The following is a 56480-nucleotide window of genomic DNA, read 5'->3' on the forward strand; positions in this document are numbered from 1 at the left end:
GACGGCGTCGGAGGCGCGAATCAGCTGGTCGAGGGTTTCGTCGTCGGCGACCGCTTCGGCGCGCTCGATCTTGGCCACCAGCCAGGCGCTGCCGCCGGCCTCGTCACGCAGCTTGCGGGCGTATTCCATGTCGCTGGCATCGCGCGGGAACGACACGGCCAGGTAGTCCAGGTCCATTTCCGCGGCCAGCTTGATGTCGGCCTTGTCCTTTTCGGTCAGGGCCGGTGCGGTCAGGCCGCCACCTTTGCGGTTGATGCCTTTGTGGTCCGACAGCGGGCCGCCGATGATCACCACGCAGTGCAGGGCATCTGCGGTGGCGGTTTCGACGCGCATGACCACGCGGCCGTCGTCGAGCAGCAGTTCGTCACCGACGCCGCAGTCCTTGACCAGGTCCGGGTAGTCGATACCGACGATGTCCTGGTTGCCTTCGGTCAGCGGGTGGGCGGTGGAGAAGGTGAATTTGTCACCCACTTTCAGCTCGATGCGCTTGTTGCTGAATTTGGCGATGCGGATCTTCGGACCCTGCAGGTCGCCCAGCAGTGCGACATGGCGGCCGTTCTTGGCGGCGATGTCACGGATCAGGCGGGCGCGGGCCTTGTGCTCGTCCGGGGTGCCGTGGGAGAAGTTCAGGCGTGCCACGTCCAGGCCGGCGAGGATCAGCTGTTCGATCACTTCCGGCGAGTTGCTGGCGGGGCCAAGGGTGGCGACGATTTTGGTACGGCGGATGGTCATGCACAGACTCCTATAGTGAAGCGCAGCGAAAGGCTACTCCTCAATTGCGCTGTAGTCATTGTTCCGTTGCACTACCTGCGAGCAATGCAGGGTGGCATTTGAACGGGCAGGGGTATCCTTGCAAAAGGCTATGAAGATTTGCCGTTGCCGGCCGATACACAGGCATCTAAGGAGACTCCCCATGCGCGCCCTCATCGTTATCGCCCTGGCGGTCAGCAGCGTCGGCTGCACCCGCTGGTCCATGGACCACCACCTCAACAACGCCTACCGCGCCTACGACCGGGGCGACTGCCAGCGGGTCATGCTTGAGCTGTCGCAGGTCGACCGCACCAGCCGTTCGCGGCCGTTCATCCACCCGGAGGTGTCGTTGCTGCGCGGCCAGTGCCTGGAGCGCGACAAGCTCTACGTGGATGCCGCGCAAACCTACGAGTACCTGATCCAGCATTACCCGGGCAACGAATACGCCTACCGGGCCAAGGCGCGCCTGCAGACCCTGGAGCGGCTTGGCCATTACCGGGTAGGCGAGGCTGCGGTGGCCAACCCGGCCACCCCCTCCACTTGGCGCTAATACCAAGGTGTATTGAATTTCACGGGATTTGCTGCTCGGCCTGCGCTAGTCTGTAAGTTAGCTGTAACAGCAACCGCCAGTACCTCGTATTCCTGGCCCCGGATACGGATTGCACGTGCGACCATGTTTACCCAGCGCCATATCGAACGCCACCAGTTGCCTTGTGTACTCAAGGTCTACAACCGCTTCACCGACCAGGCGATCGGGCAGCTGGGTAATGCCTCCGAAGACGGCTTGATGCTCATCAGCTCGCTGCCCGTGCTGGTGGGCCCGGACTACGAACTGCAATTGCGCCTGCCACTCAAGGGCGGCGGCTTCCAATTCATCAACCTGACCGCCAGCTGCCTGTGGTGCCGCGAAGACCAGACCCCAGGCCACTACGATTCAGGCTTCATGCTGCTGCAGGCCCCCCGCGACTACGACGAGTTCGTTGACTCGCTCCGCGACTATTTCAGTTTCCGCCCCGCCAACGCCTCGGCCTGAGCGCTGCCCTGCCATTGATCCTTGCCGGGTGCTAATCGCGCTAGAATCGTGTCGACCTCGAAACAGGACGACCCCGTGACTTCCAGCATTTTCTGGCACGACTACGAAACCACTGGCATCAACCCGCGCTGCGACCGGCCATTACAGGTGGCCGGCGTGCGCACCGATTTCGACCTGAACGAAATTGAGGCGCCCATCAGCCTCTATTGCCGGCCTTCCGACGATATCCTGCCGCACCCGGCGGCCTGCCTGGTCACCGGCATCACGCCGCAGCAACTGGCGCACCAAGGGCTTTGCGAAGCCGAATTCATGACCCGCGTGCATGAGCAACTGGCACGCCCAGGCACCTGTGGCGCCGGCTACAACACCTTGCGCTTCGACGATGAAGTGACCCGCTACAGCCTGTACCGCAATTTCTTCGACCCCTATGCCCGTGAGTGGCAAGGCGGCAACAGCCGCTGGGACTTGATCGATGTCGTGCGCACCGCCTATGCCCTGCGCCCGGAAGGCATCAACTGGCCGCAACAGGACGGGCGCACCAGCCTGCGCCTGGAACTGCTCAGCCAGGCCAATGGCATCGACCATGGGCATGCCCACGAGGCACTTTCCGACGTGCGGGCGACCATTGCCCTGGCCCGGCTGATTCGCCAGCGCCAGCCGAAGTTGTATGAGTGGCTGTTCCAGTTGCGCAGCAAGCACAAAGTGATGGAACAGATTCGGCTGTTGCAACCCTTGGTGCATATTTCCGGGCGCTTCTCGGCCGCACGTAATTACCTGGGCGTGGTGCTGCCGTTGGCTTGGCACCCGCGCAATCGCAACGCGCTGATAGTGTGCGACTTGCAACAGGACACCTTGCCGCTGATAAGCGAAACTGCCGACGTGCTGCGTCAGCGTTTGTACACAAGGCACGATGAATTATCTGACGGGCAATTACCGGTTCCCTTGAAGTTGGTGCAGATCAATCGGTGCCCCGTGGTTGCCCCGCTTTCGGTATTGCGCCCGGTGGATCAACAGCGCCTGGGTATCGATTTGCCAATGCTGCAAGCCCGGGGCGAAGCGCTGGCCAATCAACAGCAGGCATGGCAAGGCAAGCTCGAACATATCTACGGCAATGACGACTTCACTCCAAGTGAAGACCCGGAACAACAGTTGTATGACGGTTTTATCGGCGACCGCGACCGGCGCCTGTGCGAGCAAGTTCGCACGCTGGACCCCGCACAGTTGGGCAAGGGGCACTGGATGTTCGATGACCCGCGCCTGCCAGAGTTGCTGTTCCGCTACCGGGCACGCAACTTCCCTGACACACTCGTGGGTGAAGAACGGCAGCGCTGGTTCGGCTTCTGCCAGCAGCGCCTGAGCGACCCGCAATGGGGCGCGCCAAATACCCTGGGCGATTTCGAGCAGGCACGCCAGGCAGCTTGGGCCAACGCTGACGAGGCCGGGCGCCGGGTATTGGAAGCTTGGCAGGTGCATGCCCGGGAACGGGCGGAGCAATACGCCATCAGTTACTGAATGTAAAAACAACAACGCCGGCACAGGGCCGGCGTTGTTGTTTGAATAAAGCTAGGCCGATGCGTGGACTATCAGTCCAGCAGGGTCGACCAGCTTTCAACCACGTCACCACCCCACTTGGCTTTCCACTCTTTCAGGGTTTTGTGGTTGCCGCCCTTGGTTTCGATCACTTCACCGTTGTGCGGGTTCTTGTATTGCTTGACCTTGCGCGCACGCTTGGTGGCGACAGGTTTGGCAACACCGCGCGGGGCCTTGCTCAGTTTCGACTCTGGGTCGAGCAGGGCAATGACGTCGCGCAGCGACTTCGAGTATTCGCCCATCAGGGTGCGCAGTTTGCCTTCGAACTCCAGTTCTTTCTTCAGCTTGTCATCCTGGGACAGGTTGGCCAGGCGAGCTTGAAGTTCCTTGATGGCTTCTTCGGTAGCGCGGTACTCGTTGATCAGGGACATGGAGTGTTCCTTAATGCGTGTTCGGAAATGTGTGGCTCAATAATAGACAGACGCCACACTCAAGTAAACATATTAATCGGGCCATCAAGTGTTAATAAGCCTGTGACAAATTATCTCAAGGTTAAAAAATTTTTACATTTATCCCTGCACTTCGTCCGGTTTGCCCTCTGAACAGTAAACCGCTGCCTTGGCACCGGTGCTTCGGTTGCGCCTGCTGCCGGCGGGTACAATGCTTACTGCGTTTTCTCGGGGGGGCCGCTAGAATGAGCGTCTTTGCGAAGTTCTGGAGTCTTCATTCATGCGCACCTACCGTTTGGTGATCGCCTGCCCCGACCGTGTTGGTATCGTGGCGAAAGTCAGTAATTTCCTGGCCCTGTACAACGGCTGGATCAACGAAGCCAGCCACCACTCCGACGAGCAGAGCGGTTGGTTCTTCATGCGCCATGAAATTCGCGCTGAATCGCTGCCCTTCGGTATCGAGGCATTTCGCGAGGCGTTCGCACCGATCGCCGAAGAGTTCTCCATGACTTGGCGCATCACCGATTCGGCGAAGAAGAAGCGCGTGGTACTGATGGCCAGCCGCGAGTCGCACTGCCTGGCCGACCTGCTGCACCGCTGGCACACCGATGAGCTCGATTGCGAGATTCCTTGCGTGATCTCCAACCACAACGACCTGCGCAGCATGGTCGAGTGGCACGGCATTCCGTTCTTCCACGTGCCGGTAGACCCCAAGGACAAGGCCCCGGCCTTCGCCGAGGTGTCGCGCCTGGTGCAAGAGCACACCGCCGACGTGGTGGTGCTGGCGCGCTACATGCAGATCCTGCCGCCGCAGCTGTGCCGCGACTATGCCGAGAAGGTCATCAACATCCACCACAGCTTCCTGCCTTCGTTCGTCGGTGCCAAGCCTTACCACCAGGCGGCCCTGCGTGGCGTGAAGCTGATTGGCGCCACCTGCCACTACGTGACCGAAGAGCTGGATGCCGGCCCGATCATCGAGCAGGACGTGGTGCGTGTCAGCCATGCCGACAGCATCGAGGACATGGTGCGCTTCGGCCGTGATGTCGAGAAGATGGTGTTGGCCCGTGGCCTGCGTTATCACCTGGAAGACCGCGTGCTGGTGCACGGCAACAAGACGGTCGTGTTCGACTGATTGTGGCTTGGCCTGGGGTTCTGTAGGCGCGCCGCGATCCTTGTAGGAGCGGGCTTGCCCCGCGAAGCAGGCGACGCGGTGCGTGGCACCGGCTTTGCCGGTGTTCGCGGGGCAAGCCCGCTCCTACAACCAGCGTTATGATTGGCTTCATAGGAGCGTCTATGGCAAAACCACGCAACCAACCCACCGCCTCAGCGCCGCCCACCCTGGGCGAGGGCTGCCTCGCCCGCTACGACCCTGATGCCCTCGGCGACGAGGATGGCACCGACTTCCCCGGCGCCGCCGAACTCTGGCGCCAGCTCAACCCGCCTGACGCCGCCAGCGCTCCAGCAACGGACGCGCCAGCAGGCAGACGAACACCGGCCCGCCCGCCAGCAGGTAAAAGTAGTAGGTGACCGCGCGCCAGATCAGGATCGCCGCGGCTGCTGTCGAGCTGCCCACCAGCGGCGCCAGCAGGCTGGCCGAGGTCAGCTCGGCGGCGCCGGCGCCACCTGGTAGCAAGCTGAACTGCCCGGCGCTGAGTGCGAGCATCTGCACCAGAAAGCTTGGTATCCACGCAAGCTGCGCGCCCAACCCCTGCAGCGCCAGGTACAGCACGCTGTAGCGCAGGCTCCAGTGCGCGCAGGTGAGGGCGAACACCAGTGCCAGCGTGCGCTTGGGCAGGCGCCAGGTCTGTGCCAGGGCGTGGATGAAGTGCAGCAACCTGCGCGCCCAGCGGCGCCTGCGCGGCGGCGACATGCCCAGGCGCCGCAGCAGCTGGCCGTTGACGCGCATCACCCGGCGCCGGTAGCGCAGCAGCAGCAGTACCAGGCCTAGCGCGGTGCACAGCAGCAAAGCGCTGCCCAGCAGCATGCCTTGCTGGCTGCGGCCCAGGCTGTGAAACAGCGCGTAGCCGGCAATCGCCAGCATCGCGCAGAAGAAAAATACCAGGTCGTTCAACTGGTCCATGGCGAACACCGCGCCGCTGCGCGCGGGGCCGATGCGCTCACGGGCGAGCAAGGCCATCAGCGCCAGTGGCCCACCACTGCCACCGGGGGTGGTGCAAATGGCGAACTCGGTGGCCATCACCACGCCGAGGCTGCGTACCCGGCCAAGGCTTGCGCCGTGCTCGCCCAACAGCAGGCGCAGGCGCAGGGCGTTGATTACCCAGCACAAAAGAATCATCCCCAGCAGCGTCAGCAGCAGGCCGGTGTCGAAGGCCATGAGCCTGGGCAGCAGTTCGCTGCCGCCCAGCAGTGCCGGAACCAGCAAGGCGCCGAGCAGGGCAATGGCCAGCCAGGCGAAGCGGCTCATGCGAGCACCTGGCGCTCCAGCCAGGCCGACTTGGTCAGCGGCTCACGGCCTTGCAGCAACAGTTCATCCAGGGTGCGTAGCCAATAGTCGCGTGAGAAGCGGTGGCGCATGTCCACCGGGTGCAGGCCCAGGCGCAGGGTTTCGGCGCTGTGCCAGCGCTGGCACTGCCAGTTGCAAACCACCCGCGACAAACCGCGGCGCCAGGCACTGCGGGCGCTCCAGACCAGCCCCGGGGCGTCGAAGGCGGTGAAGTCGGGCAGGCGGTACAGGTGCTGCGGCGTACTGGTATAGCGCAGCGGCAGTTGGCACAGGGCCTGGCGTGTGCCTGGGCTCATCAGCCAGGCCGGGGCGACGAAGCCGGCCACCGGCCAGCCCTGGCGGGCGAACAGCGCCAGGCCCTGTTCCAGGCGGTGCAGGGCCTGGGCTTGGTCGAGGGCGTAGAACTCGCCCTCATGGGTGAAGACCCGGCGCATGAAGTATTCGCCCAGGCTGCGCGGCGTCGGCCCGTCGTCGGCATGGTAGAAACCATGCAGCGCCAGTTCATCGCCGCGCGCCAGGCGCCGTTCGAGCAGGCGGCAGAAGGTGGGGGAGCGGGCCAGCGGGTTGCGGTGGTGGAAGTCGGGTACCACCAGCCAGGTCATGGGCACGCTGCCCATTTCATCCACGGCCTGGACGAAGGGCTGGTAGTCGGGCCAGGTTTCCGGGGCGATATCGTGCAGCACCAGCATCAGGCTGCGCCCGGCGCCACTGGGCTCAAGCATGGGCGCGCACCAGGGAGGGGTGGCCGAGCACGGCCTGGTAATGCTGCAGCAGGCCGTTGACCACGTTGTCCCAGGAATAGTGCTGCTCCACATGTTGCCGGGCCTGGCGGCCCAAGGTGCGCACCCCGGCCTCGAACGCTTCGCGCACCGCCGTGGCCATGGCCCGGCCGTCATTGGCCTGGCACAGGCGCCCGCACTGCTCGTTGATGATTTCGCTGAACGCGCCGGCGCGCACGGCCACGACGGGAGTGGCGCTGGCCATGGCTTCAAGAATCACCAGGCCGAAGGTTTCCTGGTCACCGGCGTGTACCAGCAGGTCGGCGCTGGCCATCAGCCGGGCGACCTCCCGGGGCGGGCGGAACTGGTCGATGACCGTGACGTTGCCCGGCACGTTGGCCGGCATGTTCGAACCCACCAGCAACAGGTGGTAGGGGCGGCCCAGCTGCTGCATGCAGGCAAGCAGCACGGGCAGGTTCTTTTCCCGCGAGCCGCGCCCGGCGTAGATCAGCAGGCGGCTGGTTTCGGCAATGCCAAGCTCGGCCCGCAGTTGCGGGTCGCGGTGGGCGGGGTGGAAGGTTGCCAGGTCGACGCCCAGGCGTTGTACGTGGACATCGCGCACGCCCAGGCGGGCAAGCTTGTCGGCCATTACCCGGCTGGGCGCCAGCACCCGGTCGAAATTGCCATAGAGCTTGCTGACGTAGGCCTCGACGTTGGGTGTGAACCAGTTGCCCATGCGGTTGCTTACCAGCAGTGGCAGGTCGGAGTGGTAGAAGCCGATCACCGGCACGTCGAGCTTGCGCCGCGCTTCGAGCGCCGCCCAGGCGGTGAGGTAGGGGTCGCCGACCTCGATCAGGTCGGGCTGCAGGCTGCGCAGCACATTGCACCAGGGCGCCAGGCGCACGGGAAAGCGATAACCCTTGCCGAAGGGCAGGGGAGGCGCTGGCACGTGGTGGATGCCATCGGCTTGATGGGCGCTGGCGCCGGGGATCAACAGGCTGTGGCGCACGCCGGGGAGGGCGTCGAGGCGATGGTGTTTGGCATCGAGGTAAGTTCGCACGCCGCCGCTGGCCGGGGCGTAGAACATGGTGATGTCGGCAATGTGCACGATCAGCATCCCTCCGGGATCGTCTTCGGGTGTGTCATTTGGCAATGACGCGCCTAAAGGTTGACCTTACTGAAGGATAGATTGTTCGATCGGGGTTTGGCGGGTGAAGCATCGCGAGCTGCGCTCGCTCCTACCGGCCTGCAGCCATCCTGTAGGAGCGAGCGCAGCTCGCGAAACGGTGGGGCAGGTCAGATGCGGAAGCTGCCCACCAGGTGTTTCAGGCGGGTAGCCTGTTGCTCAAGGTCCGAGCACGCGCGCAGGGTGGCCTGCAGGTTCTCGACGCCTTCCTGGTTGAGCATGTTGATCTCGTTGATGTCCATGTTGATCGAGTCCACCACGGCGGTCTGTTCCTCGGTGGCAGTGGCCACCGACTGGTTCATGCCATCGATCTCGCCAATGCGCACGGTCACGCTGTCCAGGCGCTCGCCGGCCTGGTTGGCGATCTGCACGCTGTCCTGGCTGTGGCGCTGGCTCTGGCCCATGGTGTCGACCGATTCGCGGGCGCCCACCTGCAGCTCCTCGATCATGGTTTGCACCTGCTGCGCTGACTCCTGGGTACGGTGCGCCAGGTTGCGCACTTCGTCGGCAACCACGGCAAAGCCTCGCCCGGCTTCACCGGCGCGGGCCGCCTCGATGGCGGCATTGAGCGCCAGCAAATTGGTCTGCTGGGAAATGCTGGTGATCACCTCGAGAATCTGGCCGATGTTCACGGTCTTGTGGTTGAGCGTCTCGATATGCGCGCTGGAGGTGACGATCAGGTCGGACAGGCGGTTCATCGCCGCGATGTTGCGTTCGACCACCTGCTGGCCTTCCTCGGCGAGCAGCCGGGCGGAGCTGGCATGCTGTGACGCCTGGGCGGCGTTGCCGGCAATTTCCTGGGCGGCGGCGCCCAGTTCGTTGATGGCGGCGGCAACGCTGTTGGTCCGGTTGGACTGCTCGTCGGAGTTGGCCATCGACGAATTCGAGGCACTGATTACCCGCAGCGCCACTTCATTGACTTGCTGGGTGGCCGAGGACACCTCGCGGATCGAGCTGTGGATACGCTCGACGAAGCGGTTGAACGCCGTGCCAAGAATGCCGAACTCGTCGTGGTTGTGGATGGTCAGGCGCTTGGTCAGGTCGCCTTCGCCTTCGGCGATGTCTTCCATGGCCCGGGTCATGGTCAGCAACGGCTGCATGAGCGCGCGAATCAGCAGGCCGAGCAGGCCGATGATGATCACCACCGCCACCAGCGTGGCGATGATCGCCGAGGTGCGGAAGGTGCTGAGCATGGCAAAGGCCTTGTCCTTGTCCACCGACAGGCCGATGTACCAGTTGGCCGAGGGCAGCCCCTTGATCGGGGTGAAGGTCAGCAGCCGGGCCTGGCCGTCGCTGTCGACTTCGGTGAGTTCACCTGACAGTTTCGGGGTGTGCTCGGGGAACAGGTCCGACAGCGACTTCATCACCAGCGATTTGTCCGGGTGGACCAGGATCTTGCCTTGGTCGTTGACCAGGAAGGCGTAGCCCATGCCGCCGAAGTTCAGCGAGTTGATGATTTGCACCAGGCCGTCCAGGGCCAGGTCGCCGCCGACCACGCCGACGTTGCTCGACACCTTGCTGAGGATGCCGATGACCATCTTGTTGGTGGTCATGTCGATGTACGGTTCGGTCAGCATTGCACCCTGCGCGTTCATGCCATCCTTGTACCAGGGGCGGGTGCGCGGGTCGTAGCCGTCGGGCATCTTGGCGTCGGGGCGCACGCTGAAGCCGCCATCGACCTTGCCCAGGTAGACCGTCAGGAAGCTTGAGATCAAGGCATTCTGGCCCATCAGGGTTTCGGCATTGGCCGGTTGCTGGGCGATGTTCTGGGCCAGGTTTTCCACCAGCTTGATGCGCCCGTCGAACAGGTTGCGGATGTTGGCCGACGTGGATTCGCCCATTTCAGCCAGATAGTTCTCCAGGTTGGCGCGGATGGCATTACGCTGGAGGTAGTCGTTATAGAGGGTGAACAGGCTGAAGGCGAGTATCACGATCAGCGAGGCCGCCAAAAGAATCTTGTGGCTGAAGCGAAGGCTTTTGTTCATGGCGTAATCGGTTCCGCTAAGGTTTTTTTATCGGGCGTTCGCACGAGTAGCGCTGCAAACAGCGCAACATCCCGAAAAGTCCTTTTTCGGTTGTTCCTGTGTATTAAGTGAATATCACCCATAGGTATCGGCCGAATTAAGGTAAAGCTTGAGTAGAGGATTAAAGAGATGTCGGAATCTTCGACGATAGTTGTAGGTGCTGGCCCAGATGGCCTGCCAGTGCAGCAAGCCATGCGCCTGGCCAACCGCCACGGGCTGGTCGCGGGCGCAACGGGCACTGGCAAGACTGTCACCCTGCAGCACCTGGCGGAGGTGTTCAGCGATGCCGGTGTGGCGGTGTTCGCCGCCGATGTCAAAGGCGACCTCTGCGGCCTGGGTGCTGCCGGGGCGCCACAGGGCAAGGTGGCCGAACGGATTGCCGGCATGCCGTGGCTGGGGCATACGCCACGGGCCTACCCGGTGAGCCTGTGGGATATTGCCGGGCAGTCGGGCCACCCGCTGCGCACCACCCTCACGGAGATGGGGCCGTTGCTGCTGGGGAACCTGCTGGAGCTCACCGACAGCCAGCAGGCTGCCTTGTATGCCGCGTTCAAGGTCGCCGACCGCGAAGGCCTGTTGTTGCTCGACCTCAAAGACCTCAAGGCTTTGTTGGCGCACCTCAAGGACAACCCACAGCTGTTGGGCGAAGACAGCGCCTTGATGACCAGCGCATCCACCCAGGCCTTGTTGCGGCGCCTGGCAACCCTGGAGCAGCAGGGCGCCGAGGCGCTGTTCGGTGAACCGGCGCTGCAGTTGGAAGATGTGCTGCGGCCAGACGCCGATGGCCGTGGGCGCATTCACCTGCTCGATGCCAGCCGCCTGGTGCACGAGGCGCCAAAGGTCTATGCCACGTTCCTGCTGTGGTTGCTGGCCGAGCTGTTCGAGCAACTGCCCGAGCGCGGCGATGCCGACAAGCCGGTGCTGGCGCTGTTCTTCGACGAAGCGCACCTGTTGTTCAATGGCACGCCCAAGGCCCTGCAGGATCGCCTGGAGCAAGTGGTGCGGCTGATCCGTTCCAAGGGCGTTGGGGTGTATTTCGTCACCCAGTCACCGGGCGACCTGCCCGACAGCGTGTTGGCCCAGTTGGGCTTGCGCATTCAGCATGGGTTGCGCGCCTTCACCGCTCGGGAACAGAAGTCGTTGCGTGCGGTGGCCGACGGCTTTCGGCCGAACCCGGCGTTCGACAGCCTGGCGGTGCTGACCGAGCTTGGCATTGGCGAGGCGTTGGTCGGAACGCTGGAAGAGAAGGGCACGCCGGCGATGGTCCAGCGCGTGCTGATTGCCCCGCCACAATCGCGGATCGGGCCGTTGAGCGCAGCCGAGCGCAGCGCCCTGATTGCCGCTTCGCCGCTGGCAGGGCGTTATGACAAGCCGATCGACCGGGAGTCGGCGTACGAAATGCTGACCCAGCGTAAGGGTGAGGCAGTGGAGCCTGCGCCAGTGCCGAAGGCTGATGAGGAGAGTTTCGCCGACAAGGCCGGGGAGTTTTTGCAGAGTGCGGCGGGGCAGGCGATCAAGTCAGCGGTGCGTCAGGCGGCGAACCAGCTGGGGCGGCAGTTGGTGCGGGGGTTGATGGGGTCGCTGTTGGGGGGCAAGAAGCGCTGATCGCCTGGGCTGGCCCTTTCGCGGGGCAAGCCCGCTCCTACAGGCGTCGCGCTACCCCTGTAGGAGCGGGCTTGCCCCGCGAAAGGGCCGGCACAGGCAACCACAAAAAAGCCGACCCTGAGGTCGGCTTTTCACTGCAGCGGGTTCGATCAGGCCAGCGCCTTGGACGCCAACCAGAACAGGCCAGCCGCCAGGCCCATGGAAGCCGGCAGGGTCAGCACCCAGGCCAGCAGGATGGTCTTCACCGTGCCGCCTTGCAGGCCGCTCTTGTTGGCGACCATGGTACCGGCCACACCGGACGACAACACATGGGTGGTCGATACCGGCAGGGCGAACACGTTGGCCATGCCGATTGCGCAGGCCGCGGTGATTTGCGCCGACATGCCCTGGGCATAGGTCATGCCCTGCTTGCCGATCTTCTCGCCAACGGTCAGTACCACACGCTTCCAGCCGACCATGGTGCCCAGGCCCAGGGCCAGGGCGACGGCCACGATTACCCAGAACGGGGCGTATTCGGTGGTGGCGGTGAGGTCTTTGCGCAGCTTCTCAAGGTCGGCCTTTTCACGGGCGCCCAGGTCGGGCAGCTTGCCAACCTTCTTCGCGGTATCGTCCAGGCACAGCAGGTAGCGGCGCACTTCCACACGCTTGTCGGCGTCCAGGGCGTGGTAGTCGGTCACGCCCCGCAGCGAGGCCTGCAGCGCAGCGATGGTCGGTTCGGTCTGCTGCGGGTTGCAGCTGAACTGCTCCGGCAGGTCAGTCGACTTGGCCTTGCCCAGTGCCAGGAACTCGCCCAGGGTGGCGGCGTTGCGCTGGTAGAACTGGCTCATGTGCAGGGTGGCGTCGCGGGTGCGTTCGATCTGGTAGGTGGTGCTGTTCAGGTCGAGCACGAACTTGGCCGGCACGATGCCGATCAGCACCAGCATGATCAGGCCGATGCCTTTCTGGCCGTCGTTGGAGCCGTGCACGAAGCTCACGCCCATGGCCGAGATCACCAGCACCAGGCGGTTCCAGAACGGTGGGTGCTTCTTGTCGTCGAGCTTGCGGCGCTGATCCGGAGTTTTGTGCATCTTCGACAGTGGGCGCCACCATTTCAGGCCAACCAGTACCAGTGCGGCCACGACGAAGCCGGCAATCGGCGACACCACCAGCGACATGGCGATGTCGATTGCCTTCTGCCAGTTCACGCCATCACCCAGCGGGATGCCATTGATCAGCGCATTGGCCAGGCCCACGCCGAGGATCGAGCCGATCAGGGTGTGCGAGCTGGAGGCCGGGATGCCGAAGTACCAGGTGCCCAGGTTCCAGGTGATGGCCGCAGCCAGCAGCGAGAAGACCATGGCCAGGCCATGCCCGGTGTTCACGTTGATCAACAGTTCCACCGGCAGCAAGTGCACGATGGCGTAGGCCACCCCGACTCCACCGAACAGAACGCCGAGGAAGTTGAACACCCCGGAGAAGAACACGGCCAGGTGTGGCGGCATGGCTTTGGTATAGATGACGGTGGCTACCGCGTTGGCGGTGTCATGAAAGCCATTGATGAACTCGAATGCGAGCACGAAGGTCAGGGCGAGCAGCAGGCTCACCAATACCCAGGCATCCAGTCCGCTGAATAAATCGATCATGAAGGTTGTCTGGCGGTCATAGGGGGGCGGGATTATGCCAGAAAACCTTGGCAATCGATGCACCCACTGCAGACCGATGGCAGCTTCGTCAGCGCATGCGCAGGCTTGGCACGGAGAGAGCAGGGGAGGAAAAGTTCCCTGAAAAAACAAAAAAATGCTGAAACGTCTTTAAAAATCAGGAAAAACGCCATTCTGGCGACGCTTCAAACGGGCGTATGAAATTTGTGTAATTCCATTTCATCCTCGGCCAATCGGTAATGATCGGCCGCGCCGTGGGCCTGAACCCGCGGCGCAATGGCAAGGCATGGCGGCTCAGGAGTCTTCGCTGCGCAGTTCCTTTTCCATTTTTTCCAGTTCCTGGCTGAATGCCTGGTCCTGGACAGTGGCACGTTTTCGCCAAGGCTTGCGCTCCGGGTCCGGTTGCGCGGCGTAAGTGGTGACTTCACCACCGTATACGTCCTTGTAACGTTCAGCCTGGCGCTCGAGTTCTGCGCGCAGTTCATCTTTCGTCACAGTGATACCTGAATGATTAAGAGTGGTCGTGTTGCGTGCCTGTGCAAGTTGCCCATGCACGGGCGTGCGGGATGACCGAATGATGATCGGGCCGCGGGTTTACCCCGGCATGTCGATCCGTTCAGTCAACTTGAAGTATAGCAACGGCTAAAAAGTCGCTCAGCGTTATTTACCCAACCTGACACTCACTGTCAAAGTTTTGTGAGCGGTTGAACGTTACCAAGTTTGAACCGCGTCGCGGTGGCGAAGTTCATTGCCGGTGAATAGGCACGCGCAGGGGAAATAAAAACGGCCTCGCACAAGGCGAGGCCGTTGCCTGGGGACTTCTACGGTGGGTACCTGACCAGTCTCTCCAAAGAAGCCACATGTGGCAGGAGAAAGGTATAAGCAAATTTGTCAGCGGTCAATTGCGATTATCGGCCGTTCGTTCGATAATCGCACGAGCCAGCGATTTTTTTGAGGTGTGCGATGAGTGACGAAACCCCGGCCAACGAATCCGCCAGCCCTGAGGCGATCCGCGCAACGGCGCCGGCCATGGCGCCGCCGATCGTGGCCTCCCCGGCCAAGCGGATTCAGGCCTTTACCGGCGACCCGGATTTCATGACCTCACTGGCCCGCGGCCTTGCCGTGATCCAGGCATTCCAGGAGCGCAAGCGCCAGCTGACCATCGCCCAGATCAGCCACCGCACCGAAATTCCGCGGGCGGCCGTGCGCCGTTGCCTGCATACCCTGATCAAGCTGGGCTATGCCACCACCGACGGGCGCACCTACTCGCTGCTGCCCAAGGTGCTGACCCTGGGCCATGCCTACCTGTCCTCGACGCCCCTGGCGGTGTCGGCGCAGCCGTACCTGGACCGCATCAGCGACCAGCTGCACGAAGCGGCCAACATGGCCACGCTCGAAGGTGACGACATCCTCTATATCGCCCGCTCGGCCACGGTCGAGCGCCTGATCTCGGTGGACCTGTCGGTGGGGGGGCGGTTGCCGGCCTATTGCACGTCCATGGGCCGTATCCTGCTGGCAGCGATGGACGACACCAGCCTGCGCGAGTACCTGGAGCGGGCTGACCTGAAGGCGCGTACCAGCCGCACCCTGCACGACCCCGAGTCGCTGTTCGCCTGCATTCAGCAGGTGCGGGCACAGGGCTGGTGCGTGGTCGACCAGGAACTGGAGCAGGGGCTGCGTTCGATTGCCGTGCCTATTTATGATGCGTCCGGGCAGGTGCTGGCGGCGTTGAACGTCAGCACCCACGTCGGGCGGGTGACGCGCAGTGAGCTGGAGCAGCGTTTCTTGCCGATTTTGCTGGCGGCCAGCCGCGACCTTTGCCATCAGTTGTTTGGGTAACGTAAAGCTGACGCGACCCCGGTAGGAGCGAGCGCAGCTCGCGATGGGGCGCGCAGCGGCCCCAAGGTTTTCAGTTGCGCGGCACAGGAGGCCGGGGCTGCTGCGCAGCCCATCGCGAGCTGCGCTCGCTCCTACCAGGACAGGTGTGCCGTTCAGGGGGGGGAAGGCGATTTTTTTGAGCGCATTGTTGTGCGATAAACGCACAGTGTCGCTCCGGGTGAATTGCGTCACCCCGGCCTGCTGATTAATGTCTCTCGCAACGGTCGGCTCTGCCGACCGAACAAGAAAAACATAAGAGGCGCACCCCATGACCACTGTCACCCAACTGCCGCGGCCGCACCCGTTCGCAGTACCGCTGTACTCAGGCTGAATCAGGCCGCACCCGAATGATCCCAACCCTGTACCCGTTTCCCGTGTGCAGTGGCCCGGCCGTGCCTCCTTTTTCGGATAACAACAATGAACAAGCCCCAATCTGTCGGCAGCAACCTCGACGTCCAGTCCTTCATCAATGACCAACCCCTGTCACGTTACCAGTGGCGGGTGGTGATTCTCTGCTTCCTGATCGTTTTCCTCGATGGCCTCGACACCGCGGCCATGGGCTTCATCGCCCCGGCCCTGTCCCAGGAGTGGGGCATCGACCGCGCCAGCCTCGGCCCGGTGATGAGCGCCGCGCTGATCGGCATGGTGTTCGGTGCCCTCGGTTCCGGCCCGCTGGCCGACCGTTTCGGCCGCAAGGGCGTGCTGGTGGGCGCGGTACTGGTGTTCGGTGGTTTCAGCCTGGCGTCGGCCTATGCCAGCAACGTCGACCAACTGCTGGTGCTGCGCTTCCTGACCGGCCTGGGCCTGGGCGCCGGCATGCCCAACGCGACCACGCTGCTGTCCGAATACACCCCGGAACGCCTCAAGTCGTTGCTGGTGACCAGCATGTTCTGCGGCTTCAACCTGGGCATGGCCGGGGGGGGCTTCATTTCCGCGAAGATGATCCCGGCCTACGGCTGGCACAGCCTGCTGGTGATCGGTGGCGTGCTGCCACTGCTGCTGGCCGTGGTGCTGATGCTGTGGCTGCCGGAATCGGCGCGTTTCCTGGTGGTGCGTAACCGCGGCAGCGACAAGGTGCGCAAGACCTTGGCACCGATCGCCCCGGCGGTGGTGGCCCAGGCGGCGAGCTTCAGTGTGCCGGAACAAAAGGCGGTGGCTGCGCGCAACGTGTTCGCGGTGATCTTCTCCGGCACCTATGGCCTGGGCACGGTGCTGTTGTGGCTGACCTACTTCATGGGCCTGGTGATCGTCTACCTGCTGACCAGCTGGCTGCCGACACTGATGCGCGACAGTGGCGCGAGCATGGAGCAGGCCGCCTTCATCGGCGCGCTGTTCCAGTTCGGCGGCGTGCTCAGCGCGGTGGCGGTGGGCTGGGCGATGGACCGCTTCAACCCGCACAAGGTCATTGGCCTGTTCTACCTGCTGGCCGGTGTGTTCGCCTACGCCGTGGGCCAGAGCCTGGGCAACATCACGGTTCTGGCCACGCTGGTGCTGGTGGCTGGCATGTGCGTGAACGGCGCACAGTCGGCCATGCCGTCGCTGGCCGCACGCTTCTACCCGACCCAAGGCCGCGCAACCGGCGTATCGTGGATGTTGGGTATCGGCCGCTTCGGCGCGATTCTTGGGGCGTGGAGCGGTGCCACGTTGCTGGGCCTGGGCTGGAACTTCGAGCAGGTGCTGACCGCACTGCTGGTGCCAGCGGCGCTGGCGACCGTGGGCGTAATCGTCAAGGGGTTGGTGAGCCACGCCGACGCCACCTGAGGCGGCAGGGCCGTTGCGGCCCATTCGCGGCACAAGGCCGCTCCTACAGGTAGACGCGATCGCCTGTAGGAGCGGCCTTGCGCCGCGAATGGGCTGCGCAGCAGCCCCCATCGCAAGGAAACGACCAACCCATATTTAGTTCGATAACCGCACAAATAGTCGATTATCGAATTGTCAGTCCCCCCTGCGCCTCCTTAATCTGAGCCCAACGAAGCACCCTGGCAGGAGAAGCCCGATGCGTGAAGTATTTATCTGTGACGCCATCCGCACCCCGATCGGCCGCTTTGGCGGCGCCCTGGCCGGCGTGCGTGCCGATGACCTGGCGGCGGTGCCGCTCAAGGCGCTGATCGAGCGCAACCCATCGGTACAGTGGGACCAGCTCGACGAAGTGTTCTTCGGTTGCGCCAACCAGGCCGGTGAAGACAACCGCAACGTCGCCCGCATGGCGCTGCTGCTGGCCGGCCTGCCGCAAAGCATTCCAGGCGTCACCCTGAACCGCCTGTGCGCCTCGGGCATGGACGCCATCGGCACGGCCTTCCGCGCCATCGCCAGCGGCGAGATGGAATTGGCCATCGCCGGCGGCGTCGAGTCGATGTCGCGTGCCCCGTTCGTGATGGGCAAGGCCGAAAGCGGTTATTCGCGCAACATGAAACTCGAAGACACCACCATCGGCTGGCGTTTCATCAACCCACTGATGAAGAGCCAGTACGGCGTCGATTCCATGCCGGAAACCGCCGACAACGTGGCCGACGACTACCAGGTTTCCCGCGCCGACCAGGACGCCTTTGCCGTGCGCAGCCAGCAGAAGGCTGCTGCCGCCCAGGCTGCTGGTTTCTTCGCCGAGGAAATCGTGCCGGTGCGCATTGCCCACAAGAAGGGCGAAACCGTGGTCGAGCGTGACGAGCACCTGCGCCCGGACACCACCCTGGAGGCCCTGGCCAAGCTCAAGCCAGTCAATGGCCCGGACAAGACCGTCACCGCCGGCAACGCCTCGGGTGTCAACGACGGTGCCGCAGCGCTGATTCTGGCGTCGGCGGAGGCGGTGAAAAAGCACGGCCTGACCCCACGTGCCCGCGTGCTGGGCATGGCCAGCGCTGGCGTTGCCCCGCGTGTGATGGGCATTGGCCCGGTGCCGGCCGTGCGCAAGCTGACCGAGCGCCTGGGCGTGGCGGTGAGTGACTTTGACGTGATCGAGCTCAACGAAGCCTTCGCCAGCCAAGGCCTGGCGGTGCTGCGTGAGCTGGGTGTGGCCGACGATGCGCCGCAGGTGAACCCCAACGGCGGTGCAATCGCCCTGGGCCACCCGCTGGGTATGAGCGGTGCGCGCCTGGTGCTGACGGCGCTGCACCAGTTGGAGAAGAGTGGTGGACGTAAAGGCCTGGCGACCATGTGTGTGGGCGTCGGCCAAGGGTTGGCGTTGGCCATCGAGCGGGTTTGACCTGTGCTGGCCTCTTCGCGGGGCAAGCCCGCTCCTACAAGGAACCACGCTGCCTTTTGTAGGGGCGGGCTTGCCCCGCGAAGAGGCCGGCACTTCATACACAAGGCCAATGGCCACCCCGCAAGCGGAACGAGTGTGTTACTAGGTATGTCTAGACTTACCTAGGACCCTCCCGGAGTAAAAACGTCATGACCTCAACCTTTTACACCGGCGAAGAACGCAGCAAGCGCATCTTTGCCATCGTCGGTGCTTCGTCCGGCAACTTGGTGGAATGGTTCGACTTCTACGTCTACGCCTTCTGCGCGATCTATTTCGCACCCGCCTTCTTCCCCTCCGACGACCCCACCGTGCAGCTGTTGAACACCGCTGGTGTGTTCGCTGCCGGCTTCCTGATGCGCCCGATCGGCGGCTGGCTGTTCGGCCGCCTGGCCGACCGCCATGGCCGCAAGAATTCGCTGATGATCTCGGTGTTGATGATGTGCTTCGGCTCCCTGATGATCGCCTGCCTGCCCACTTATTCGAGCATTGGCACCCTGGCCCCGGCGCTGCTGTTGCTGGCGCGGTTGATCCAGGGCCTGTCGGTGGGGGGCGAATACGGCACCACCGCCACCTACATGAGTGAAGTGGCCCTGCGCGGCCAGCGCGGGTTCTTCGCCTCGTTCCAGTACGTGACCCTGATCGGCGGCCAGTTGCTGGCGGTGCTGGTGGTGGTGATCCTGCAACAACTGCTGAGTGAAGAGGAACTGCGTGCCTGGGGCTGGCGCATCCCGTTCGTGGTCGGCGCCATCGCCGCGCTGATTTCGCTGATGCTGCGCCGCTCGCTGCACGAAACCAGCAGCGCAGAAACCCGCCAGGACAAAGACGCCGGCACCATCAAGGGCCTGTTCCGCAACCACACCGCCGCGTTCATCACGGTGGTTGGCTACACGGCCGGTGGCTCGCTGATCTTCTACACCTTCACCACCTACATGCAGAAGTACCTGGTGAACACCGCCGGCATGAATGCCAAGAGCGCCAGCTTCGTGATGACCGGTGCGTTGTTCCTGTACATGTTGATGCAGCCGCTTTTCGGCATGCTCTCCGACCGTATCGGCCGGCGTAACTCGATGCTGTTGTTCGGCGCGCTGGGCACACTGTTCACCGTGCCGCTGCTGATGGCCCTGAAGACCGTGAGCAGCCCGTTCATGGCCTTCGTGCTGATTTCCCTGGCCCTGTGCATCGTCAGTTTCTACACCTCGATCAGTGGCCTGGTGAAGGCCGAGATGTTCCCGCCCCAGGTGCGTGCGCTGGGCGTGGGCCTGGCCTACGCGGTGGCTAACGCGGCTTTCGGTGGTTCGGCAGAATATGTCGCCCTGGGCCTTAAGACCATGGGCATGGAAAACACCTTCTACTGGTACGTGACGGCCATGATGGCGATTGCCTTCCTGTTCAGCCTGCGCCTGCCCAAGCAGGCCGAGTACCTGCACCATGACCATTAAGGACGTTGCATGAGCAACCAACTGTTCGACGCCTACTTCACCGCCCCGGCCATGCGCGATGTGTTTTCCGACCGCGGTCGCCTGCAGGGCATGCTCGACTTCGAGGCCGCGCTGGCCCGTGCCGAAGCCGCCGCAGGGCTGGTGCCGCACAGCGCGGTGGCGGCCATCGAGGCCGCCTGCAAGGCCGAGCGTTATGATGTGCCAGCCCTGGCCGATGCCATTGCCAGTGCCGGCAACTCGGCGATTCCGCTGGTCAAGGCGCTGGGCAAGGTCATCGCCACTGGCGTGCCCGAGGCCGAGCGCTATGTGCACCTGGGCGCCACCAGCCAGGATGCGATGGACACCGGCCTGGTCTTGCAGCTGCGCGATGCCCTGGCGCTGCTCGACGCCGACCTCGCCAAGCTGGCCGATACCCTGGCGCACCAGGCCCTGCAGCATGCCGACACGCCCCTGGTCGGGCGTACCTGGCTGCAGCACGCCACCCCGGTGACCCTGGGCATGAAGCTCGCTGGGGTGCTTGGCGCCTTGACCCGCCACCGCCAGCGCCTGCAGGAACTGCGCCCGCGCCTGCTGGTGCTGCAGTTCGGCGGTGCCTCCGGCAGCCTGGCGGCCCTGGGCAGCAAGGCACTGCCTGTGGCCGAGGCGCTGGCTGAACAGCTCAAGCTGGCCCTGCCTGAGCAGCCGTGGCACACCCAGCGCGACCGCCTGGTGGAGTTCGCCTCGGTGCTGGGCCTGGTGGCCGGCAGCCTGGGCAAGTTCGGCCGCGACATCAGCCTGCTGATGCAAACCGAGGCCGGTGAGCTGTTCGAGCCGTCGGCTCCGGGCAAAGGTGGCTCTTCGACCATGCCGCACAAACGCAACCCGGTAGGCGCTGCGGTGCTGATCGGCGCGGCCACCCGTGTGCCGGGCCTGCTCTCGACGATGTTCGCTGCCATGCCCCAGGAGCACGAGCGCAGCCTGGGCCTGTGGCATGCCGAATGGGAAACCCTGCCAGACATCTGCTGCCTGGTTTCCGGCGCCCTGCGCCAGGCCCAGGTCATCGCCGAGGGCATGCAGGTGGATGCCGAGCGCATGCGCCGCAACCTCGACCTGACCCAGGGCCTGGTGCTGGCCGAGGCGGTCAGCATTGTCCTGGCCCAGCGCCTGGGCCGCGACCGCGCCCACCATTTGCTGGAACAATGCTGCCAGCGCGCCGTGGCCGAACAGCGCCACCTGCGTGCGGTGCTTGGCGATGAGCCGCAAGTCAGCGCCGAACTGAGCGCCGAGGAACTCGACCGCCTGCTCGACCCCGCCCACTACCTGGGCCAGGCTCGCGTGTGGGTGGCGCGTGCCGTGGCCGAACATCAACGTTTCACTGCTTGAAGGAGATCGCTGTGGCGCACTTGCAACTGGCCGATGGCGTACTGAACTACCAACTCGATGGCCCGGCCGATGCTCCGGTGCTGGTCCTGTCCAACTCGCTGGGTACTGACCTGGGCATGTGGGACAGCCAGATTCCACTGTGGAGCGAACACTTCCGTGTGCTGCGCTACGACACCCGTGGCCACGGCGCCTCGCTGGTCACCCCCGGCCCCTACAGCATCGAGCAATTGGGCCAGGATGTGCTGGCACTGCTCGACGCGCTGGACATCCAGCACGCGCACTTCGTCGGCCTGTCCATGGGCGGGCTGATCGGCCAGTGGCTGGGCATTCATGCCGGCCTGCGCCTGCACAGCCTGACCCTGTGCAACACCGCGGCGAAAATCGCCAACGACGAGGTGTGGAACACCCGCATCGACACCGTGCTCAAGGGCGGCCAGCAAGCGATGGTCGACCTGCGCGATGGTTCCATCGCCCGCTGGTTCACCCCGGCATTCGCCCAGGCCCAGCCAGGCGAAGCCCAGCGCATCTGCCAGATGCTGGCGCAAACCAGCCCCGAGGGTTACGCAGCCAACTGCGCGGCCGTGCGCGATGGCGACTTCCGTGAGCAACTGGGCCGCATCCAGGTGCCGACCTTGATCGTTGCCGGTAGCGAAGACGTGGTCACCACCCCGGAGCATGGCCGCTTCATGCAGGCCGGTATCATTGGCGCGACCTATGCCGAGTTCCCGGCGGCGCACCTGTCCAACGTCGAGATCGGCGAGGCGTTCAGCCGCCGCGTGCTCGACTTCCTGCTGGCCCGCTGAGGAGTTCGCCATGGATGAGAAACAACGTTACGACGCCGGCATGCAGGTTCGCCGTGCGGTGCTGGGCGACGCCCACGTCGACCGTAGCCTGGAGAAGCTGAACGACTTCAACGGCGAGTTCCAGAACATGATCACCCGCCACGCCTGGGGTGATATCTGGACCCGCCCAGGCCTGCCGCGCCACACCCGTAGCCTGATTACCATCGCCATGCTGATCGGCATGAACCGCAACGACGAACTCAAGCTGCACCTGCGTGCGGCGGCCAACAACGGCGTGACCCGCGACGAGATCAAGGAAGTGCTGATGCAGAGCGCGATCTACTGCGGCATTCCGGCGGCCAATGCCACCTTCCACCTGGCCGAGTCGGTGTGGGACGAGCTGGGCGTGGAGTCGCGGGGCTAAGCCCCGCGTACGACTAGGCCCCGCGCACGGCCACGGGCCCGGCATTGGCTTCCACAGCCTGTTTCAGTGCCGGGCACAGGCCCAACATGAATGCCGCTTCCGCCACCACGAACAGCGGCCCGATGATCAGCCCGCTGATGTCGTCGACGAACGCCGGTTTGCGGCCTTCGTAGTGATGGCCGACGAACTGGATGATCCAGCCCACCACGAATGCCCCCAGCCCGGCGCTCAGCCACAGGCCGGTGGGCTGCACGGCCAGTGCCTGGCCGACCCACAGGCATAGCCCCAGCAGCAGGCCCATCACCAGCCCCAGGCGCAAATCCAGGCGCAGGTAGAAGCGCACCGCGGCGGCGGCGGCGAGCAGGGCGGGGGATAGCCAGATACCGGCCACCTCCCAACCTGGGCGAGACAGCAGGACCGTGACCGCCACGACGATCAGGGGGATGCCGACGAAGTGCGTAGCGATGTTGCGTGGGTCACGGTGGTAGTTGGCGTATTGGCTCAGGTGTTCGACGAGGTTTTTCATTGTTGTTCCTCCCTGGGTGGCCTGATCTGCATTGTGCTGCCTGTGCGGGCCCTTTCGCGGGGCAAGCCCGCTCCTACAACGCGAACAGGCGGGCACTGGCAACCGATATAGCCCAGAATAGCCCGAACCCACCACCATCATCAGCTCAGCGAATGGCCGCCACGCGCATCGGTGCATCCAACTCCACCAATGTCTCGATCATCGCCCGCGCCGCTGGCGACAAGCGGTAGCCGCTGCGGCTGACCACCCCACAACGCACACTCAATACGTCCAGCGCCGGTGGAAGGTTGCGCCAGTGCAGGCGCACCAGGTTGCCCACCGCCAGGTCGTCGGCCACCGCTTCTTCGCTGGCCGTGCCGATCGCATCGCTGGCCAGCACCACGCTGCGCAGCACGGCCAGGTGCTCGGTTTGCAGGTGCGGAACGAAATCGCTGCGGCCACTGAGGTTGGCCAGGCGCTTGCGCACGCCGGGGGCGAGCAGGGCGCTGGCCAGCGGGTAGGCGAACAGGTCGTTGGTCGACAGGCTGTCCTTGGCCAGCAGCGGGTGGCCGGGGCGGCAGAAGAACAGGCCGGGGCGTGGGGTGAGCGGTTCGGTGTGAAAGTTGGGGTCGGCTTCGAACGGGCGAATGTCGTCGACGAAGAATTCGATCTGCTCGCGGCGCAAGGCCTGGCCCAGGCGTTCGGCATTGTCGATGACCAGCGCGGTGCGGATGCCGGGGTGGCGGGCGATGAACTGCTGCAGGGCTTGCGGCACCAGGCGCACGGCCAGGGCCGGGCCGCTGCCGAAGTGCAGCTCGCCAGCGTCGAGCTTGGTCATTTGCAGCACGTCGTTGCTCAACTGCGCAGCGCCTTGCACCAGCCGGCGCGCGTGTTGCAGCACCACCAGGCCTTCGGGGGTGGGGGGCAGGGCCTTGCTGGCGCGGTCGACCAGTGGGCAGCCGAAGGTTTGTTCAAGCCCCTGGATGGCGCGGCTGAAGGCGGGTTGGGTGATACCCATGGCTTCGGCGGCGCGGACGAAACTGCGGTATTCGGTGAGGGCGATGAAATAGCGCAGTTGGCGAAGGTCCATGTCGGGGCTCTGCGGTGGATCAGGGCTCGATTTAAGCGGTTGTTTTATATGTCGTCCAAGAAGGTTTATGGATTTGTTTATATCATTTTATTATTTATGAAGGCTTCTGGCCTCTTCGCGGGGCAAGCCCGCTCCTACAGGTACAGCACAGCTCTCGAAATCTGTGCTGTACCTGTAGGAGCGGGCTTGCCCCGCGAAGAGGCCGGTGTGTTTAAAGGAGATTGAGCGGATAGCTCACGATCAACCGGTTCTCATCGAACGAGTTGGTGCTGAAGTCCCGGCGCATGGTGGAGTTGCGCCACTTCACCGACAGGTCCTTGAAGGTGCCGGACTGAATCACATAGGCCAGCTCGCTTTCCCGCGCCCATTCCTTGCCATCGGTCACGCTGCCGACGGTGACGTTGTCACCCTTGATGTAGCGGTTCATCAAGGTCAGGCCGGGAATGCCGACGTTGACGAAGTTGAAGTCGTGGCGCACCTGCCAGGAGCGTTCCTTGGCGTTGTCGAAGCTTGAGTTGTAGCTGTCGTTAGCCAGGGTGCCGCCGCTAGTGCCATTGACCCGCAGCCAGACATCGTCACCGCTGACCTTCTGCAGGCCAACATAGAAAGTGCTGCCCTTGTAGCGCGCCGAGAGCATCGCCGAGGCGGTGCGGTTGTCGAGTTCACCGGCGCGCTCGGCGCCGTCTTCCTTGCCGATGAAGTAGCCAAGGTTGGCCCCCAGGGTCCAGTCGCCCAGCGGCTGGCTGTGCACCAGGTTGAGGTACTGCTGGCGGTAGATGTCCTTGAGCTGGGCGTCCCACACACCGATCATGGTGCGTTTGTCGTTGAACGTGTATTCACCACCGGCGAAATTGAAGCGGTCGGAGGTGAAGGCGCCGCGGCCGTTGAGCGACATGTCTTCCATGCTGGCGTCGTTGCGCGGGCTGTTGCCGCGGAACTGGCCGGCGTACACCGTCAGGCCGTCGATTTCCTTCGAGGTCAACTGGCCGCCGCGGAAGGTTTGCGGCAGTGAGCGGCCATCGTCGGCCCGCAGGATCGGCAGCACCGGCATCCATTCACCGACCTTCAGTTCGGTTTGCGAGAACTTGGCCTTGAGCGCCACGCCCAGGCGGCCGAAGTCGTCGGCCGGGCGGCCGTCGTCGTGTACCGGCAGCAGGTGGGTGTTGGTGGTGCCTTTGCCGCCGTCGAGCTTGACCGAGTAAAGGCCCAGCACATCGACACCGAAGCCGACCGTGCCCTGGGTGAAGCCCGAGCGTGCATCGAGGATGAAGCTTTGCGTCCATTCCTCGCCCTTGGCCTGGGAATGGGCCGGGTCGACGAAGTTGCGGTTGATGTAGAAGTTGCGCAGGTTGAGGGTGGCCTTGGCGTCTTCCAGGAAGCCGCCGTCGGCAGCCAGTACAGGGAAGGCGCAGGACATGGCCAACAGGCCGGGCAGCAGCTGGCGTGCGGGTTGCGTAGTGCTCATCTGTCGTGGATCTCTTGTTTTTATGGGCGAGCCGGTCTGCTGCAGGGTGCGGCCTGCAGGTGCGGGTCTTTTTGGGATGAACTGTGCAACGTTGCGTGGCTGATGGTGCGGGGCAGGGCAGGGGTGAGGCAATTCGCCGCAAACGGAATTGGGCGGTAATCGAACGCTATGTTCCAGTTGGTTAATTGTTGGACTGAGTCGGCTACCACAAACAAAAAGCCCACCGCGAGGGTGGGCTTTGGGCAATGACCGCTGAATCAGCGCTTGGCGGTTTCCACCGACGCCTGCTGGTTGGCCTGGCCGGTCTGCTCGTACCAGCCGCCACCCAGGGCCTTGTACAGGTTGACCTCGCTGGTCAGCTGCGACAGGCGGTCGCTGATCAGCGACTGCTGGGCGCTGAACAGGTTGCGCTGGGCGTCGAGGAAGGTCAGGTTGCTGTCGATACCGATGCGGTAGCGGCGCTCTGCCAGGCGGTAGTAGTCTTGGTTGGCCTGCACCAGGTCACGCTGTGCCTGCAGCTGCTCTTCGAAGGTCTTGCGCGCCGCCAGGCCATCGGAGACTTCCTGGAAGGCGGTCTGGATGGTCTTTTCGTACTTGGCGATGTTGATGTCCTTCTGGATCTTCGAGTAGTCCAGGCTCGCCTTCAGGCTGCCAGCGTTGAAGATCGGCAGGTTGATCTGCGGCTGGAACAGCCAGGTGCCCTGGCCGCCGCTGAACAGGTGGCCCATGTCCGGGCTCAGGCTACCGGCATTGGCGGTGAGGCTGATGCTCGGGAAGAACGCTGCGCGGGCGGCGCCGATGTTGGCGTTGGCGGCCTTGAGCAGGTGCTCGGCTTCCTGGATGTCCGGGCGGCGCTGCAGGATGTCCGACGGCAGGCCCGCCGGCACTTCGGCCAACTGGTCGGCGTCGAGTTGCAGCGGCTTGGCCAGGTCTGCCGGGATGCCGGTGCCGATCAGCACGGCCAGGCTGTTGACGTCCTGGGCGACCAGGCGCTGGTACTGCGAGTACTTGACCCGTGCGCCTTCCACGGCGGTACGCGCCTGGCTGACATCCAGCGCCGAGGCTACACCCACTTCGTTGCTGCGGCGGGTGAGGTTGAAGCTTTCCTCGTAGGCCTTCAGGGTTTCCTCGGTGAGCTTGAACAGCGCCTGGTCGGCCTGCCAGGTGTAGTAGGCGTTGGCCACGCTGGCCACCAGGGCGATCTGCGTGGAGCGGCGCGCCTGCTCGCTGGACAGGTAGGTTTCCAGGGCCTGCTCGGTGAGGCTGCGCACCCGGCCGAACAGGTCCAGCTCATAGGCGCTGACGCCCAGGGTGGCCGAGTACTGGCTGGTGATGGTGGACTCACCGGTGGTCGACATGTTCGCCGGCAGCCGCTGGCGGGTGCCGCTGGCGGTGGCGGACACCGCCGGGAACAGGTCGGCGCGCTGGATGCGGTACTGGGCGCGGTAGGCGTCGATGTTCAACGCCGCCACGCGCAGGTCGCGGTTGTTCACCAGCGAGGTCTGGATCAGTTGCTGCAGCGCCGGGTCGTGGAAGAACTGGCGCCAGCCCTGCTCGGCGGCGGCGACGTCGGCCGACTGGGTTGGCGAATACGCAGGGCCTTGTGGCCACTGCGCCGGCACCGGCGCGTCCGGGGTCTTGTAATCGGGAATCAGCGAGCAGCCGCCGAGAATGAACGCGGTTACCGCCAGGGACAGCAAAGACTTGGTCATTGCCCAGCCTCATAACGTGGAGTTTCAGGGGTGGCGTCTTTTTTCGGTTCTTTGCTGCCGAACAACGACGACACTGCGACGAAGAATAGCGGTACCCAGAAGATGGCCAGCACGGTGGCACTGATCATGCCGCCGATCACGCCAGTACCGATGGCGTGCTGGCTGCCGGCGCCGGCGCCGCTGGAGATGGTCAACGGTACCACGCCCAGGATGAACGCCAGGGAGGTCATGATGATCGGGCGCAGACGCATGCGGCACGCCTCGATGGCCGAGTCGTACAGGCTGCGGCCTTGCTCGTGCAGTTCCTTGGCGAACTCGACGATCAGGATGGCGTTCTTCGCCGCCAGGCCGATGGTGGTCAGCAGGCCGACCAGGAAGTACACGTCGTTGGACAACCCGCGCAGGCTGGTGGCGATCAGCGCACCGATGATACCCAGTGGCACCACCAGCACGACGGCGATCGGAATCGACCAGCTTTCGTACAGCGCGGCCAGGCAGAGGAACACGAACAGTACCGAAAGGGCGAACAGCGCCGGCATCTGCGAGCCGGAGAGTTTTTCCTCGTAGGACATGCCGGTCCAGGCGTAGCCGACGCCGGTTGGCAGTTCGCCGGCAATGCGCTCGACTTCGGCCATGGCCTCACCGGTACTGTAGCCCGGCGCTGGCGCACCCAGGATCTCCACCGCCTCGACACCGTTGTAGCGCGACAGCTTCGGCGAACCGAAGGTCCACTCGCCCTTGGCGAACGAGGAGAACGGCACCATTTCGCCGGCGCCATTGCGCACGTACCACTTCTGCAGGTCTTCCGGGCTCATCCGGGCGTTGGGTTGCCCCTGGATGTACACCTTCTTGACCCGGCCACGGTCGATGAAGTCGTTGACGTAGCTGGCACCCAGGGCAATCGACAGGGTGTTGTTGATGTCGGCGATGGTCACGCCCAGGGCGCTGGCACGTTCGTCATCGATGGTCAGTTGGTACTGCGGCTCGTCATTCAGGCCGTTCGGGCGCACGGCACTGAGGATCTTGCTTTGCGCGGCCTTGGCCAGGAACTGGTTGCGCGCTTCCATGAGCTTCTCGTGGCCGACGCCGGCGCGGTCCTGCAGGAACACGTCGAAGCCGGTGGCGTTACCCAGTTCGAGTACCGCCGGCGGGGCGAAGGCGAACACCATCGCATCGCGGAAGCTAAAGAAGTGCTGCTGGGCGCGGGTGGCCAGGTTGAACACGCTGTTCTCGGCCGAACGATCACCCCATGGCTTGAGCATGATGAACGCCATGCCCGAGCTCTGGCCGCGGCCGGCGAAGTTGAAGCCGGTGACGGTGAACACCGACGACACGGTGTCGGATTCGTCCTTGAGCAGGTACTCACGCATCTGGTCGACCACCGCCTGGGTACGCTCGGCACTGGAGCCGGCCGGAGTCTGTACCTGGGCGAACAGTACACCCTGGTCTTCCTCGGGCAGGAACGCGGTGGGGATACGGGCGAACAGCCAGATCATGCCGACCACGATCAGCGCATAGGCCAGCAGGAACGGCACCTTGTTGCGCAGGATGGTACCCACGCTGCGCTCGTAGCCGGTCACGCTGCGGTCGAAGTTGCGGTTGAACCAGCCGAAGAAGCCGCCCTTGGCGGTGTGGTGCTCGCCTTTCTTCAGCGGCTTGAGCATGGTCGCGCACAGGGCCGGGGTGAAGATCAGCGCCACCAGCACCGACAGGCCCATGGCCGAGACGATGGTGATGGAGAACTGGCGGTAGATCACACCGGTGGAGCCGCCGAAGAATGCCATTGGCAGCAGTACCGCCGACAGCACCAGGGCGATACCCACCAGGGCGCCCTGGATCTGCCCCATGGAGCGCTTGGTGGCCTCCTTGGGCGGCAGGCCTTCCTCGGACATCACCCGCTCGACGTTTTCCACCACGACGATGGCGTCGTCCACCAGCAAGCCGATGGCCAGCACCATGGCGAACATGGTCAGGGTGTTGATGCTGAAGCCCGCGGCGGCCAGGATGCCGAAGGTACCCAGCAATACCACCGGCACGGTCATGGTGGTGATGATGGTGGCGCGGAAGTTCTGCAGGAACAGGTACATCACCAGGAACACCAGCACCACGGCTTCGATCAGGGTGTGGATTACCCCGCTGATCGACTCGGTGACCACCGGCGTGGTGTCGTACGGGAATACCGCTTTCACCCCAGGCGGGAAGAACGGCTCAAGTTCGGAGATGGTCTTGCGCAGTGCCTTGGCAGTGTCCAGGGCGTTGGCGCCGGTGGCCAGCTTGACCGCCAGGCCCGAGGCCGGCTTGCCGTTGAACTGGGCGCTGACCGCATAGTTTTCACCGCCAAGGCCCACCTCGGCGACGTCGCCCAGGCGTACTTGCGAGCCGTCGGTGTTGACCTTGAGCAGGATCTTCTTGAACTGCTCGGCGGTCTGCAGGCGGGTCTTGCCGATGATGGTGGCGTTGAGCTGGGTGCCGGGCATGGCCGGCAGGCCGCCGAGCTGGCCGGAGGACACCTGCACGTTCTGCGCAGCCACCGCGGTCTTGACGTCGACCGGGGTCAGCTGGAATTTGTTCAGCTTGGCCGGGTCGAGCCAGATACGCATGGCGTACTGGGCACCGAACACCTGGAAGTCACCGACACCGGCAGTCCGCGAAATCGGGTCCTGCATGTTCGAGACGATATAGTTGGACAGGTCGTCCTTGGTCATGCTGCCGTCTTCGGACACCAGGCCGATCACCAGCAGGAAGTTCTTCACTGCCTTGGTAACGCGGATACCTTGCTGCTGCACTTCTTGCGGCAGCAGTGGGGTGGCCAGGTTCAGCTTGTTCTGTACCTGAACCTGAGCGGTGTCGGCGTTGGTGCCCTGCTCGAAGGTGGCGGTAATGGTCATGCTGCCGTCGGAGTTGCTTTCCGACGACACGTAACGCAGGTTGTCGATACCGTTGAGCTGTTGCTCGATCACCTGAACCACGGTGTCCTGCACGGTTTGCGCCGAGGCGCCCGGGTAGGTCACGGCGATGGCGATGGCCGGCGGCGCGATGCTCGGGTACTGGTTGATCGGCAGCTTCAGGATCGACAAGGCGCCGACCAGCATGATCACCAAGGCGATCACCCAGGCGAAGATCGGGCGATCGATAAAGAACTTCGACATGGTTTACTCCGCTTTGGCGTCTGCTTTGGCCGCATTGGCCTGATCAGGGCTGCCCGGCTTCTTGACGTTGGTGGCCTCGGTGGCCTTGACCTCGACACCTGGGCGCACGAACTGCAGGCCTTCGGTGATCAGGCGGTCGCCTGGGTTGAGGCCTTCCTCGATCAGCCACTCGCTGCCCTGGGTGCGGCTGGCCTTGAGCTGGCGCAGTTCCACCTTGTTGTCCTGGTTGACCACCAGGGCGGTCGGCGCGCCCTTGAGGTCGCGGGTCACGCCCTGTTGCGGGGCCAGGATGGCGTTGGCGTTGACCCCGGCCTTGAGGCGGGCGTGCACGAACATGCCGGGCAGCAGGGTGTGGTCAGGGTTGGGGAAGATCGCGCGCAGGGTCACGGAGCCGGTGGTTTCGTCAACCGCCACTTCGGAGAATTCCAGGCGGCCTTCCTGTTTCAGCAGGCTGCCGTCTTCGAGCACCAGTTGTACCGAGGCGGCATTGTCGCCGGCCTTCTGCAGTTGGCCGCTTTCCAGGTCATGGCGCAGCTTGAGCAGCTCGGCGGTGGACTGGGTGACGTCGACGTAGATCGGGTCGAGCTGCTGGATGGTGGCCATGGCGTTGGTCTGGCCATTGCTCACCAGGGCACCTTCGGTGAACGAAGAACGGCCGATACGGCCGCTGATCGGGGCCAGGACCTTGGTGTAGCGCAGGTCGATCTGGGCGCTCTTGAGCGAAGCCTCGGCCTGCAATCGTTTGGCATTGGCGTCGTCGTATTCCTGCTTGGACACCGCCTGTTCGTTGACCAGCTGCTTGTAGCGCTCGGCCAGCGACTTGGTGGCTTGCAGGTTGGCCTGGGCATTGGCCAGGGTGGCTTCGTACACCGACGGGTCGATCTGGTAGAGCTGCTGCCCTTCCTTGACCTCGGAGCCTTCCTTGAACAGGCGCTTGAGGATGATGCCATTGACCTGCGGGCGCACTTCGGCGACGCGGAAGGCCGTGGTGCGCCCCGGCAGTTCCGAGGTCAGGGTGAAGGCCTGGGGCTGCAGGGTGACGACGCCGACCTGAGGAGCCTGCGCTGCGGGCGCTGCTTCTTCTTTCTTACAGCCACTTAGCAGGGTTGCCAGGGCGACGGCGGAAACCAGAGCGGTAACGGCTGGCTTGAATTGCATGAGGATCCTCGGGTCGCAGGAGCAGGGAGACGCTCAAGAGTAATGGAAGAGTCTGGTCAGAAAAATTGCTATCCGAATTGGATAAATAGCTTACTAACGAATATACTTACATTCACGCTTGTTTGTAAATACCGCTGGGTAGTCCATCGCGACTACCGCAGCCCCTGATTAGCCTATCCGGGAGGCACCCTGCAGAGGTGACCCCGGCGGATGCCCCGCGCTGTCAACGTACCCGCGGGCCCAGATGAGGTTGTGCTGCCATGGTCCGTCGAACCAAAGAAGAAGCCCAGGAAACCCGTGCCCAGATCATCGAGGCGGCGGAGAGGGCCTTCTACAAGCGCGGGGTTGCGCGAACCACCCTGGCCGACATCGCCGAGCTGGCGGGCGTGACCCGCGGGGCGATCTACTGGCACTTCAACAACAAGGCTGAGCTGGTGCAGGCGTTGCTCGACAGCCTGCACGAAACCCATGACCACTTGGCACGCGCGAGCGAAAGCGAGGACGAGCTGGACCCGCTTGGCTGCATGCGCAAGCTGCTGTTGCAGGTGCTCAACGAGCTGGTGCTGGACGCCCGAACCCGGCGTATCAATGAAATCCTGCATCACAAGTGCGAGTTCACCGATGACATGTGTGAAATCCGCCAGCAGCGCCAGGGTGCGGTGCTGGACTGCCATGTGGGCATCGACCTGGCCTTGGCCAACGCCGTACGCCGCGGCCAGTTGCCGGCGGAGCTGGATGTCGGGCGTGCGTCCGTTGCCCTGTTCGCCTATGTGGACGGCCTGATAGGGCGCTGGCTGCTGTTGCCGGACAGTTTCGACCTGTTGCGCGACGCAGAAAAATGGGTCGACACAGGGCTGGATATGCTGCGCTTGAGCCCCGCGCTGCGCAAATGACACTTTGTTAAGGATTGTGAGGAAGTGTTTCCCCCGTCCATTAAGGCAGGATTAATGCCTTTCGGTAATCGAGCATAGAACAGATTTCGCCTGGCTGACGCCGCGCCTGGCGGCGCATCGCGAGCTTTGCTCGCTCCTACGGGGGGATTGTGCAGCCCGGGAAAATTACGCAGGCCCGGGGGAATTACGCAGGCCCGGGAGAATTACGCAGGCCCGGGAAAATTACGCAGGCCCGGGGGAATTACGCAGGCCTGGGGGAATTGCGCAGGCCCGGGGGAATTGCGCAGGCCTGGGGGAATTGCGCAGGCCCGGGGGAATTGCGCAGGCCCGGGGGAATTGCGCAGGCCTGGGGGAATTGCGCAGGCCCGGGGGAATTGCGCAGGCCCGGGGGAATTACGCAGGCCCGGGAGAATTACGCAGGCCCGGGGGAATTGCGCAGGCCTGGGGGAATTGCGCACGCCCGGGGGAATTGCGCAGGCCTGGGGGAATTGCGCAGGCCCGGGGGAATTGCGCAGGCCTGGGGGAATTGCGCAGGCCTGGGGGAATTGCGCAGGCCGGGGGGAATTGCGCAGGCCCGGGGGAATTGCGCAGGCCTGGGGGAATTGCGTAGGCCTGGGGGAATTGCGCAGGCCTGGGGGAATTGCGCAGGCCTGGAAAATGCGCAGGCCTGGTAGGAGCGAGCGCAGCTCGCGATGCGCCGCGTACAGCGGCGCTCGATCTCAGCGCCCGCGCAATTGCCGATCAGGCAACACCAGCGCCGCCAGCAACCCCAGCAAGGCAATCGCAGCGCTGCCCAGCAGCAGGTGGCGGAACGTTTCCAGCAGGCGCATTTGCGTCACCGGGTCCGCTTCACCCGCTTTCAGGCTGCCCAGCAGCGGGTTACCCAGCAATTCGAAACCACCCTGGTGCAGCAACCCCAGCAGCAAGCTCGACATGCACGCCACGCCCATCGCCCCGCCCAGGGAACGGAACAGGTTGGTGGTGCTGGTGGCAACGCCAATGTCCTGGCTGGCCACCGCGCTTTGCGTGCCCACCAGCGAGGTGGGGAACTGCAGCCCGCAGGCGATGCCGGTCAGCAGCATGAACACCGCACTCAGCCAGGCTTGCGGCGGGGTCATGGCCATGGCGCAAATCGCCAGCGGCATCAACACGGCGCCGGCCAGGATCTGTGGCTTGAAGCGGCCAGTGCGGCTGGTCATGCGCCCGCCGGTGAAGGCGCCCAGGGGCAGGCCCATGGCCAGTGGCAGCAAGTGCAGCGCGGCGCTGTCGGCGCCCGCGCCGGTGATGCCCTGAAAGCGCAGCGGCATCAGCATGGTCAGCGAAATCGACTGGAAGCTGGCAAAGAAAATCACCACCCAGCACAGCACCGCAACCTTGTTGCCGAACAGCCCCAGCGGCAGCAGCGGCTCCGTGCAGCGCCATTCGTGGCCGACGAACAGGCCAAGGCCCAGCACCGCGCAGCCGAACAGCGTCAGCACCGCCGGAGCCGTCCAGGCCTGGCCCTGGCCGACCAGGGTAATACCCAGCAGCAGGCTCCCCAGGCCGACGATCAGCAGCACCGCGCCCAGGTAGTCGACCCGCGCCTGGCGCCGTTGCACCGGCATGCCGGCCAGCGCCCGGCGAATGGCCCACAGCGCCACCAGGCCCAGCGGCAGGTTGATCCAGAACACCCAGCGCCACGACAGGTACTCGGTCAGCCAGCCGCCGAGCACCGGCCCGGCCACGCTGGCCACGGCGTACATGCTACTGAAGTAACCCTGGTAGCGGCCGCGCTCGCGCGGCGGCACGAAGTCGCCGATGATCGCCTGGCTCACCGACACCATGCCCCCCGCGCCAATGCCCTGGAGCACCCGCGCCAGCACCAGCTGCTGCATGTCCTGGGCCAGGGCACAGGCGATCGAGGCGAGGGTGAACAGGCTGATGCCGGTGAGGATCATGCGCCGGCGGCCATACAGGTCGCCCAGCTTGCCGTAGATCGGCACGGCCACGGTCATGGCCACCATGTAGCCGGAAATCACCCAGGCCAGCAGGCCGACGTCGTTGAACTGGGCCGAGATGGCCGGCATGGACACGGCGACGATGGTCTGGTCCAGGGCGCCGAGGAAAATCGCCAGCATCAGGGCGGTGAGCACGCTGCGCAGGGCGGTGGGGGGGAGGGCGGCTGTCACGGGGGTGGTACCTTTGAAAGACAGTGTCGCCTGCTTCGCGGGGCAAGCCCGCTCCTACAAGAGCGGGCTTGCCCCGCGAAGCAGGCGACGCGATTTCCCGAGATTGTAACCCGAGTTAGGTAGCTTCCTATGTACTATCTGCATCGCCTATGCAAGATCGGCATTGGCGCATTCATCCAGTGCTGCATGGCCGCGTGATATCGTTGGTATGCCACAGAGGCTGAATTCCGCGCTCTGCACCAGCTTGGTGCAGCATTATGCCGCAGGGTTTCGCGGCCACTGTCTCCCACACCTTTTATTCCTCTACCTGCATGTCGAGCATGAGCGCCCAGAAGGCCGAGCTTCGAACACGGCAGGTAGACCCGATTCAGGGGTCGGTAGCAAACGTTCAATTTCTACATTTATAAGCGGAGTGATCATGCCCAAGGCTTCCCATCAAGATCTGCGTTTTGCCTTCCGCGAGCTGCTCGCTTCAGGTTCCTGCTACCACACCGCTTCCGTGTTCGACCCGATGTCGGCGCGTATCGCCGCTGACCTGGGTTTTGAAGTCGGCATCCTCGGCGGTTCGGTCGCCTCGTTGCAGGTGCTGGCAGCACCGGATTTCGCCCTGATCACCCTCAGCGAATTCGTCGAGCAGGCCACCCGCATTGGCCGCGTGGCGCAACTGCCGGTGTTGGCCGACGCCGACCACGGCTATGGCAACGCGCTCAACGTGATGCGCACGGTCATCGAACTGGAGCGCGCCGGTGTCGCTGCGCTGACCATCGAGGACACCCTGCTGCCGGCCCAGTTCGGGCGCAAGTCCACCGACTTGATTTCCGTCGAGGAGGGCGTGGGCAAGATCCGCGCAGCCCTTGAGGCGCGTGTCGATTCCTCGCTGTCGATCATCGCCCGCACCAACGCAGGCGTGCTCAGCACCGAAGAAATCATCGTCCGCACCCAGAGCTACCAGAAGGCCGGTGCCGATGGCATTTGCATGGTCGGGGTGAAGGATTTCGAGCAGTTGGAGAAGATTGCCGAGCACCTGACCGTGCCGCTGATGCTGGTGACCTATGCCAACCCCAACCTGCGCGACGACGAGCGCCTGGCGCGCCTGGGCGTGCGCATCGTGGTCGACGGCCATGCCGCTTACTTCGCCGCCATCAAGGCCACCTACGATTGCCTGCGTCTGCAACGGGGCCAGCAGAACAAGTCGGAAAACCTGAGCGCCACCGAGCTTTCGCACACCTACACCCAGCCGGAGGACTACATCCGCTGGGCCAAGGAATACATGAGCGTCGAAGAGTAAGCGCCTTGGCGCCGTTCGCTCAACGCACGGCGCTCAAGGTAGCGGTGTGGGGCACGCAGTGTTCGTGCTCGCACACATTGGCCGCGCTGGGCTGGCTGCGCAGCAGCTCGGCGCGCCAGCAGGCCGAACCGTAAAGGGCTGCAACCGCCGTCAAGGCCATGACAAGGGCGACTCTTCTTGATTTGATGCCCATGGTGCTCACCTCCAGAAGGGGTGTACACCTGCATTATAGATCCTTGTCCCACTCAGGCTCGTGCTTGAACCGCTGCACCAGGAAGTCCAGCATGCTGCGCAAGGTCGCCGGCATGTGCTTGCGCGAGGTATACACCGCGTTCAGGTTCAGCTCCCGTGGCCTGGCATCGGGCAGCAGGCGCACCAACTCGCCGCTGCGCAGGGCTTCGGCGGCCTGGTAGGTGGGCAGCATGGCAATGCCGGCCCCGGCCACGGCGGCCTTTTGCAGGGTCATCGCCTCGTTGGCGCTGATATTTCCCGCCACCGGCACGGCCAGCGGCTGGCCCTCGACCTCGAAGTGCCACAGGCTGTGGCCGAAGTAGGCGTGGGTCAGGCAGTTGTGCTGGCTCAATTGCTCCACCCGCTGCGGCGTGCCGTGCTCGCGCAGGTAGGCCGGTGCTGCGCACACCACCGAGCGGCATACGCTCAGGCGCCGGGCGATCAGGTTCGGGTCCAGGTCATTGCTGGTGCGGATGGCCAGGTCGATACGCTCGTCCACCAGGTTCACCGTGCGGTCGAGCATCTGCAGTTCAACCTTCACCCCCGGGTAGCGGCGCACGTAGTCGGCCACTGCGTGCACCAGCTGGGCCTGGCCGAACGAGGTGCTGACGCTGATGCGCAGCGCCCCACGGGGGGCATCGTGGGGCTGTTGCACCGCGGCTTGCAGGTCGCCGGCCAGCTCCAGCAGTTGCCGGCAACGGGGCAGGGTTTCCTGGCCGGCGGCGGTAAGGCTGAGCTTGCGCGTGGTGCGCTGCATCAGGCGGGCGCCTACCCAGTCTTCCAGCTCGGCCAGGTAGCGCGACACCACGGGCCGTGACAGTTGCAGGTGGTCTGCCGCGGCGGACTGGCTGCCCAGGTCGACGACAGTGACGAAAACGCGCATGGCGTTGAGACGGTCCATGATTTGCCCGGTTTTAGAAACAAACTATGTTGGAGCATCGCATTTTTTGTGATGAATCGGGCAACTAAGCTGTTGGGCATCGTTCATCCGACAGGTACTGCCGATGTCCCTTCTCACACCCTTGCGCGGCCTGCTGCTGGCCTGCGTCACCCTGGCTGGCCCGGCATTGGCGGCCGCGCCGCTGCAGTTGGAGGTCTACAACCCCGGGGAGGCGGCGATCTTCCCGGTCAGTTCGGTGATCGTCAGTGGCGAGCATGACGCCATCCTGGTCGACGCCCAATTCGGCAAGGCCCAGGCCGAGCAACTGGTACAGCGGCTGCGTGCCGGCGGCAAGCACCTCAATGCCATCTATATCAGCCATGGCGACCCGGACTATTACTTCGGCCTCGACACCCTGACCCAGGCCTTCCCGGACGCCAAGGTGTACGCCTCGGCAGCCACGGTTGCGCATATCCGCCGCACCATGGACGCCAAGCTTGCCTACTGGGGGCCGCAGATGGGCGCCGACAAGCCGGCGCGGCTGGTGCTGCCGCAGGTGTTGCCGGGCCACAGCCTGACCCTGGAAGGCAAGGCCCTGGAGGTGGTCGGCCTGGATGGCCCGCAACCGGACCGCAGTTTTGTCTGGATTCCTTCGATCAAGGCGGTGGTTGGCGGCGTGGTGGTCAGCGAGAACATCCACGTGTGGATGGCTGACACGCAGACAGCCAAGTCCCATGCCGACTGGCTCGGCACCCTGGCGAACATCGAAGCGCTGGCACCGCGCACGGTGGTGCCTGGCCACTACCTGGGCCAGGGCAGCGGTTCGCTGGCGGCCGTGCAATTCACCGCCCGCTACATTCGCGACTTCGATGCCGAAACCGCCAAGGCCAAGGATGCCGGCGCATTGATCCAGGCGATGAAAAAACGCTACCCGGGCCTTGCCGATGAAAGCTCGCTGGAGCTCGGTGCCAAGGTCGCCAAGGGCGAAATGAAATGGTAATTCCGTTCAACTGACTGGAGTGTTTCCCATGAGCAAGATCGCAATCATCGGTGCCACCGGCCGTGCCGGCAGCCAATTGCTGGAAGAGGCCCTGCGCCGTGGCCACAGCGTCGTGGCCATTGCCCGCGACCCGTCGACACTGCAGGGGCGCCAAGGCGTAACCGTGCAGGCGCTGGATGCCAAGGACAGTGCGGCGCTGGAAAAGGCCCTGGGCGGCGTCGATGCGGTGTTCAGTGCCGCGCACTTTTCCACCCTTGAGCCGCAGGCGGTCATCGCGCCGGTCAAACGCGCCGGGGCCAAGCGCCTGCTGGTGGTGGGCGGGGCTGGCAGCCTGCTGCTGCCTTCCGGGCAGCGGGTGATCGACAGCCCGGACTTCCCCGAGGCGTACAAGGCCGAAGCCAATGGTGGGGTGCGCTTTCTTGACGCGCTGCGCCAGGAGCAGGGGCTGGATTGGACGTTCCTCTCGCCGTCGGCGGAATTCGTTGAAGGTGAGCGCACCGGGCACTACCGGTTGGGCAAGGATCACCTGCTGATTGGCGCCGATGGCAAAAGCTGGATCACCTTTGCCGACTTTGCCATTGCCTTGCTTGATGAGCTGGAAAAGCCGGGGCATTCGCGGCAGCGCTTTACTGTCGGGTATTGAGCCATCGGGGCCGCTTTGCGGCCCATCGCAGGCAAGCCTGCTCCTACCTGTAGGAGCAGGCTTGCCTGCGATGGGCCCTCAAAGGCTGGCACGCCCCGCCAACCAATCCAGCAACTCCACCAGCCCCGGCGGCTGAGCACGGCCCTGGCTCACCAGGTAATACCCCTTGCCCGTGCGCACCTTCAGCGCAAACGGCATGCACAACCGCCCCCCGCGCAGGTCATCGCCGATCAGCGCCCAGTCGCCGATCGCCACCCCTGTGCCTTGGGAAGCCATGGCCATCGCCATGTCCAATGTCTCGAAATGCTGCCTTGGCCCCTGCAGCGGCAACGACACGCCACACGCCTGCAACCACAGCCGCCAGTCCTGCTCGTCCCGTGATGGGTGCAACACCATGTGCCGGGCCAGGTCCTGAACCTCGCGCAGGGGCACTGGCCCATCGAGCAACGAAGGGGCACACACTGGCGTCAGTTGCTCGTCGAACAGCTTGCGCACCTGCAACCCAGGGGCTGGCGCTTCGCCGTAGACCACGGCGGCATCGAAGCCTTCCCGGCGCAAATCCACACCATGCTGCACCGTGGTGGTCAGTTCCACCGGCACGTCCGGGCGCAGCGCCTGCCACTCCATCAGCCGTGGTAACAACCAGCGCATCACGCACGTTGGCGCCTTGAGCTGCAAGGTGGCGCTGTGCCCGCCCACTTCCCGAACCCCTTGCTCGATCAGGCCGAACACCTGCTGCACCCGTGGCAGCCAGTCCTGGCCTTCGCGGGTCAGGCTCAGGCCACGGGCCTGGCGCACGAACAAGGCATAGCCCAGATGCGCTTCGAGCCCGGCAATCTGCCGGCTCACGGCGCCTTGGGTGATATGCAGCTGCTGTGCGGCGCGGGTGAAGTTGCAGTGCTGGGCGGTGACTAGAAAGGTGTGCAGGGCGGGCAGGGGCGGGAGGCGTTTCATTGCAAATCAGCCATGATCCTGGGACATGGCTAGTATGTGTTTTTTTGCCTTGTGGCGGTAGCGCTGCGTTGGGTCCAATGGCTGCAGATTCCAACAAGATCCAAGGTGAAACCCGATGGCAACCTGCGGCGAAGTGCTGGTCAAACTCCTTGAAGGCTATGGCGTGGACCATGTCTTCGGCATTCCCGGTGTACATACCGTGGAGCTCTACCGTGGCCTGGCGGGCTCGTCGATTCGCCATGTCACGCCACGCCACGAGCAGGGCGCCGGGTTCATGGCCGATGGCTATGCACGCACCCGTGGCAAGCCAGGTGTGTGCTTCATCATCACTGGCCCCGGCATGACCAACATCACCACCGCCATGGGCCAGGCCTACGCCGACTCGATTCCGATGCTGGTGATTTCCAGCGTGCAATCGCGCAGCCAGTTGGGCGGTGGCCGTGGCAAGTTGCATGAACTGCCCAACCAGGCTGCACTGGTGGCTGGCGTTGCGGCGTTCTCGCACACGCTGATGAGTCCCGACGACCTGCCACAGTTGCTGGCCCGGGCCTTTGCCGTGTTCGACGGTGCCCGGCCACGCCCGGTGCATATCGAAATTCCGCTGGATGTGCTGGTGGAACCGGCCGACCACCTGCTGCCGGGCCGCCCGGTACGCAGCTGCCGCGCAGGGGCTGCGCCGCAGGCGGTGGCGGCGATGGCCGAGCGCCTGGCCAAGGCCCGTCGGCCGTTGATTCTGGCCGGGGGCGGGGCGCTGGAAGCCGGTGCGGCCTTGGCCCGCCTGGCCGAGCACCTGCAGGCGCCGGTGGCGCTGACCATCAATGCCAAGGGCCTGTTACCGGCCAGCCACCCGCTGCAGATCGGCTCCACCCAGTCGCTGGTCGCCACCCGCGCCCTGGTGGCCGAGGCGGATGTGGTGCTGGCGATTGGCACCGAGTTGGCCGAAACCGATTACGACGTCACCTTCAAGGGTGGTTTCGAGATTCCCGGCTGCCTGCTGCGCATTGATATCGACCCGGACCAGACCGTGCGCAACTACCTGCCGGAACTGGCCCTGGTGGCGGATGCGCAGCTTGCCGCACAGGCCCTGGTCGAGGCCCTGGGCGCGCTGGCGCCGCCCACCCGCGATGCCAGCTGGGGCGTGGTGCGCGCCCAGCGCCTGCGTGCGTCGCTGGCCGCTGACTGGGACCAGCCGACCCTGAGCCAGACCCGGCTGCTGACCGGCATTTTGCAGCGCCTGCCCAATGCCGTGCTGGTGGGCGATTCGACCCAACCGGTGTACACCGGCAACCTGACCCTGGACATGCAGCAGCCACGCCGCTGGTTCAACGCCTCGACCGGTTACGGCACCCTGGGCTACGCGCTGCCGGCAGCGATGGGCGCCTGGCTTGGCAGTGCCGAGCGGGCGGACGAGCGCGTGCCGGCGGTGTGCCTGATCGGTGATGGTGGGCTGCAGTTCACCCTGCCGGAGCTGGCCAGTGCGGTGGAGGCACAGGTGCCGCTGATCGTGCTGCTGTGGAATAACCAGGGGTATGAGGAGATCAAGAAATACATGGTCAACCGGGCCATCGAGCCGGTGGGGGTGGATATCCATACCCCGGATTTCATCGGGGTGGCGCGGGCATTGGGGGCTGAGGCCGAGCAGGTTGGCGATGTGGCGCAGTTGCAGGCGGCGCTGGGCCGGGCGGTGGAGCGTACGGGGCCGACCTTGATTCAGGTGGACCAGAATCAGTGGCAGGCTTCGGTGCCGGGTTGAAATCGAGCGCCGCGCGCGGCGCATCGCGAGCTTTGCTCGCTCCTACCAGGCAGGCGCAGGGCCTGTAGGAGCGAGCGTAGCTCGCGATGGGGGCGCAAAGAAATCAGCCGGCACTGGCCCGTAACCGTGCCACGTCGCGCAGCGGTGGCGCGCCGTACAGCCGGCTGTATTCGCGGCTGAACTGCGACGGGCTTTCATACCCCACCCGATACCCTGCCACCGCCGCCTCCAGCCCGTCGTTGAGCATCAGCCGCCGCGCTTCCTGCAGGCGCAGCTGCTTCTGGTACTGCAACGGGCTCATCGATGTCACGGCCTTGAACCGGTGGTGCAGGGTCGAGGTGCTGAGGTTAACCTCCCGGGCCAGGTCCTCGATGCGCAGCGGCTGCTGGAAGTTCTGGTTGAGCCAGGTGATGGCCTGGCACACCCGGTGGGTCTGGCTGTTGGCCAGGGCTATTTCATACAGGCGGTAACCCTGCGGCCCACGCAGCAGGCGGTAGAGGATTTCCCGGCGAATCAACGGCGCAAGCATGGCGATGTCGCGCGGGTTGTCCAGCAGGCGCACCAGGCGCAGCAGGGCATCGAGCAACTGCGGGTCGCTGCGCTCCACATACAGGCCACGCCCGGAAGGCAGGTTGGGCACCAGCATCGGCCCGCTCTCGGCAATCAGCTGGCTGACCTCGGCCGGGTCCAGGTCCATGCGGATACCCAGGCTCGGGTTTTCGGGGCTGGCATCGAGCTTGACCTTGCTCAGGGGCAAGGTCACCGACACCACCATGTAATGCAGCGGGTCGTAGGCGTATTGCTCGTCGCCCAGGAACAGGCTCTTGCTGCCCTGGGCCAGGATGCACAGGGCCGGTTGCGCGAACGTCGGCACCGAGCGCACGTTCGCGGTATAGCGCACCAGAAACAGGCCGTCGACGGCCGAACACGGGCCGTGGGGGTCGCCGGCATGCCGGCGGATCAGTTCGGCCAGCTCTTGGCGCTGCAGTTCCAGGGTCGGGTCGATGGGCGGGGCGATGGTCATGATGGCTTTCCTCCAGGCCTGCCCAGCATAGGTTTGGGCAATGACGGGCGCTAGTCGAAAGCTGCACGCCGATTGCCTGATCCTGCCGCGCGGCAGGATCAGGCAATCGGCAAGCAGTAATGGCCTAACGCGCCGCGCGCGCCTGGCCCTAACCTTGGCAGCCTGGTCTATCCGCTTGCCTGCTTCAAGGAGATTGTGCAATGACCCTGAAACAACCGGTCACCCACTTGGCTTTCATCCGTGCCAGCAGCGGCCGTTCGGCAGAGCTTGGTGCACGCCTGCGCGATTTGCTGGAGCCTTCCCTGAGCACCCCCGGCTGCCTGAGTTTCACGGTGCAGCGTTCCCAGGCCGACGCCGACCTGTGGCTGCTCAGCGGCAGCTGGCAAGACCAACAGGCGATGCGTGGCTACTTTGCCTCACCTACCCTTGAGGTGTTCGGTGAGCTGGTGCAGGCGCAGGTCGTCAGCAGCCTCGACCTGCATACCTTCGACTGAAACACGGTTAGAATGCCGCCCCTCGATCAACCTGGCGGATGGCAACATGGCACGCAGAGAATTCCCGCAGTACGAAGCCGTTTCGGCGATGGTCCCGGTAGAAGGCGGTGGCTACAACGCCGCCATCGCGGTCAAGGGCCTGGGCAGCGGCGGCGCCCCGCGTTTTCACAAGGTGCTCGACGGCGAGGTGTTCAAGAGCGCCATGGCGGCCGACGAGGCCGCCTGCGCCGAACTTTCGCGCCTGCAGGGCGTAGGCGAGGAAGGCGAACTGCTGTGGTGATCAGGACTGCGGGCGCAGCATCTTGAACAGGTTGCCCAGCTCGAAGTAATCGGCCGGGCCGCCGCCGCGCAGGATCGGCTGGGCGGCGGCGGTGTCGTAGATACCGTCCTTGAGCAGGTGCTCGGCAATGTGCACCGCCACCACTTCCCCGAGAATCAGCCAGCTGGGCACCAGCGCCTGGTCTGCGCGCTTGAGCTGGACGATCTGGCTCACCTTGCACTCGAAGGCCACCGGCGTTTCGCCCACCCTTGGCACCTTGACGATGCTCGATGGAACCGCACTGAGCCCGCTCAGTTCGAACTCGTTCACGTCCGCGGCAACGGCGGCGCAGCTTTGGTTCATCTGCTCGGCCAGCGGGCGGGTGGCCAGGTTCCAGACGAACTCGCCGGTCTGCTCGATGTTGTTCAGGCTGTCTTTACGCCCGACGCTGCAGAAACCGATGATCGGCGGAATGTAGTTGAAGGCGTTGAAGAAGCTGTAGGGCGCCAGGTTCAACTGGCCGTCTGCGCTCTGGGAAGAAATCCAGCCGATGGGGCGCGGGCCGACGATGGCATTGAAGGGGTCGTGGGGCAGGCCGTGGCCTTTGGCGGGTTCGTAGTAGTACATCTGCCTGGCTCTTGGAAACGAAGTGCCTAGTGTGCCAAGCCTTTGCCCGCGTGGAAATGATCAAGCCCGGCCTAGGCCGGGCTGGGTGCACGCATCAGCGCTTAGCTGATGCGGTGGGCGTTGGTGCGGTCGAAGCCATCTTCAGCGAAACGTTGCGCGCCGGTGCGGTCGAAGCCGTCTTCAGCGAAGCGTTGGGCGCCAGTGCGGTCGTAGCCGTCTTCAGCGAAGCGTTGGGCGCCGGTATGGTCGAAACCGTCTTCGGCATAGCCGGCCGCTTGGTTCTGGGTAGTGGTGAAGCAATGGGCGTGGGTGCGGTCGAAGCCATCTTCGGCGAAGGCGCCAGCGGCGAACATCGAGAGGGCCAGGGTCAGGATCAGTTTGCTTTTCATGGTCGTTGCTCCGGTGGGTGCGAGAGGTTGTTCGTTGCTATGGGTTTCATCCTACTCCTATCAATTTGATTAAAAAGCGCAAAAAACAACGCTTAAAAATCGAATTAATCGATATATAGATGCGCGCTACCCGCGGTCCCGGCCGTTGCCGTTACCGATGCATCACAGGCAGTGAACCCCGTGCGAGCACAATGCTTCGCCAGCCATCGCAGCATGACGGTGGGGCATTAATCGGGCGTTAAGAGCGGAAAACTTCAGTTTGTAACAAGTTGTGAACGCTTTTTTCATCTCTCGCCAACCGATTTTTCAGACGCCGCTCATCACCATCGCCGCACCCCATTCCGGAGCGGCAAACAATGAATAAACTTCCGCAAATCACCCTGGCCTTCTGGGTCATGAAGATCTGCGCCACCACCCTTGGCGAAACGGCCGGTGATCTGCTGTCGATGACCTTGAACGTGGGATACGCGGTCAGCTCGATGGTGCTGATCAGCGTGTTCCTGCTGACCTTGCTCGGCCAACTGTTTTCCCGCCGCTACCACCCGATGCTGTACTGGCTGGTGATTCTTTCCACCAGCACCGCTGGCACCACCATGTCCGACTTCATGGACCGCACCCTGGGCCTGGGCTACGCCTCGGGGTCGGCCATCCTGATCGGTATCCTGTTGCTGACCTTCCTGGTCTGGCGCCTGAGTGGCAACCCACTGGACGTCACCCGTATCAAGACCCGCAGCGGCGAGATCTTCTACTGGGTGGCGATCCTGTTCTCCAACACCCTGGGTACGGCGCTGGGCGACTACCTGGCCGATGACTCTGGCCTCGGTTTTGCCGGTGGCGCGCTGCTGATCGGCAGCACCATCGCCCTGGTGGTGCTGGCCCGTTACTGGACACGCATCCCCGGCGTGGTGCTGTTCTGGGTGGCCTTCGTGCTCACCCGCCCATTCGGCGCCACCCTGGGAGACTTCCTGACCAAACCCCATGAAAAGGGTGGCCTGGACTTCGGCACGGTGGGCTCGTCGGCGGTACTGGGAGGGGTGTTGCTGGTGCTGGTGCTGATGGCCACCTGGTACCAGAAACGAGAACCGCGCGGGGCGCTGGAGATGTCCTGAGCCGGCGAGATGTTGCGGCAAATGAAAAGGGCGCCCCGTTGCTGGGGCGCCCTTTTTTCGTCTGCGGCTCACACTCAGTCAGTGGTGATCCGCGAATGCTGCTTGGTGTCCTTCATGGTGGCGTACACCAGCAACGAGCAGGCGATGCACGCCGTGACGTACCAGTAGAAGCCGCTTTCCATGCCCACGCTCTTGAACCACAGCGCCACGTACTCGGCAGTGCCGCCGAAGATCGACACGGTCAGCGCGTACGGCAGGCCCACGCCCAGGGCGCGAATTTCAGTGGGGAACAGCTCGGCCTTGACCACGGCGTTGATCGAGGTGTAACCGCTGACGATGATCAGCGCCGCCATGATCAGGAAGAACGCGCCCCACCAGGTCTGGATGGTGTGCAGGGTGCTGAGGATCGGCACGGTGAACAGGGTGCCGAGCACGCCGAAGGCGATCAGGATCGGGCGCCGGCCGATCTTGTCCGACAGGCCGCCAATCACCGGTTGCAGGCACATGAACAGGAACAAGGTGGCAGCCGAGATGGTGGTCGAGTCACTGATGCTCATGCCCACCGTGTTCACCAGGTACTTCTGCATGTAGGTGGTGTAGGTGTAGAAGGCCAGGGTGCCGCCCATGGTCAGGCCGACCACGGTCATCAGTTCCTTGGGGTGGCGCAGCAGGGTGCGCATCAGGCTTTCCTTGGCCTTTTCCTTCTTGGTGAACGAGGCGGTTTCTTCCATGCCGCGGCGCAGGTAGAGGGCAACCACCGCGCACAGCGCGCCGATCACGAAGGGAACGCGCCAGCCCCAGGCATACAGCTGCTCGGTGGTCAGGGTTTGCTGCAGGATGATCAGCACGGCCAGGGCAATGAGCTGGCCGGAGATCAGGGTCACGTACTGGAAGCTGGAGAAGAAGCCGCGGCGTTCCTTGCTGGCCATCTCGCTGAGGTAGGTGGCCGAGGTGCCGTACTCGCCACCCACCGACAGGCCCTGCAACAGGCGGGCGATGACCAGCAGGATCGGTGCGGCGACGCCGATGGTTTCATAGCCTGGGGTCAGGGCGATCACCAGGGAGCCGGCGCACATCAGCAGCACCGACGCCATCAGCGCGGCCTTGCGGCCCTTGCGGTCGGCGTACAGGCCCATCAGCCAGCCACCGATCGGGCGCATCAGGAAGCCCACGGCGAAGATCGCGGCGGTGTTGAGCAGTTGGGCGGTGGAGTCGCCGGCGGGGAAGAACGCCTTGGCGAAGTACAGCGAGAATGCGGCGTAGACGTACCAGTCGTACCATTCGACCATGTTGCCGATGGAACCGCTGAAGATCGACTTGAGGCGGCTGGCGGTGGTTTTTTTAGCGGCGGGCGCGATGGCCGCCCCGGCTGGCAGGGAGGTGGCGTTATCCATCAGGGATACCTTCTCGTTGTTTTTGTGGAGCGCGCCGAAGCGCAGCTTGCCAAGGCAATTGCAGAAGGTGTGCCAAATGAGTGCGCAGCGATCCAAATGAGGGCGCCCCGCGCCGTTGGCAGGCAAGCCCGCCCCCACAGCGCCTAGCCCCGAGCCTCGCCCCTGTAGGAGCGACCAAAGGTCGCGATGGGCTGCAAAGCAGCCCCCTACGCCCCCTCAATAAGCGAACTACCGCCTATCAACCCACATCAATAAGCGGATTTCCGCCTACCCACGCGCCACGAAGTCTTCACGCAGCAGCCCATGCCGCTGCATCTTCTCGTTCAACGTCCGCCGGGGCACCTGCAATGCCTCCATCACCGCCTTGATCTCCCCCCCATGCTGGCGCAGCGCGGCCCGCAGGCACTGGGCCTCGAAGGCTTCCATCTGCGCGACCAGCGAGTGCCCCGCAGGCGCCACTTCGCTATTGGGCGCGCCCAGCCCCAGGGCATGGCGTTCCGCCGCATTGGCCAGCTCACGCACGTTGCCCGGCCAGTCATGGGCCAGCAGTTGCGCCAGTTGCGCACCCGGCAGCGCCGGAACCGGGCGCCCGAGCTTCTCGCCCGCGGCCCGGCTAAAGTGCTCGAACAGCAGGGGGATGTCCTCGCGCCGTTCGCGCAGCGGTGCCAGGCGCAATTCGGCCACATTCAGGCGGTATGCCAGGTCCTCGCGAAAACGCCCGGCGCGGGCTTCTTCGAGCAGGTCGGGCTTGGTTGCCGCGATGATGCGCAAGTCCACGCTGATGCTCTGGTTGGCCCCAAGCCGCTCCAGCTTCTGTTCCTGGATAACCCGCAGCAGCTTGGCCTGTTGGGCCAGTGGCATGCTTTCGATCTCGTCGAGAAACACCGTGCCGCCGTTGGCGAACTCCAGCTTGCCGATGCGCTTGCCCTGGGCGCCGGTAAAGGCGCCGCTTTCATGGCCAAACAGCTCGGCCTCGAACAGCGCCTCGGGAATTGCCGCGCAGTTGAGGGCGACGAATGGTTTGTCGGCGCGCGGGCCGAAGTCGTGCAGGCAGCGCGCCACGCGCTCCTTGCCACTGCCGGTTTCGCCGCGGATCAGCACGTTGACCGGCAGGCCGGCAAGCTCCAGCACCTGCCGGCGCAACTGCTGCAGGCCCTGGGACATGCCCAGCAGGGTGGTTTCCAGGCGCGACTTGAGGTCGGCCTGCTGATGCAGGCGGCGGTTTTCCAGCACCAGCTGGCGCTTTTCCAGGGCGCGCCGCAGGCTGCCCAGCAGGTGTTGCGGGGTGAAGGGCTTTTCCAGAAAGTCGTAGGCGCCACTGCGCATCGCCTCCACCGCCATGGGCACATCGCCATGGCCGGTCAGCAGGATCACCGGCAGGTCGGGGTCATCGGCCTGCAGGCGTTCGAGCAGTTGCAGGCCGCCCATGCCCGGCATGCGCACATCGCTGATGATTACCCCAGGAAAGTGCTGGGGCAGGTGTGCCAGGCATTCCTCGGCGCGGGCGAACACCTGCACGCTGAAGCCGGAAAGGCTCAGCCATTGCTCCACCGCCGTGCGGATACTGGCTTCATCATCGACGACGATCACTGAATTCAACATACAGGCTCCAGGTCGCGGGGCAGGGTCAGGCTCAGGCGGGCGCCGCCGGGGACGTTCTCGGCGTGCAGCTGGCCGCCGGCTTCGTGGATGATGCCATAGGAAATCGCCAGGCCCAGGCCCAGGCCTTCGCCCACCGGCTTGGTGGTGAAGAACGGGTCGAACACCTTGGCAAGGTCGGCTTCGGCTATCCCGCCGCCGGAGTCGAGCACGCTCAGGCGCCACTGGGCATGGTCGGGCTCGATACGGATTTCCAGGCGCTTGTAGCGTTTGTCGGTCATGGCGTCGAGGGCGTTGCGCAACAGGTTGATCAATACCTGCTCAAGGCGGATGGCATCGCCACGCACCCAGGCCGGGCGGGCCAGGTACAGGGCCACCTCGACCTGTTCGGCGCGAATGCGCGTGTCGAGCAGGTGCAGGGCCTGGTCGACCACGGTGGCCAGGTCGAGGCGTTCGCGCAGGCCCACCGGGCTGTTGCGGGCGAAGGTTTTCAGGTGGCTGGTCAAGGCGGCCATGCGCGTGAGCATCTGCTCCAGTGGCTCCAGGGCCTTGCGCGCGTCGTCGTGGCGGCCGTGGTCCAGCAGCAGGCGCAGGGTTTCCAGCTGCATGCGCTGGGTGGTCAGTGGCTGGTTGATCTCGTGGGCCATGGCCGCCGACATCTGCCCCAGGGCCGCGAGCTTGGCCGACTGCACCAGGCCTTCCTGGGCGGTGCGCAGCTCGCGGGTACGCTCCTCGACCTGGCGCTTGAGCGCTTCGCGGCTGCGCTGGCGCAGGCGAGCCAGGCGCAGGCGCTGGCTGACGAACAGCGCGGCGAACACCAGGCTCAGCCACACGGCGGCAGCGCCTAGCGCGGCATTGCGCCCGGCGGCGCTGACCTGGGGTTTGCGCAGCAGGTGCAGGGTCCAGTTCTCGCCTTCCAGCGGCAGGCTTTCCCACAGGTATTCGGCGCTGCCGTCGGGGCCTTGCACACGGGTCAGGTGGCTGTTGTCGGCAAAGCGGGTGAGCACCTGGTGGGGCAGTGGCACCAGCGGCTGCTTGTCGTACTGACGGGTTTCGGCCAGTTCGGCGCGGTCGGCGCTGCCGAGTGGATGCAGCTCGCGGTAGCGCCAGCCGTCCTGGTTGGCGATGAAGGTTATGCCGCGGGCGTCGCTGACCAGCAGGATGTCGCTGCCCTGGCGCCACTCGCGCTCCAGTTCGGGGAATTCGAGCTTCACCACCATGGCGCCGAGAAAACGCCCGTGCTCGTCATTCACCGCGCTGGACAGGAAGTAGCCCGGCACGCCGCTGGTCACGCCTACGGCGTAGAAGCGGCCGCTGCCTTGGCTGCGGGTTTGTTTGAAATAGGGGCGAAAGCCGTAGTTCGAGCCCACGTAGGTGGTCGGCAGCCGCCAGTTGCTGGCGGCCACGGCCAGCCCGGTGCGGTCGAGCAGCTCCAGGGTGGAGGAGTTGGCGGCGCCATTGATACGTTCAAGCTTGAGGTTCAGCGCGTGCTGGGTGGCCTCGTCGATAGGGCCGCGCAGGGCCTGGACCAGTTCCGGGTCCAGCGCCAGCACGGCGGGCAGGGCGCGGTAGCGGTCGATCAGGGTGTGCAGGGCGTTGGCGTACAGCACCAGTTGCTGGCTGGCGCGGCGGGCGTCGTCTTCCATGGCCTGGCGCTTGGCCTGGTGCATGGCCCAGCCGGCGCTGAGCAGGGTGCCGAGCACGATCAGCAGGGTAATCAGCCCCAGACGCAGGGCGCGAAAGGAAAAGGGCATGGGGCGGATCCGGGTGAGGGGATATCAGGCGCGGCCTCTTCGCGGGGCAAGCCCGCTCCTACAGGAATATCACATGGCCGGAGGGGGCGCTGTGCCTGTAGGAGCGGGCTTGCCCCGCGAAGAGGCCGGGTTAGGCGACCGACTGCTTACAACAGTTCGAAGCTCTGCTGCTGCACCGCCTCGGAGTCGAGCCCGACCTGCACATTGAACTCGCCAGGCTCGGCCACCCGCTGCAGCTGGCCGTTGTAGAACTTCAGGTCATCCTCGCTGATGCGCATGGTCAGGGTGCGCGACTCGCCAGCCTTGAGCATCAGTTTCTCGAAGTGCTTGAGCTCCTTCACCGGGCGGCTCATGGACGCCGACACATCCTGCAGGTACAGCTGCACCACGGTTTCGCCGTCGCGCTTGCCGGTGTTCTTCACCGTGACCTTGGCTTCCAGGGTATCGCCACGCTTGAGGTTCTTGGTCGACAGCTTCAGCCCGGACAGCTCGAAGCTGCTGTAGCTCAGGCCGTAGCCGAACGGGTACAGCGGGCCGTTGGGCTCTTCGAAGTACTGCGAGGTGTAGTTGCCAGGCTTGCCCGGGGTGAACGGCCTGCCAATGCGCGTGTGGTTGTAGTACATCGGAATCTGCCCGACCGAGCGCGGGAAGGTGATGGCCAGCTTGCCCGACGGGTTGTAGTCGCCGAACAGCACGTCGGCAATGGCGTTGCCGCCTTCGGTACCGGAGAACCAGGTTTCCAGGATGGCATCGGCCTGTTCGCGCTCCCAGCTGATCGACAGCGGGCGGCCGTTCATCAGCACCAGCACCAGTGGCTTACCGGTGGCCTTCAGGGCCTTGATCAGCTCGCGCTGGCTGGCGGGGATTTCCAGGGTGGTGCGGCTCGACGACTCATGGGACATGCCCCGGGACTCGCCGACCACGGCGACCACCACATCCGACTGCTGCGCCGCCTTTACCGCTTCGTCGATCAGCACCGCCGGTGGGCGCGGGTCGTCGACGATTTCCGGGGCATCGAAGTTGAGAAAGTTCAGGTAGTCGACGATCGCCTTGTCACCGGTGACATTCGAGCCCTTGGCATATACAAGCTTGGCCTTGCCTTCGACGGCGCGGCGCAGGCCTTCGCGCACGGTAACCGAATGCATCGGCTTACCGTCGGCGGCCCAGCTGCCCATCATGTCGACTGGCGCGTCGGCCAGCGGGCCGACCAGGGCGATGGTGCCGGCCTTCTTCAGCGGCAGGGCCTGGTTGCGGTTTTCCAGCAGCACCAGGCTGCGCCGGGCCACGTCGCGGGCAGCGTCACGGTGCAGGCGGTCGTCGCTGTAGTAGTCCTTGAGGTCGGTGTCGGCCTTGCCGATGCGCACGTAGGGGTCTTTGAACAGGCCCATGTCGTATTTGGCGCCAAGTACTTCGCGCACGGCCTGGTTCAGCTCGTGCTGGCTCACTTCGCCGGATTTCAGCAGCCCTGGCAGCTCCTGGCCGTACAGGGTGTCGTTCATGCTCATGTCGATGCCGGCCTTGATCGCCAGCTTGGCCGCCTCGCGGCCATCGCGGGCCACGCCGTGGCGGATCAGCTCCTGGATGGCGCCGTGGTCGCTGATGGTCACGCCCTTGAAGCCCCACTGCTTGCGCAGCAGGTCGTTCATCAGCCAGGTATTGGAGGTGGCCGGCACGCCGTTGATCGAGTTCAACGCCACCATCACGCCGCCGGCACCGGCGTCGAGCGCGGCGCGGTAGGGGGGCAGGTAGTCGTTGTACATCTTTGGCAGGCTCATATCGACCGTGTTGTAGTCGCGCCCGCCTTCCACCGCGCCGTAAAGGGCGAAGTGCTTGACGATGGCCATGATGCTGTCGGGGTTGGCCGGGCTGCTGCCCTGGAACGAGCGGACCATCACCTGGCCGATCTTCGAGGTCAGGTAGGTGTCTTCGCCGAAGCCTTCACTGGTGCGGCCCCAGCGCGGGTCGCGGGCGATGTCGACCATGGGCGCGAAGGTCATGTCCAGGGCATCGGCGGAGGCTTCGATGGCTGAGGTGCGGCCAACCTTGGCGATGGCGTCCATGTCCCAGGTGGCGGCCAGGCCCAGGCCGATCGGGAAGATGGTGCGTTCGCCGTGGATGGTGTCGTAGGCGAAGAACATCGGAATTTTCAGGCGGCTGCGCATGGCGGCGTCCTGCATCGGCCGGTTTTCGGGGGCGGTGCGCGAGTTGAAGGTGCCGCCGATGCGCCCGGCGGCGATTTCTTCGCGGATCTTCTCGTGGGTCATTTCCGGGCCGATGCTGATCAGGCGCAGCTGGCCGATTTTTTCGGCTTCAGTCATCTGGCTGATCAGGTTGTCGATGAACGCCTGCTTGTCCTGCAGGGGCGGTGCGAGTGGGGCGGCAAGGGCCGCCTGGCTGGCAAGGCCCATGGCCAGGCCCAGCAAAGACAGTTTCATCATGAATTCCGTTGTCGAGGCCGGTGCCGTATCCACGGTGATACGCGCGCGGCCGAAGTTTTCAGGCGGCTATTGTTGTACGATTCGCATGCTTTTCTTCCAGCGGCCGATTATGCCTGAATATATCGCCAGGGGAGGAAGACCCGTATGCCGGGACCACAACTATAAAAACAGCCAAGAGATCCAAGGCATGACGCCCCTCAATGAATACGAGCAGCGCCGCATCGCCGAGGCCATCGCCCGGGTAGAACAGCGCACCGACGCGCAACTGGTGACCGTGCTGGCGCGGCGCGCCGATGACTACGCCTACCTACCGCTGTTCTGGGCCGCCGTGCTGGCACTGGTTGTGCCGGGCCTGTTGCACGGGCTGGTCGGCTGGCCTGGGGTGCGTGGCCTGCTGGTGGCCAATGTGCTGCTGTTCATCGGCCTGTGCCTGTTGCTGCGCCAGCCGCGCCTGGCCGACTGGCTGATCCCCCGCGCCCTGCGCCGGTGGCGGGCCTCGCGCCTGGCCCGCGAGCAGTTTCGCGAGCAGAACCTGCAGGGCACGGTGGGCTCCACCGGCGTGCTGATTTTCGTGGCCGAGGCGGAGCGGCATGTGGAGATCCTGGTTGACCAGGGCATCGCCCGTCATTTGGATGCCGCTACCCGGGCCGCGCTGGTTGGCCGATTTGCCGAGCAGGTGCGCCAGGGGCATACCTTGCAGGGTTTCGTCGACTGCATCGAGGCCTGCGGCGAACGGCTGGCCCGGCAGTTGCCACGCACCCATGCACGCAATGAGCTGCCCAACCGCCTGGTGATACTCGACTGAAGCAGATTGCAGGCCGCTCCCACAGGGCATCTGGCGCACGGTAGAATGTGCGATCCGCTATTCGAGGCACCGTTTCGCCATGTCCGCCAGTTCTTCCGCTTCCCCCGCACCGGATGCCCGCACCCGGTTCCTAGACCTGCTCAGCGCTGCCTTGCAGGGCAATACCCTGGTCAAGCTGGTACTGGCGCGCCATGTCGGCGCCGACGCTACCTTGCAGCGCATCATCGCCAAGCCGCTGCTGGTGAAGGGGCAGGCCAGCCTGTCGCTGGTGTACCGCCACCAGACCCGCGACATCACCCGCAACCTGCCGCTGGACCAGGCCCAGGCGCTGGTGGCCGAACTGCTGCCGGACAGCTTTCGCAATGCCCACCTGTTCGACGCCGATGGCGAGGTGCAACTGACGTTCAGCAAGAAGGGCAAGCCGATGCTTCAGCGCCATGGCGCGCAGGCGCCGCGTGAAGCTGCCGTAAGCGTTGGCCATGACCGTGAGAAGAAGCGCTACCTGGAGCTATCGCGCCCGTTCCTGCGCGACCTGGGCGTGACCGATGCCCAGGCGGCGCTGATTCCGTCGATGTCGCGCAAGTGGAAGCAGATCAACAAGTTCATCGAAGTGTTCGACCACGCCCTGGCCACTGCGCAGGTGCCTGCCGGCCAGGCGCTGCGGGTGGCCGACTTCGGCTCGGGCAAGGGCTACCTGACCTTCGCCATGCATGACTACCTGCGCAATACCCTGGGCCGCGAGGCGCAGGTGACGGGTGTGGAATTGCGCCAGGACATGGTTGACCTGTGCAATGCCGCGGCCGCGCGCCTTGAGCATGCTGGCCTTGAGTTCCAGTGCGGGGACGTGCGCAGCGTGGTGCCCGAGGCCATCGAGGTGATGATCGCCCTGCATGCCTGCGACATCGCCACCGACTACGCCATTCACACCGGCATCCGCTGCAACGCCGCGATCATCATGTGCTCGCCGTGCTGCCACAAACAGATTCGCCCGCAGCTGCACAGCCCGGGGCTGCTGCAGCCGATGCTGCAATATGGCCTGCACCTGGGGCAACAGGCGGAAATGCTCACCGACAGCCTGCGCGCGCTGTACCTGGAAGCCTGTGGTTACGAAACCAAGGTGTTCGAGTTCATCTCCCTGGAGCACACCAACAAGAACAAGATGATTCTTGCGGTGAAGCGCCGCCAGGCGGGCGACAACGCCGCCCTGCTGGAGAAGATCGCCCAGCTCAAGGCGTTTTACGGGGTGCAGGAGCACTGCCTGGAGACGTTGTTGCAGGCGGATCATCTGATACCGCAGTAGGGTTGCTGGCCCTACCGCGTCTCCTATGGAACAAATCGAAACTATCTGATTTAACAGATAATCCTGTAGGAGCGGGCTTGCCCCGCGAAGCAGGCGCCGCGGTGCATGGCACCGGCTGCGCCGGTGTTCGCGGGGCAAGCTCGCTCCTACAGGGAGTTGCATCGCCCTACGGGATTTGGCATGCCTTGGTTGTAGGCGCTCGCGATGCGCCCGCTGGGCGGCGCTAGCCGATTGCCAGTTCCGCCGCCCCCAACGGGTGCGTGCTGGCGTCGAAGAAGTGCAACGCCGTGCCCGTCAAGTTCCCGAACCGCTCCTGGTAATGCCGTTTCTGGTTGAGCACCGACGCTTCGCCCAGTGGCCGAATCGCAATCGACAGGTGCGCCGGGCGGGCCTGGCGAATGGCGTCCAGCAGGTGCTGGTCGCTGCTGTCCAGGTGCTGGCCGAATAGGCATACGCCCTGGTTTTCCAGTGCCAGTTGGCCCAGGCACCAGGCCAGGTAGTCCGAGTGGCGGATGGCGCGCAGCTTCTCCTCGCTGCGGTCCTCATTGACGAACAGCGGCACCTCGCCGGGGATGTTCACGGCGAAGCCGTGGAGCAGTTCGGCGCTGTCGGCGCTGCGCTGGCGTGTGGTGCCGTCGGGCAGTTTCAGCAGGTGCAGGCCACCGTGCAGGTGCAGCACGCGGGTGCCCTCGCTGCGGGTGCGGCGAACGTCGAAAAAGCCCTGTTCGTCGAACAGCTCGGCAAAGCCTTGTGGGGCCTGTTGCACGGCCCAGGGCAGGATCAGGTCGTAATTGCTGGTATAGACGCTGCGGTAGGCGCGCAAGGCCTGGTTGATCGAGGCCAGGGTGGCCTTGGGCACCCGCGCCCACGGTAGGTGCAGGGTGCGCACGGCGTGGATCAGGCCTTCCTTGATCGAGTAGTAGCGGTTCAGTGGCGCCGTGGAATTGATGGCCAGGGCGGCGTTGGCGCGCACGGTGTGGTTGAGCGTGCTCAGTACCGGTTCGAACAACTCGGTGCCCAGGGACTTGAACAGGGCCTGGTCGCTGATCGCCAGGCCTTTCTTGCGCCCGGCACGCTGGGCTTCCTCGTACAGCGAGAAGTAACCGAACGGTTTCCACAGCGCGCGACTGGCGCCGTTGCCCAGCAGCAGGGCTGTGCAGGGGTGGCGCTGATTGAGGTCTGACCAAGTGGCGAGGAGGGCGTCGAGAGCTGGCATGCGGGGTCCGTTCGATGATGCAGGGAGCGGCGGGGACTTTAGCATGTCATGCAAGGAGTGCGAGGGTTGCTGTTTCCAGCTGCGCCCTGTGTCGCCTGTACTGGCCTGTGCCTGCAGTCGCGCCGCCATCCTTTGTAGCAGATAACCCAGCCCTACGGGCTGCGCTGTCGCGCAGGGAACCGTGCCAGCAGTCGCACCGCGGTGCCTTAGTGGGAAAGTGCCTTCAGAACATGGTCGGGATCGTTGCGGATTGCTCGGAGCAGCGCTTTGGCTGGCCCGGTGGGTTCTCTGCGCCCCTGTTCCCAGTTTCTTAACGTAGCCACCTGGACATCGATCATTTCGGCAAAGCGTACCTGCGACAAACCTGTTGCTTGGCGAATGCGTCTGACTTGGAGGGCGTCGATTTCAAACAGCTGCGAGGGCGCGCGCTTGCCCTGAACGATCTCGTCCATTTGCTGGACGCTTTCCATTAGCTCTTCAAAGAACGTGCTCATGTGCGCCTCCAGTTTTCAATGATGTGCTTCAGTGCCTTGCGTTGCTCGGAAGACAACTCGGACTGCTCGTTTTTCGGGTAGATGTACAACATGGCGAGTTGTGAGTGTGAGGTGAAGTAGTAGTAAATCACCCGGGCTCCGCCACGTTTTCCACGGCCGCAGGCAG

Annotated in this window: 50 protein-coding genes (2 of these 50 running past the window's edge); 22 read left to right on the top strand and 28 right to left on the bottom strand. The window is 64.4% G+C overall.

What is annotated here, in order from left to right; translation table 11 throughout:
- Positions 1-732 carry the 5' portion of a pyruvate kinase gene (gene pyk / locus F3J45_RS10975; RefSeq protein ID WP_167061614.1) on the bottom strand. 720 nt of this gene lie to the left of the window's left edge, so 732 of the gene's 1452 nt are visible here — the first part of the coding sequence; it begins with the start codon at positions 730-732; its stop codon lies off the left edge, out of view.
- Between the two features lie 181 nt (positions 733-913).
- Between pyk and F3J45_RS10980 the strand changes: the two genes are divergently transcribed.
- The 3 genes from F3J45_RS10980 (at position 914) to sbcB (ending at position 3295) form a co-directional block, all read left to right on the top strand.
- Positions 914-1300, top strand: a complete 387-nt coding sequence (locus F3J45_RS10980; RefSeq protein ID WP_167061617.1) for a tol-pal system YbgF family protein — start codon at positions 914-916, stop codon at positions 1298-1300.
- A gap of 123 nt (positions 1301-1423) precedes the next feature.
- A complete protein-coding gene (locus tag F3J45_RS10985; protein ID WP_167061620.1) occupies positions 1424-1783 on the top strand; it encodes a PilZ domain-containing protein in 360 nt (119 codons plus the stop codon).
- Positions 1784-1858: 75 nt separating this feature from the next.
- On the top strand, positions 1859-3295 hold the full coding sequence (sbcB, locus tag F3J45_RS10990) for an exodeoxyribonuclease I (protein ID WP_167061623.1): 1437 nt from the start codon (positions 1859-1861) through the stop codon (positions 3293-3295).
- A gap of 71 nt (positions 3296-3366) precedes the next feature.
- Here the strand turns inward: sbcB and mvaT are convergent, their stop codons facing one another.
- Positions 3367-3744 (bottom strand): histone-like nucleoid-structuring protein MvaT, encoded by a 378-nt coding sequence (mvaT, locus tag F3J45_RS10995; RefSeq protein ID WP_167061626.1) that lies wholly within the window; start codon positions 3742-3744, stop codon positions 3367-3369.
- Between the two features lie 298 nt (positions 3745-4042).
- Here mvaT and purU point away from each other — a divergent pair, with 298 nt between their 5' ends.
- A complete protein-coding gene (purU, locus tag F3J45_RS11000) occupies positions 4043-4894 on the top strand; it encodes a formyltetrahydrofolate deformylase (RefSeq protein ID WP_167061629.1) in 852 nt (283 codons plus the stop codon).
- Between the two features lie 300 nt (positions 4895-5194).
- Here the strand turns inward: purU and F3J45_RS11005 are convergent, their stop codons facing one another.
- The 4 genes from F3J45_RS11005 to F3J45_RS11020 all read right to left on the bottom strand — a co-directional run bounded on the left by F3J45_RS11005 (position 5195) and on the right by F3J45_RS11020 (position 10116).
- Positions 5195-6187, bottom strand: a complete 993-nt coding sequence (locus F3J45_RS11005) for a lysylphosphatidylglycerol synthase transmembrane domain-containing protein (RefSeq protein ID WP_167061632.1) — start codon at positions 6185-6187, stop codon at positions 5195-5197.
- Positions 6184-6948: a DUF2334 domain-containing protein gene (locus F3J45_RS11010; protein ID WP_167061635.1), complete on the bottom strand. Its 765-nt coding sequence runs from the start codon at positions 6946-6948 to the stop codon at positions 6184-6186. The genes F3J45_RS11005 and F3J45_RS11010 overlap by 4 nt, the downstream gene beginning before the upstream one ends.
- Positions 6941-8062 carry a glycosyltransferase family 1 protein gene (locus F3J45_RS11015; RefSeq protein WP_167061638.1) on the bottom strand — a complete coding sequence of 374 codons (1122 nt, stop codon included), beginning with the start codon at positions 8060-8062 and terminating at the stop codon, positions 6941-6943. The genes F3J45_RS11010 and F3J45_RS11015 overlap by 8 nt, the downstream gene beginning before the upstream one ends.
- Positions 8063-8241: 179 nt before the next feature.
- On the bottom strand, positions 8242-10116 hold the full coding sequence (locus F3J45_RS11020) for a methyl-accepting chemotaxis protein (protein ID WP_167061641.1): 1875 nt from the start codon (positions 10114-10116) through the stop codon (positions 8242-8244).
- A gap of 168 nt (positions 10117-10284) precedes the next feature.
- On the opposite strand from F3J45_RS11020, the gene F3J45_RS11025 reads away from it, so the two are divergent.
- Positions 10285-11760: a helicase HerA-like domain-containing protein gene (locus tag F3J45_RS11025; RefSeq protein WP_167061644.1), complete on the top strand. Its 1476-nt coding sequence runs from the start codon at positions 10285-10287 to the stop codon at positions 11758-11760.
- A 149-nt stretch (positions 11761-11909) separates the two neighbouring features.
- Here F3J45_RS11025 and F3J45_RS11030 read toward each other — a convergent pair whose 3' ends face one another.
- Entirely contained in the window at positions 11910-13382 is a 1473-nt protein-coding gene (locus tag F3J45_RS11030) for an inorganic phosphate transporter (protein WP_167061647.1), read from the bottom strand.
- Between the two features lie 312 nt (positions 13383-13694).
- On the bottom strand, positions 13695-13895 hold the full coding sequence (locus F3J45_RS11035) for a hypothetical protein (protein ID WP_167061650.1): 201 nt from the start codon (positions 13893-13895) through the stop codon (positions 13695-13697).
- 468 nt (positions 13896-14363) lie between these two features.
- Between F3J45_RS11035 and pcaR the strand changes: the two genes are divergently transcribed.
- The 7 genes from pcaR to pcaC all read left to right on the top strand — a co-directional run bounded on the left by pcaR (position 14364) and on the right by pcaC (position 22523).
- Positions 14364-15239 (top strand): IclR family transcriptional regulator, encoded by an 876-nt coding sequence (pcaR, locus tag F3J45_RS11040; RefSeq protein ID WP_205299710.1) that lies wholly within the window; start codon positions 14364-14366, stop codon positions 15237-15239.
- Positions 15240-15695: 456 nt separating this feature from the next.
- Complete coding sequence (locus F3J45_RS11045; RefSeq protein WP_167061653.1) at positions 15696-17039, top strand: MFS transporter; 1344 nt, start codon at positions 15696-15698, stop codon at positions 17037-17039.
- Positions 17040-17274: 235 nt separating this feature from the next.
- Entirely contained in the window at positions 17275-18477 is a 1203-nt protein-coding gene (pcaF, locus tag F3J45_RS11050; protein WP_167061656.1) for a 3-oxoadipyl-CoA thiolase, read from the top strand.
- 188 nt (positions 18478-18665) lie between these two features.
- Entirely contained in the window at positions 18666-19955 is a 1290-nt protein-coding gene (locus F3J45_RS11055; protein WP_167061659.1) for an MFS family transporter, read from the top strand.
- A gap of 9 nt (positions 19956-19964) precedes the next feature.
- Entirely contained in the window at positions 19965-21317 is a 1353-nt protein-coding gene (locus F3J45_RS11060) for a 3-carboxy-cis,cis-muconate cycloisomerase (protein WP_167061662.1), read from the top strand.
- A gap of 11 nt (positions 21318-21328) precedes the next feature.
- On the top strand, positions 21329-22120 hold the full coding sequence (gene pcaD / locus F3J45_RS11065; protein ID WP_167061665.1) for a 3-oxoadipate enol-lactonase: 792 nt from the start codon (positions 21329-21331) through the stop codon (positions 22118-22120).
- 10 nt (positions 22121-22130) lie between these two features.
- Positions 22131-22523, top strand: coding sequence for a 4-carboxymuconolactone decarboxylase (pcaC, locus tag F3J45_RS11070; RefSeq protein WP_167061668.1), 393 nt, complete (start codon positions 22131-22133; stop codon positions 22521-22523).
- 13 nt (positions 22524-22536) lie between these two features.
- Here the strand turns inward: pcaC and F3J45_RS11075 are convergent, their stop codons facing one another.
- From F3J45_RS11075 to ttgA, 6 genes are all read right to left on the bottom strand, one after another.
- Entirely contained in the window at positions 22537-23049 is a 513-nt protein-coding gene (locus F3J45_RS11075; RefSeq protein WP_167061671.1) for a DUF962 domain-containing protein, read from the bottom strand.
- Between the two features lie 145 nt (positions 23050-23194).
- Positions 23195-24118, bottom strand: a complete 924-nt coding sequence (locus tag F3J45_RS11080) for a LysR family transcriptional regulator (protein ID WP_167061674.1) — start codon at positions 24116-24118, stop codon at positions 23195-23197.
- Positions 24119-24329: 211 nt separating this feature from the next.
- Positions 24330-25583 carry an OprD family porin gene (locus F3J45_RS11085; RefSeq protein WP_167061677.1) on the bottom strand — a complete coding sequence of 418 codons (1254 nt, stop codon included), beginning with the start codon at positions 25581-25583 and terminating at the stop codon, positions 24330-24332.
- Positions 25584-25840: 257 nt separating this feature from the next.
- Positions 25841-27295, bottom strand: coding sequence for an AdeC/AdeK/OprM family multidrug efflux complex outer membrane factor (locus F3J45_RS11090; protein ID WP_167061680.1), 1455 nt, complete (start codon positions 27293-27295; stop codon positions 25841-25843).
- Positions 27292-30444, bottom strand: coding sequence for a multidrug efflux RND transporter permease subunit TtgB (ttgB, locus tag F3J45_RS11095; RefSeq protein WP_167061683.1), 3153 nt, complete (start codon positions 30442-30444; stop codon positions 27292-27294). Before ttgB ends, F3J45_RS11090 begins: the two co-directional genes overlap by 4 nt.
- Positions 30445-30447: 3 nt before the next feature.
- Complete coding sequence (gene ttgA / locus F3J45_RS11100) at positions 30448-31602, bottom strand: toluene efflux RND transporter periplasmic adaptor subunit TtgA (RefSeq protein ID WP_167061686.1); 1155 nt, start codon at positions 31600-31602, stop codon at positions 30448-30450.
- A gap of 260 nt (positions 31603-31862) precedes the next feature.
- Between ttgA and ttgR the strand changes: the two genes are divergently transcribed.
- Positions 31863-32495 (top strand): efflux transport transcriptional regulator TtgR, encoded by a 633-nt coding sequence (ttgR, locus tag F3J45_RS11105; protein WP_099815743.1) that lies wholly within the window; start codon positions 31863-31865, stop codon positions 32493-32495.
- A gap of 719 nt (positions 32496-33214) precedes the next feature.
- Here the strand turns inward: ttgR and F3J45_RS11110 are convergent.
- Positions 33215-34663: an MDR family MFS transporter gene (locus F3J45_RS11110; RefSeq protein ID WP_167061689.1), complete on the bottom strand. Its 1449-nt coding sequence runs from the start codon at positions 34661-34663 to the stop codon at positions 33215-33217.
- Positions 34664-35081: 418 nt separating this feature from the next.
- Here F3J45_RS11110 and F3J45_RS11115 point away from each other — a divergent pair, with 418 nt between their 5' ends.
- Complete coding sequence (locus tag F3J45_RS11115; RefSeq protein ID WP_167061692.1) at positions 35082-35951, top strand: oxaloacetate decarboxylase; 870 nt, start codon at positions 35082-35084, stop codon at positions 35949-35951.
- A gap of 19 nt (positions 35952-35970) precedes the next feature.
- Here the strand turns inward: F3J45_RS11115 and F3J45_RS11120 are convergent, their stop codons facing one another.
- A complete protein-coding gene (locus F3J45_RS11120; protein WP_167061695.1) occupies positions 35971-36144 on the bottom strand; it encodes a hypothetical protein in 174 nt (57 codons plus the stop codon).
- Between the two features lie 33 nt (positions 36145-36177).
- A complete protein-coding gene (locus tag F3J45_RS11125) occupies positions 36178-37083 on the bottom strand; it encodes a LysR family transcriptional regulator (protein ID WP_167061698.1) in 906 nt (301 codons plus the stop codon).
- Positions 37084-37186: 103 nt separating this feature from the next.
- Here F3J45_RS11125 and F3J45_RS11130 point away from each other — a divergent pair, with 103 nt between their 5' ends.
- The gene (locus F3J45_RS11130; RefSeq protein ID WP_167061701.1) at positions 37187-38062 is read left to right on the top strand and encodes an MBL fold metallo-hydrolase; all 876 of its coding nucleotides are present in this window, start codon (positions 37187-37189) and stop codon (positions 38060-38062) included.
- 28 nt (positions 38063-38090) lie between these two features.
- Positions 38091-38705: an NAD(P)-dependent oxidoreductase gene (locus F3J45_RS11135; RefSeq protein ID WP_167061703.1), complete on the top strand. Its 615-nt coding sequence runs from the start codon at positions 38091-38093 to the stop codon at positions 38703-38705.
- A gap of 78 nt (positions 38706-38783) precedes the next feature.
- Here the strand turns inward: F3J45_RS11135 and F3J45_RS11140 are convergent, their stop codons facing one another.
- A complete protein-coding gene (locus tag F3J45_RS11140) occupies positions 38784-39659 on the bottom strand; it encodes a LysR substrate-binding domain-containing protein (protein WP_167061706.1) in 876 nt (291 codons plus the stop codon).
- Between the two features lie 115 nt (positions 39660-39774).
- Here F3J45_RS11140 and F3J45_RS11145 point away from each other — a divergent pair, with 115 nt between their 5' ends.
- A complete protein-coding gene (locus F3J45_RS11145; RefSeq protein WP_167061709.1) occupies positions 39775-41412 on the top strand; it encodes a 5-guanidino-2-oxopentanoate decarboxylase in 1638 nt (545 codons plus the stop codon).
- A gap of 103 nt (positions 41413-41515) precedes the next feature.
- On the opposite strand, the gene F3J45_RS11150 is transcribed toward F3J45_RS11145, so the two are convergent.
- A complete protein-coding gene (locus F3J45_RS11150; RefSeq protein ID WP_167061712.1) occupies positions 41516-42436 on the bottom strand; it encodes an AraC family transcriptional regulator in 921 nt (306 codons plus the stop codon).
- Positions 42437-42636: 200 nt separating this feature from the next.
- Here F3J45_RS11150 and F3J45_RS11155 point away from each other — a divergent pair, with 200 nt between their 5' ends.
- Positions 42637-42930: a putative quinol monooxygenase gene (locus F3J45_RS11155; RefSeq protein ID WP_167061715.1), complete on the top strand. Its 294-nt coding sequence runs from the start codon at positions 42637-42639 to the stop codon at positions 42928-42930.
- A gap of 46 nt (positions 42931-42976) precedes the next feature.
- Positions 42977-43210: a hypothetical protein gene (locus F3J45_RS11160; protein WP_167061718.1), complete on the top strand. Its 234-nt coding sequence runs from the start codon at positions 42977-42979 to the stop codon at positions 43208-43210.
- Here the strand turns inward: F3J45_RS11160 and F3J45_RS11165 are convergent, their stop codons facing one another.
- Together F3J45_RS11165 and F3J45_RS11170 are read right to left on the bottom strand one after the other, a co-directional pair.
- Complete coding sequence (locus tag F3J45_RS11165; RefSeq protein ID WP_167061721.1) at positions 43211-43816, bottom strand: flavin reductase family protein; 606 nt, start codon at positions 43814-43816, stop codon at positions 43211-43213.
- A 101-nt stretch (positions 43817-43917) separates the two neighbouring features.
- On the bottom strand, positions 43918-44205 hold the full coding sequence (locus F3J45_RS11170) for a hypothetical protein (protein WP_167061724.1): 288 nt from the start codon (positions 44203-44205) through the stop codon (positions 43918-43920).
- A 356-nt stretch (positions 44206-44561) separates the two neighbouring features.
- Between F3J45_RS11170 and F3J45_RS11175 the strand changes: the two genes are divergently transcribed.
- Entirely contained in the window at positions 44562-45314 is a 753-nt protein-coding gene (locus tag F3J45_RS11175; RefSeq protein WP_167061727.1) for a hypothetical protein, read from the top strand.
- Positions 45315-45388: 74 nt separating this feature from the next.
- Here F3J45_RS11175 and F3J45_RS11180 read toward each other — a convergent pair whose 3' ends face one another.
- From F3J45_RS11180 to bglX, 4 genes are all read right to left on the bottom strand, one after another.
- On the bottom strand, positions 45389-46708 hold the full coding sequence (locus tag F3J45_RS11180; protein WP_167061730.1) for an MFS transporter: 1320 nt from the start codon (positions 46706-46708) through the stop codon (positions 45389-45391).
- Positions 46709-46975: 267 nt separating this feature from the next.
- Complete coding sequence (locus F3J45_RS11185; protein WP_167061733.1) at positions 46976-48310, bottom strand: sigma-54 dependent transcriptional regulator; 1335 nt, start codon at positions 48308-48310, stop codon at positions 46976-46978.
- Positions 48304-50061: an ATP-binding protein gene (locus F3J45_RS11190; RefSeq protein ID WP_167061736.1), complete on the bottom strand. Its 1758-nt coding sequence runs from the start codon at positions 50059-50061 to the stop codon at positions 48304-48306. The genes F3J45_RS11185 and F3J45_RS11190 overlap by 7 nt, the downstream gene beginning before the upstream one ends.
- A gap of 146 nt (positions 50062-50207) precedes the next feature.
- Positions 50208-52499, bottom strand: a complete 2292-nt coding sequence (gene bglX, locus F3J45_RS11195; protein ID WP_167061739.1) for a beta-glucosidase BglX — start codon at positions 52497-52499, stop codon at positions 50208-50210.
- Positions 52500-52686: 187 nt separating this feature from the next.
- Here bglX and F3J45_RS11200 point away from each other — a divergent pair, with 187 nt between their 5' ends.
- Positions 52687-53304 carry a TPM domain-containing protein gene (locus F3J45_RS11200; RefSeq protein WP_167061742.1) on the top strand — a complete coding sequence of 206 codons (618 nt, stop codon included), beginning with the start codon at positions 52687-52689 and terminating at the stop codon, positions 53302-53304.
- Positions 53305-53383: 79 nt separating this feature from the next.
- The gene (locus F3J45_RS11205; RefSeq protein WP_167061745.1) at positions 53384-54604 is read left to right on the top strand and encodes an SAM-dependent methyltransferase; all 1221 of its coding nucleotides are present in this window, start codon (positions 53384-53386) and stop codon (positions 54602-54604) included.
- Positions 54605-54827: 223 nt separating this feature from the next.
- Here the strand turns inward: F3J45_RS11205 and F3J45_RS11210 are convergent, their stop codons facing one another.
- The 3 genes from F3J45_RS11210 to F3J45_RS11220 form a co-directional block, all read right to left on the bottom strand.
- A complete protein-coding gene (locus F3J45_RS11210) occupies positions 54828-55820 on the bottom strand; it encodes a DUF4917 family protein (protein ID WP_167061748.1) in 993 nt (330 codons plus the stop codon).
- A gap of 206 nt (positions 55821-56026) precedes the next feature.
- The gene (gene nadS / locus F3J45_RS11215) at positions 56027-56314 is read right to left on the bottom strand and encodes a NadS family protein (RefSeq protein WP_167061751.1); all 288 of its coding nucleotides are present in this window, start codon (positions 56312-56314) and stop codon (positions 56027-56029) included.
- Positions 56311-56480 carry the 3' portion of a type II toxin-antitoxin system RelE/ParE family toxin gene (locus F3J45_RS11220; protein ID WP_167061754.1) on the bottom strand. The gene runs 151 nt beyond the window's last position, so 170 of the gene's 321 nt are visible here — the last part of the coding sequence; its start codon lies off the right edge, out of view; its stop codon occupies positions 56311-56313. The genes nadS and F3J45_RS11220 overlap by 4 nt, the downstream gene beginning before the upstream one ends.

It is taken from the genome of Pantoea sp. Ap-967 (genome assembly GCF_011752565.1).
Classification (GTDB): Bacteria; Pseudomonadota; Gammaproteobacteria; order Pseudomonadales; family Pseudomonadaceae; genus Aquipseudomonas.

Bases quoted from the DNA above. Each gene is read 5' to 3' on its own strand.
- F3J45_RS11135 (WP_167061703.1), top strand. From the start codon at position 38,091: ATGAGCAAGATCGCAATCATCGGTGCCACCGGCCGTGCCGGCAGCCAA.
- F3J45_RS11160 (WP_167061718.1), top strand. From the start codon at position 42,977: ATGGCACGCAGAGAATTCCCGCAGTACGAAGCCGTTTCGGCGATGGTC.
- F3J45_RS11075 (WP_167061671.1), bottom strand. From the start codon at position 23,049: ATGAAAAACCTCGTCGAACACCTGAGCCAATACGCCAACTACCACCGT.
- ttgA (WP_167061686.1), bottom strand. From the start codon at position 31,602: ATGCAATTCAAGCCAGCCGTTACCGCTCTGGTTTCCGCCGTCGCCCTG.
- ttgB (WP_167061683.1), bottom strand. From the start codon at position 30,444: ATGTCGAAGTTCTTTATCGATCGCCCGATCTTCGCCTGGGTGATCGCC.
- F3J45_RS11150 (WP_167061712.1), bottom strand. From the start codon at position 42,436: ATGACCATCGCCCCGCCCATCGACCCGACCCTGGAACTGCAGCGCCAA.
- F3J45_RS10985 (WP_167061620.1), top strand. From the start codon at position 1,424: ATGTTTACCCAGCGCCATATCGAACGCCACCAGTTGCCTTGTGTACTC.
- F3J45_RS11155 (WP_167061715.1), top strand. From the start codon at position 42,637: ATGACCCTGAAACAACCGGTCACCCACTTGGCTTTCATCCGTGCCAGC.
- F3J45_RS11010 (WP_167061635.1), bottom strand. From the start codon at position 6,948: ATGCTTGAGCCCAGTGGCGCCGGGCGCAGCCTGATGCTGGTGCTGCAC.
- F3J45_RS11145 (WP_167061709.1), top strand. From the start codon at position 39,775: ATGGCAACCTGCGGCGAAGTGCTGGTCAAACTCCTTGAAGGCTATGGC.
- pcaC (WP_167061668.1), top strand. From the start codon at position 22,131: ATGGATGAGAAACAACGTTACGACGCCGGCATGCAGGTTCGCCGTGCG.
- F3J45_RS11210 (WP_167061748.1), bottom strand. From the start codon at position 55,820: ATGCCAGCTCTCGACGCCCTCCTCGCCACTTGGTCAGACCTCAATCAG.
- F3J45_RS11170 (WP_167061724.1), bottom strand. From the start codon at position 44,205: ATGAAAAGCAAACTGATCCTGACCCTGGCCCTCTCGATGTTCGCCGCT.
- F3J45_RS11025 (WP_167061644.1), top strand. From the start codon at position 10,285: ATGTCGGAATCTTCGACGATAGTTGTAGGTGCTGGCCCAGATGGCCTG.
- F3J45_RS10980 (WP_167061617.1), top strand. From the start codon at position 914: ATGCGCGCCCTCATCGTTATCGCCCTGGCGGTCAGCAGCGTCGGCTGC.
- F3J45_RS11005 (WP_167061632.1), bottom strand. From the start codon at position 6,187: ATGAGCCGCTTCGCCTGGCTGGCCATTGCCCTGCTCGGCGCCTTGCTG.
- pcaF (WP_167061656.1), top strand. From the start codon at position 17,275: ATGCGTGAAGTATTTATCTGTGACGCCATCCGCACCCCGATCGGCCGC.
- F3J45_RS11165 (WP_167061721.1), bottom strand. From the start codon at position 43,816: ATGTACTACTACGAACCCGCCAAAGGCCACGGCCTGCCCCACGACCCC.
- bglX (WP_167061739.1), bottom strand. From the start codon at position 52,499: ATGATGAAACTGTCTTTGCTGGGCCTGGCCATGGGCCTTGCCAGCCAG.
- F3J45_RS11120 (WP_167061695.1), bottom strand. From the start codon at position 36,144: ATGGGCATCAAATCAAGAAGAGTCGCCCTTGTCATGGCCTTGACGGCG.
- F3J45_RS11055 (WP_167061659.1), top strand. From the start codon at position 18,666: ATGACCTCAACCTTTTACACCGGCGAAGAACGCAGCAAGCGCATCTTT.
- F3J45_RS11060 (WP_167061662.1), top strand. From the start codon at position 19,965: ATGAGCAACCAACTGTTCGACGCCTACTTCACCGCCCCGGCCATGCGC.
- F3J45_RS11090 (WP_167061680.1), bottom strand. From the start codon at position 27,295: ATGACCAAGTCTTTGCTGTCCCTGGCGGTAACCGCGTTCATTCTCGGC.
- F3J45_RS11175 (WP_167061727.1), top strand. From the start codon at position 44,562: ATGAATAAACTTCCGCAAATCACCCTGGCCTTCTGGGTCATGAAGATC.
- F3J45_RS11130 (WP_167061701.1), top strand. From the start codon at position 37,187: ATGTCCCTTCTCACACCCTTGCGCGGCCTGCTGCTGGCCTGCGTCACC.
- F3J45_RS11125 (WP_167061698.1), bottom strand. From the start codon at position 37,083: ATGGACCGTCTCAACGCCATGCGCGTTTTCGTCACTGTCGTCGACCTG.
- pcaR (WP_205299710.1), top strand. From the start codon at position 14,364: ATGAGTGACGAAACCCCGGCCAACGAATCCGCCAGCCCTGAGGCGATC.
- F3J45_RS11015 (WP_167061638.1), bottom strand. From the start codon at position 8,062: ATGCTGATCGTGCACATTGCCGACATCACCATGTTCTACGCCCCGGCC.
- F3J45_RS11140 (WP_167061706.1), bottom strand. From the start codon at position 39,659: ATGAAACGCCTCCCGCCCCTGCCCGCCCTGCACACCTTTCTAGTCACC.
- F3J45_RS11180 (WP_167061730.1), bottom strand. From the start codon at position 46,708: ATGGATAACGCCACCTCCCTGCCAGCCGGGGCGGCCATCGCGCCCGCC.
- F3J45_RS11030 (WP_167061647.1), bottom strand. From the start codon at position 13,382: ATGATCGATTTATTCAGCGGACTGGATGCCTGGGTATTGGTGAGCCTG.
- F3J45_RS11190 (WP_167061736.1), bottom strand. From the start codon at position 50,061: ATGCCCTTTTCCTTTCGCGCCCTGCGTCTGGGGCTGATTACCCTGCTG.
- F3J45_RS11045 (WP_167061653.1), top strand. From the start codon at position 15,696: ATGAACAAGCCCCAATCTGTCGGCAGCAACCTCGACGTCCAGTCCTTC.
- nadS (WP_167061751.1), bottom strand. From the start codon at position 56,314: ATGAGCACGTTCTTTGAAGAGCTAATGGAAAGCGTCCAGCAAATGGAC.
- F3J45_RS11185 (WP_167061733.1), bottom strand. From the start codon at position 48,310: ATGTTGAATTCAGTGATCGTCGTCGATGATGAAGCCAGTATCCGCACG.
- ttgR (WP_099815743.1), top strand. From the start codon at position 31,863: ATGGTCCGTCGAACCAAAGAAGAAGCCCAGGAAACCCGTGCCCAGATC.
- F3J45_RS11200 (WP_167061742.1), top strand. From the start codon at position 52,687: ATGACGCCCCTCAATGAATACGAGCAGCGCCGCATCGCCGAGGCCATC.
- F3J45_RS11115 (WP_167061692.1), top strand. From the start codon at position 35,082: ATGCCCAAGGCTTCCCATCAAGATCTGCGTTTTGCCTTCCGCGAGCTG.
- mvaT (WP_167061626.1), bottom strand. From the start codon at position 3,744: ATGTCCCTGATCAACGAGTACCGCGCTACCGAAGAAGCCATCAAGGAA.
- F3J45_RS11020 (WP_167061641.1), bottom strand. From the start codon at position 10,116: ATGAACAAAAGCCTTCGCTTCAGCCACAAGATTCTTTTGGCGGCCTCG.
- F3J45_RS11205 (WP_167061745.1), top strand. From the start codon at position 53,384: ATGTCCGCCAGTTCTTCCGCTTCCCCCGCACCGGATGCCCGCACCCGG.
- purU (WP_167061629.1), top strand. From the start codon at position 4,043: ATGCGCACCTACCGTTTGGTGATCGCCTGCCCCGACCGTGTTGGTATC.
- F3J45_RS11080 (WP_167061674.1), bottom strand. From the start codon at position 24,118: ATGGACCTTCGCCAACTGCGCTATTTCATCGCCCTCACCGAATACCGC.
- F3J45_RS11085 (WP_167061677.1), bottom strand. From the start codon at position 25,583: ATGAGCACTACGCAACCCGCACGCCAGCTGCTGCCCGGCCTGTTGGCC.